The sequence below is a fragment of the Rhodococcus sp. NCIMB 12038 genome, assembly GCF_002165735.1.
Lineage (GTDB): Bacteria > Actinomycetota > Actinomycetes > Mycobacteriales > Mycobacteriaceae > Rhodococcus_F.
Window position 1 is genome coordinate 403,279 of record NZ_NHML01000001.1, and the last position, 56,416, is coordinate 459,694.

Annotated in this window: 54 protein-coding genes (2 of these 54 running past the window's edge); 35 read left to right on the forward strand and 19 right to left on the reverse strand. The window is 68.8% G+C overall.

From position 1 onward, the window contains the following. Both CA951_RS01785 and CA951_RS01790 read left to right on the forward strand, forming a co-directional pair. On the forward strand, window positions 1–669 hold the 3' portion of the coding sequence (locus tag CA951_RS01785; RefSeq protein WP_087555191.1) for a DUF72 domain-containing protein. It extends 147 nt beyond the left edge of the window; the window shows 669 of its 816 coding nt (coding positions 148–816); its start codon lies beyond the left edge, outside the window; the stop codon is at window positions 667–669. A 61-nt stretch (window positions 670–730) separates the two neighbouring features. Next, a complete protein-coding gene (locus CA951_RS01790) occupies window positions 731–1,204 on the forward strand; it encodes a hypothetical protein (protein WP_087555192.1) in 474 nt (157 codons plus the stop codon). Window positions 1,205–1,208: 4 nt separating this feature from the next. On the opposite strand, the gene CA951_RS01795 is transcribed toward CA951_RS01790, so the two are convergent. Then, a complete protein-coding gene (locus tag CA951_RS01795; protein ID WP_087555193.1) occupies window positions 1,209–1,526 on the reverse strand; it encodes a helix-turn-helix transcriptional regulator in 318 nt (105 codons plus the stop codon). A 90-nt stretch (window positions 1,527–1,616) separates the two neighbouring features. On the opposite strand from CA951_RS01795, the gene CA951_RS01800 reads away from it, so the two are divergent. Continuing rightward, window positions 1,617–2,672: an SDR family oxidoreductase gene (locus CA951_RS01800; protein ID WP_373413382.1), complete on the forward strand. Its 1,056-nt coding sequence runs from the start codon at window positions 1,617–1,619 to the stop codon at window positions 2,670–2,672. A 6-nt stretch (window positions 2,673–2,678) separates the two neighbouring features. Here the strand turns inward: CA951_RS01800 and CA951_RS01805 are convergent, their stop codons facing one another. Then, a complete protein-coding gene (locus CA951_RS01805; RefSeq protein ID WP_087555195.1) occupies window positions 2,679–3,203 on the reverse strand; it encodes a MarR family winged helix-turn-helix transcriptional regulator in 525 nt (174 codons plus the stop codon). A gap of 66 nt (window positions 3,204–3,269) precedes the next feature. Between CA951_RS01805 and CA951_RS01810 the strand changes: the two genes are divergently transcribed. Further along, on the forward strand, window positions 3,270–4,682 hold the full coding sequence (locus tag CA951_RS01810) for an FUSC family protein (protein ID WP_087555196.1): 1,413 nt from the start codon (window positions 3,270–3,272) through the stop codon (window positions 4,680–4,682). Window positions 4,683–4,688: 6 nt separating this feature from the next. Here the strand turns inward: CA951_RS01810 and CA951_RS01815 are convergent, their stop codons facing one another. Continuing rightward, window positions 4,689–5,081 carry a hypothetical protein gene (locus CA951_RS01815; protein ID WP_256973189.1) on the reverse strand — a complete coding sequence of 131 codons (393 nt, stop codon included), beginning with the start codon at window positions 5,079–5,081 and terminating at the stop codon, window positions 4,689–4,691. 5 nt (window positions 5,082–5,086) lie between these two features. Next, a complete protein-coding gene (locus tag CA951_RS01820) occupies window positions 5,087–5,686 on the reverse strand; it encodes a TetR/AcrR family transcriptional regulator (RefSeq protein ID WP_087555197.1) in 600 nt (199 codons plus the stop codon). 97 nt (window positions 5,687–5,783) lie between these two features. Between CA951_RS01820 and CA951_RS01825 the strand changes: the two genes are divergently transcribed. The 3 genes from CA951_RS01825 to CA951_RS01835 all read left to right on the forward strand — a co-directional run bounded on the left by CA951_RS01825 (window position 5,784) and on the right by CA951_RS01835 (window position 8,655). After that, window positions 5,784–6,818, forward strand: a complete 1,035-nt coding sequence (locus CA951_RS01825) for a hypothetical protein (RefSeq protein ID WP_087555198.1) — start codon at window positions 5,784–5,786, stop codon at window positions 6,816–6,818. 20 nt (window positions 6,819–6,838) lie between these two features. Continuing rightward, the gene (locus tag CA951_RS01830; protein WP_087555199.1) at window positions 6,839–7,507 is read left to right on the forward strand and encodes a vancomycin high temperature exclusion protein; all 669 of its coding nucleotides are present in this window, start codon (window positions 6,839–6,841) and stop codon (window positions 7,505–7,507) included. 68 nt (window positions 7,508–7,575) lie between these two features. Beyond that, entirely contained in the window at window positions 7,576–8,655 is a 1,080-nt protein-coding gene (locus tag CA951_RS01835; RefSeq protein ID WP_087555200.1) for a VIT1/CCC1 family protein, read from the forward strand. On the opposite strand, the gene CA951_RS01840 is transcribed toward CA951_RS01835, so the two are convergent. Together CA951_RS01840 and CA951_RS01845 are read right to left on the reverse strand one after the other, a co-directional pair. Continuing rightward, the gene (locus CA951_RS01840; RefSeq protein WP_087555201.1) at window positions 8,578–9,642 is read right to left on the reverse strand and encodes a GAF domain-containing protein; all 1,065 of its coding nucleotides are present in this window, start codon (window positions 9,640–9,642) and stop codon (window positions 8,578–8,580) included. The genes CA951_RS01835 and CA951_RS01840 overlap by 78 nt on opposite strands. Window positions 9,643–9,706: 64 nt before the next feature. After that, entirely contained in the window at window positions 9,707–10,021 is a 315-nt protein-coding gene (locus tag CA951_RS01845) for a helix-turn-helix transcriptional regulator (protein WP_087555337.1), read from the reverse strand. A gap of 134 nt (window positions 10,022–10,155) precedes the next feature. On the opposite strand from CA951_RS01845, the gene CA951_RS01850 reads away from it, so the two are divergent. Both CA951_RS01850 and CA951_RS01855 read left to right on the forward strand, forming a co-directional pair. Then, window positions 10,156–11,616 (forward strand): MFS transporter, encoded by a 1,461-nt coding sequence (locus CA951_RS01850; protein ID WP_087555202.1) that lies wholly within the window; start codon window positions 10,156–10,158, stop codon window positions 11,614–11,616. Beyond that, entirely contained in the window at window positions 11,613–13,130 is a 1,518-nt protein-coding gene (locus tag CA951_RS01855; RefSeq protein WP_087555203.1) for an FAD-dependent oxidoreductase, read from the forward strand. Before CA951_RS01850 ends, CA951_RS01855 begins: the two co-directional genes overlap by 4 nt. Window positions 13,131–13,151: 21 nt before the next feature. On the opposite strand, the gene CA951_RS01860 is transcribed toward CA951_RS01855, so the two are convergent. Genes CA951_RS01860 through CA951_RS01870 form a run of 3 tightly spaced genes read right to left on the reverse strand, consistent with a single transcriptional unit; the run spans window position 13,152 to window position 16,070 of the window. Beyond that, entirely contained in the window at window positions 13,152–14,384 is a 1,233-nt protein-coding gene (locus CA951_RS01860; protein WP_087555204.1) for a cytochrome P450, read from the reverse strand. A 25-nt stretch (window positions 14,385–14,409) separates the two neighbouring features. Continuing rightward, a complete protein-coding gene (locus CA951_RS01865; protein ID WP_087555205.1) occupies window positions 14,410–15,075 on the reverse strand; it encodes an HAD family phosphatase in 666 nt (221 codons plus the stop codon). Further along, the gene (locus CA951_RS01870; RefSeq protein WP_087555206.1) at window positions 15,072–16,070 is read right to left on the reverse strand and encodes a ScbA/BarX family gamma-butyrolactone biosynthesis protein; all 999 of its coding nucleotides are present in this window, start codon (window positions 16,068–16,070) and stop codon (window positions 15,072–15,074) included. Before CA951_RS01870 ends, CA951_RS01865 begins: the two co-directional genes overlap by 4 nt. A 482-nt stretch (window positions 16,071–16,552) precedes the next feature. On the opposite strand from CA951_RS01870, the gene CA951_RS01875 reads away from it, so the two are divergent. Beyond that, complete coding sequence (locus CA951_RS01875) at window positions 16,553–18,025, forward strand: DUF4185 domain-containing protein (protein WP_087555207.1); 1,473 nt, start codon at window positions 16,553–16,555, stop codon at window positions 18,023–18,025. Between the two features lie 60 nt (window positions 18,026–18,085). On the opposite strand, the gene CA951_RS01880 is transcribed toward CA951_RS01875, so the two are convergent. The 3 genes from CA951_RS01880 to CA951_RS01890 all read right to left on the reverse strand — a co-directional run bounded on the left by CA951_RS01880 (window position 18,086) and on the right by CA951_RS01890 (window position 21,862). Further along, on the reverse strand, window positions 18,086–19,297 hold the full coding sequence (locus CA951_RS01880) for an SfnB family sulfur acquisition oxidoreductase (RefSeq protein ID WP_087555208.1): 1,212 nt from the start codon (window positions 19,295–19,297) through the stop codon (window positions 18,086–18,088). A 79-nt stretch (window positions 19,298–19,376) separates the two neighbouring features. Beyond that, window positions 19,377–20,600 (reverse strand): acyl-CoA dehydrogenase family protein, encoded by a 1,224-nt coding sequence (locus tag CA951_RS01885; RefSeq protein WP_087555209.1) that lies wholly within the window; start codon window positions 20,598–20,600, stop codon window positions 19,377–19,379. Beyond that, a complete protein-coding gene (locus CA951_RS01890; protein ID WP_087555338.1) occupies window positions 20,597–21,862 on the reverse strand; it encodes an acyl-CoA dehydrogenase family protein in 1,266 nt (421 codons plus the stop codon). The genes CA951_RS01885 and CA951_RS01890 overlap by 4 nt, the downstream gene beginning before the upstream one ends. A 100-nt stretch (window positions 21,863–21,962) precedes the next feature. On the opposite strand from CA951_RS01890, the gene sfnG reads away from it, so the two are divergent. Beyond that, a complete protein-coding gene (sfnG, locus tag CA951_RS01895) occupies window positions 21,963–23,078 on the forward strand; it encodes a dimethylsulfone monooxygenase SfnG (RefSeq protein ID WP_087555339.1) in 1,116 nt (371 codons plus the stop codon). A gap of 43 nt (window positions 23,079–23,121) precedes the next feature. On the opposite strand, the gene CA951_RS01900 is transcribed toward sfnG, so the two are convergent. From CA951_RS01900 to CA951_RS01910, 3 genes are all read right to left on the reverse strand, one after another. Beyond that, on the reverse strand, window positions 23,122–24,771 hold the full coding sequence (locus CA951_RS01900; protein WP_087555210.1) for an FAD-binding dehydrogenase: 1,650 nt from the start codon (window positions 24,769–24,771) through the stop codon (window positions 23,122–23,124). Further along, window positions 24,768–25,481 carry a TetR/AcrR family transcriptional regulator gene (locus tag CA951_RS01905; protein WP_087555211.1) on the reverse strand — a complete coding sequence of 238 codons (714 nt, stop codon included), beginning with the start codon at window positions 25,479–25,481 and terminating at the stop codon, window positions 24,768–24,770. Before CA951_RS01905 ends, CA951_RS01900 begins: the two co-directional genes overlap by 4 nt. 125 nt (window positions 25,482–25,606) lie before the next feature. Continuing rightward, window positions 25,607–26,932 carry an MFS transporter gene (locus CA951_RS01910; protein WP_087555212.1) on the reverse strand — a complete coding sequence of 442 codons (1,326 nt, stop codon included), beginning with the start codon at window positions 26,930–26,932 and terminating at the stop codon, window positions 25,607–25,609. A 137-nt stretch (window positions 26,933–27,069) separates the two neighbouring features. Between CA951_RS01910 and CA951_RS01915 the strand changes: the two genes are divergently transcribed. From CA951_RS01915 to CA951_RS01925, 3 genes are read left to right on the forward strand one after another with little or no spacing between them, the layout of a single operon-like run. Then, the gene (locus CA951_RS01915) at window positions 27,070–28,239 is read left to right on the forward strand and encodes an LLM class flavin-dependent oxidoreductase (protein WP_087555213.1); all 1,170 of its coding nucleotides are present in this window, start codon (window positions 27,070–27,072) and stop codon (window positions 28,237–28,239) included. A 20-nt stretch (window positions 28,240–28,259) separates the two neighbouring features. Further along, window positions 28,260–28,673, forward strand: coding sequence for a helix-turn-helix transcriptional regulator (locus CA951_RS01920; RefSeq protein ID WP_087555214.1), 414 nt, complete (start codon window positions 28,260–28,262; stop codon window positions 28,671–28,673). Between the two features lie 53 nt (window positions 28,674–28,726). Beyond that, on the forward strand, window positions 28,727–29,158 hold the full coding sequence (locus tag CA951_RS01925; RefSeq protein WP_087555215.1) for a VOC family protein: 432 nt from the start codon (window positions 28,727–28,729) through the stop codon (window positions 29,156–29,158). 19 nt (window positions 29,159–29,177) lie between these two features. On the opposite strand, the gene CA951_RS01930 is transcribed toward CA951_RS01925, so the two are convergent. Next, window positions 29,178–29,690, reverse strand: a complete 513-nt coding sequence (locus CA951_RS01930; RefSeq protein ID WP_087555216.1) for a CGNR zinc finger domain-containing protein — start codon at window positions 29,688–29,690, stop codon at window positions 29,178–29,180. Window positions 29,691–29,715: 25 nt separating this feature from the next. Here CA951_RS01930 and CA951_RS43255 point away from each other — a divergent pair, with 25 nt between their 5' ends. The 5 genes from CA951_RS43255 (at window position 29,716) to CA951_RS01950 (ending at window position 33,689) form a co-directional block, all read left to right on the forward strand. Next, window positions 29,716–29,877 carry a hypothetical protein gene (locus tag CA951_RS43255; protein WP_179220075.1) on the forward strand — a complete coding sequence of 54 codons (162 nt, stop codon included), beginning with the start codon at window positions 29,716–29,718 and terminating at the stop codon, window positions 29,875–29,877. 76 nt (window positions 29,878–29,953) lie between these two features. Further along, the gene (locus CA951_RS01935) at window positions 29,954–31,804 is read left to right on the forward strand and encodes a hypothetical protein (protein ID WP_087555217.1); all 1,851 of its coding nucleotides are present in this window, start codon (window positions 29,954–29,956) and stop codon (window positions 31,802–31,804) included. Beyond that, window positions 31,801–31,995 (forward strand): hypothetical protein, encoded by a 195-nt coding sequence (locus tag CA951_RS01940; protein WP_087555218.1) that lies wholly within the window; start codon window positions 31,801–31,803, stop codon window positions 31,993–31,995. Before CA951_RS01935 ends, CA951_RS01940 begins: the two co-directional genes overlap by 4 nt. Further along, a complete protein-coding gene (locus CA951_RS01945) occupies window positions 31,996–32,358 on the forward strand; it encodes a hypothetical protein (protein ID WP_087555219.1) in 363 nt (120 codons plus the stop codon). Further along, window positions 32,355–33,689 carry a hypothetical protein gene (locus tag CA951_RS01950; RefSeq protein WP_087555220.1) on the forward strand — a complete coding sequence of 445 codons (1,335 nt, stop codon included), beginning with the start codon at window positions 32,355–32,357 and terminating at the stop codon, window positions 33,687–33,689. The genes CA951_RS01945 and CA951_RS01950 overlap by 4 nt, the downstream gene beginning before the upstream one ends. A 15-nt stretch (window positions 33,690–33,704) precedes the next feature. Here CA951_RS01950 and CA951_RS01955 read toward each other — a convergent pair whose 3' ends face one another. Together CA951_RS01955 and CA951_RS01960 are read right to left on the reverse strand one after the other, a co-directional pair. Beyond that, the gene (locus CA951_RS01955) at window positions 33,705–34,511 is read right to left on the reverse strand and encodes a family 1 encapsulin nanocompartment shell protein (protein ID WP_087555221.1); all 807 of its coding nucleotides are present in this window, start codon (window positions 34,509–34,511) and stop codon (window positions 33,705–33,707) included. Then, window positions 34,508–35,560, reverse strand: a complete 1,053-nt coding sequence (locus tag CA951_RS01960; protein WP_087555222.1) for a Dyp-type peroxidase — start codon at window positions 35,558–35,560, stop codon at window positions 34,508–34,510. Before CA951_RS01960 ends, CA951_RS01955 begins: the two co-directional genes overlap by 4 nt. Window positions 35,561–35,712: 152 nt before the next feature. Between CA951_RS01960 and CA951_RS01965 the strand changes: the two genes are divergently transcribed. The 16 genes from CA951_RS01965 (at window position 35,713) to CA951_RS02040 (ending at window position 54,008) form a co-directional block, all read left to right on the forward strand. Continuing rightward, window positions 35,713–36,138, forward strand: a complete 426-nt coding sequence (locus CA951_RS01965; RefSeq protein ID WP_087555223.1) for a pyridoxamine 5'-phosphate oxidase family protein — start codon at window positions 35,713–35,715, stop codon at window positions 36,136–36,138. A 196-nt stretch (window positions 36,139–36,334) separates the two neighbouring features. After that, a complete protein-coding gene (locus CA951_RS01970) occupies window positions 36,335–37,687 on the forward strand; it encodes an MFS transporter (RefSeq protein WP_087555224.1) in 1,353 nt (450 codons plus the stop codon). Then, window positions 37,684–38,712, forward strand: coding sequence for a Gfo/Idh/MocA family protein (locus CA951_RS01975; RefSeq protein WP_087555225.1), 1,029 nt, complete (start codon window positions 37,684–37,686; stop codon window positions 38,710–38,712). Before CA951_RS01970 ends, CA951_RS01975 begins: the two co-directional genes overlap by 4 nt. After that, window positions 38,709–39,761, forward strand: a complete 1,053-nt coding sequence (locus tag CA951_RS01980; protein WP_087555226.1) for an alcohol dehydrogenase catalytic domain-containing protein — start codon at window positions 38,709–38,711, stop codon at window positions 39,759–39,761. The genes CA951_RS01975 and CA951_RS01980 overlap by 4 nt, the downstream gene beginning before the upstream one ends. 101 nt (window positions 39,762–39,862) lie before the next feature. Next, window positions 39,863–40,876 (forward strand): LacI family DNA-binding transcriptional regulator, encoded by a 1,014-nt coding sequence (locus CA951_RS01985; RefSeq protein ID WP_087555227.1) that lies wholly within the window; start codon window positions 39,863–39,865, stop codon window positions 40,874–40,876. 272 nt (window positions 40,877–41,148) lie between these two features. After that, the gene (locus tag CA951_RS01990) at window positions 41,149–42,711 is read left to right on the forward strand and encodes a CoA-transferase (protein WP_087555228.1); all 1,563 of its coding nucleotides are present in this window, start codon (window positions 41,149–41,151) and stop codon (window positions 42,709–42,711) included. A 12-nt stretch (window positions 42,712–42,723) separates the two neighbouring features. Further along, window positions 42,724–43,911 carry an acyl-CoA dehydrogenase family protein gene (locus CA951_RS01995; protein WP_087555229.1) on the forward strand — a complete coding sequence of 396 codons (1,188 nt, stop codon included), beginning with the start codon at window positions 42,724–42,726 and terminating at the stop codon, window positions 43,909–43,911. A 65-nt stretch (window positions 43,912–43,976) separates the two neighbouring features. Continuing rightward, window positions 43,977–45,017, forward strand: coding sequence for a sugar ABC transporter substrate-binding protein (locus tag CA951_RS02000; RefSeq protein WP_087555340.1), 1,041 nt, complete (start codon window positions 43,977–43,979; stop codon window positions 45,015–45,017). Window positions 45,018–45,062: 45 nt separating this feature from the next. Further along, window positions 45,063–46,094 carry an ABC transporter permease gene (locus CA951_RS02005; RefSeq protein WP_087555341.1) on the forward strand — a complete coding sequence of 344 codons (1,032 nt, stop codon included), beginning with the start codon at window positions 45,063–45,065 and terminating at the stop codon, window positions 46,092–46,094. Next, a complete protein-coding gene (locus CA951_RS02010) occupies window positions 46,091–47,608 on the forward strand; it encodes a sugar ABC transporter ATP-binding protein (protein WP_087555230.1) in 1,518 nt (505 codons plus the stop codon). Before CA951_RS02005 ends, CA951_RS02010 begins: the two co-directional genes overlap by 4 nt. Continuing rightward, window positions 47,605–48,630, forward strand: coding sequence for an ABC transporter permease (locus tag CA951_RS02015; RefSeq protein ID WP_087555231.1), 1,026 nt, complete (start codon window positions 47,605–47,607; stop codon window positions 48,628–48,630). Before CA951_RS02010 ends, CA951_RS02015 begins: the two co-directional genes overlap by 4 nt. 34 nt (window positions 48,631–48,664) lie before the next feature. After that, entirely contained in the window at window positions 48,665–49,783 is a 1,119-nt protein-coding gene (locus CA951_RS02020) for a Zn-dependent alcohol dehydrogenase (RefSeq protein WP_087555232.1), read from the forward strand. Window positions 49,784–49,799: 16 nt separating this feature from the next. After that, window positions 49,800–51,311 carry an aldehyde dehydrogenase family protein gene (locus CA951_RS02025; protein ID WP_087555233.1) on the forward strand — a complete coding sequence of 504 codons (1,512 nt, stop codon included), beginning with the start codon at window positions 49,800–49,802 and terminating at the stop codon, window positions 51,309–51,311. Beyond that, entirely contained in the window at window positions 51,308–52,912 is a 1,605-nt protein-coding gene (locus tag CA951_RS02030) for a GMC family oxidoreductase (RefSeq protein ID WP_087555234.1), read from the forward strand. Before CA951_RS02025 ends, CA951_RS02030 begins: the two co-directional genes overlap by 4 nt. A gap of 4 nt (window positions 52,913–52,916) precedes the next feature. Then, window positions 52,917–53,099 carry a hypothetical protein gene (locus tag CA951_RS02035; RefSeq protein WP_256973191.1) on the forward strand — a complete coding sequence of 61 codons (183 nt, stop codon included), beginning with the start codon at window positions 52,917–52,919 and terminating at the stop codon, window positions 53,097–53,099. 27 nt (window positions 53,100–53,126) lie between these two features. Beyond that, the gene (locus CA951_RS02040) at window positions 53,127–54,008 is read left to right on the forward strand and encodes an aldo/keto reductase (RefSeq protein WP_087555235.1); all 882 of its coding nucleotides are present in this window, start codon (window positions 53,127–53,129) and stop codon (window positions 54,006–54,008) included. Between the two features lie 7 nt (window positions 54,009–54,015). Here the strand turns inward: CA951_RS02040 and CA951_RS02045 are convergent, their stop codons facing one another. Then, on the reverse strand, window positions 54,016–56,416 hold the 3' portion of the coding sequence (locus CA951_RS02045; RefSeq protein WP_087555236.1) for a serine/threonine-protein kinase. The gene runs 1,097 nt beyond the window's last position; 2,401 of the gene's 3,498 nt are visible here — the last part of the coding sequence; its start codon lies beyond the right edge, outside the window; its stop codon occupies window positions 54,016–54,018.

Here is a 56,416-nt window from a genome sequence, read left to right on the forward strand (position 1 = left end):
TTGCAACGGCCGACGAGCTACGCGAAGTGGCGTGACGAGACACCGGAGGATTTCGTGTTCGCCGTCAAGGGCGGTCGCTACATCACGCACATGAAGAGGCTGGTCGGTGTCGAGGCGGCGCTGGCGAACTTTTTCGCCTCCGGGGTGCTCGCGCTGGGACCCAAGCTCGGACCGCTGCTGTGGCAACTGCCCCCGACGCTCGCGTTCGATTCGACGAGTCTCGCAGCGTTCCTGGACCAGTTGCCGCGGACGACCGCCGAGGCATCGGCGCTCGCAGCGCGGCACGACGACAAGCTCACCGAAGACCGGACGTGGACCGAAACCGACGCCGACCGCCCCGTCCGGCATGCGCTCGAAGTTCGCCACCACAGCTTCGAGGCGGAGGAGGCGAAAGAGTTGCTCCGCGCGCACGACGTCGCGTTCGTCGTCGCCGACACGGCGGGCCGGTATCCGTTCGTGGAGGCGGTCACGAGCGATTTCGTCTACCTGCGGTTGCACGGGGACAAGGAACTGTATGCGAGCGGCTACAACGACGAGGCTCTCGACGAGTGGGCGCGCAAGATCGGGCGGTGGCGCGGGCAGGGGCTCGACTGCTTCGCCTACTTCGACAACGACATGAAGGGGTACGCCCCGTTCGACGCGCAGCGGCTGATCGAGCGGCTGCGCTGACTGTCGGTGCCCCATGATTCAGTAACCTCGGTTCGACGGACACGAGAAGAGGATCTACCGGATGTGGCCCACTCACTGGCCTGCTGTTGCGCGTGACATCGCCGAAGCGCTGGACGTCGCCATCGTCGCGGCACGGGCGTCGGATGCGGCGGCGCTGACCGAGGCGACGGAAGACCTGGCTGCCCTGCCGGCGGAGCAGGTCGGCGCGGTGCTGGCGGGGGTGGTCCGGGAACTCCTCGAGACGCTGCACCCGGACGGACTGACGGGGGAGGACGTGCAGGACGTGCTCACCCGGTGCGCGCGGGCGGCGGCGCTCTGGTTTCCGGCCGTGGACGTCGACTCCCTGGTCGCCGTGCTGACCGGCGCGCTCGGTGTGGCCGACGTCGAGGAGAACCCGCGCAGGCCCGAGCGAGCCGTGGAGGCCGCGATCCTGGTGATCGCCGACCTCCTGAGCGCAGCGGAGGTGCCCGCCGGCGGCTACGTCCGCCGGGCGCTCGACGAGATCGCGCGCGCCGAAACCGTGGAGATGCCCTGATTCGTCAGAGTTCGGTGCGGATGTGGTCGGCGAGCCGACCGATCTGCTCCTCGTTGCGGCGATAGTGGGTCCACTGGCCGATCCGATGGCTGGTGACGAGGCCGGCGCTCTGTAGGGCGGCCATGTACTGCGACGCTGTCGACTGGGAGACCTCGGCCCTCGCCTGAATGTGCTTCAGGCATACGCCGACTTCTTCGGCGGGTTCGAGTTGTGGGGGGAAGCTGTCCGGATCCTTCAGCCACTGCAGGATGCGCACGCGGGTGGGGTTCGACAGCGCCTTGAAGACGAGGGCGAGGTCGTCGGGGTCCGGAAGTTCACTCACAAAACCAGCGTACCGCTATATCGCGATTTTCCGATATGTGTGCTTCACTCAACGTATCGTGATTTCGCGATATACCGATAGGAGTAAGTGATGGCGAAGCGCAGAGTGGCAGTGGTCGTCGGTGCGCGTGGTGTGATCGGCGGCAATCTGATCGACCATCTCGAAACGACGGGGGAGTGGGACGTCATCGGACTGTCCCGCCGCGGCGGGACCGACACCGACCGGGTGCGGCACATTGCGGTCGACCTGCTCGACGCGGGCGACGCCGCCGACAAGCTGGGCGACCTGCGCGAGGCGACGCACATCTTCTACGCCGCCTACCAGGACCGTCCGTCATGGGCGGAACTCGTCGCTCCCAACGTCGCGATGCTCGTCAACACGGTGAACGCGCTCGAACCGGTGGCCGCCGGGCTCGAGCACATCAGCCTGATGCAGGGTTACAAGGTGTACGGGGCCCACCTCGGACCGTTCAAGACGCCGGCGCGGGAGAGCGACCCGCCGCACATGCCGCCCGAATTCAACGTCGATCAGCAGCAGTTCCTCGAGGACCGTCAGCGCGGCAAGCGCTGGACGTGGTCCGCGATCCGACCCTCGGTCGTGTGCGGATTCGCGCTCGGCAACCCGATGAATCTCGCGCTCGTGATCGCCGTCTACGCCACGATGTCGAAGGAACTCGGGGTGCCGCTGCGCTTTCCGGGCAAGCCCGGCGCCTACACGAGTCTGATCGAGATGACCGACGCGGGACTGCTGGCCGAGGCGACGGTCTGGGCCGCCACCACACCTGAGTGCGCCAACCAGGCGTTCAACATCAACAACGGCGATCTGTTCCGCTGGGACGAGATGCTGCCGAAGATCGCCGACTTCTTCGAACTGGACGTCGCGCCGCCGCTACCGATGTCGATGGACGTCGTCATGGCCGACAAGGAACCGGTGTGGAACGACCTCGTCGCGAAGCACGGACTGGCGCCGACGCCGTACTCGGACGTCTCGTCGTGGGCGTTCGGCGACTTCGTCTTCGGCTGGGACTACGACGTCATCGCCGACGGGTCGAAGGCACGCAGATTCGGTTTCCACCGACACGTCGAGACCGAGCAGATGTTCCTCGACATCTTCCGCGACCTGCGGGCGCGGAAGATCATTCCCTGACCCGGACTACGGGCGCAGTCCGGATTCGACGTTGGCGGCGATCCGCCGGAGCAGCCCCGCCAGCACCGCGCATTCGTCCTCGTCCAGTCCCTCGAGGAATCGCCGGTCGCGTTCGACGCGCTGCGGGAATTCGGTGTCGACGAGCGCGCGTCCGGCCTCGGTCAGATGGAGCAGCACGACCCGGCCGTCGCGTTCGAAGGGCAGTCGTTCCACCAGCCCCAGCCGGCCCAGGCGGTCGACGTGCTTGGTGGTGGAGGCGCCGCTGAGCATGGTCACGGCGGTGACCTCGCTGGCCCGCAGGGGCCGGTCGCTGCGGGCCAGCGCGCACAGGACGTCGAACTCGGCGCGCGAGACTCCGCTCGCGTCGAGGGCGCGGTCGAGTTGCTGCAGGGCCTGGGATCCGATCCGGGTGATGCGACCCATCACCTCGATCGGTGACGTGTCCACGTCGGGATGGGTCTCCGCCCATTCGCGTCGTACGCGATCGGTGAAATCCTCATCCGGACGTGGGGCAGGGCTCATGAAAACCATCGTAGCGACCAACTTCACACTATTTCATAACTATTTTACTAGTGAAATATACGGTACGCTGAGGTCATGCAGGCTTCCCCTCGATACGCACCCGACCTCAGCCGGCTCCATCACTCCCGTGAGGCGCTGGCCCACTCGGTGGCGCCGTCGACGTGGCGCCGAGCGTTCGAGGTCCGGACCGCGGACGCCACCATCGCCCCCGCCCTGCGGGTGGGTGCGGCGACGGCGCTGGTGCTGGTGATCGGCGGCCTGCTCGGGCACGGCAACCTTGCCGGCTTCGCGGCGCTGGGTGCGCTGACCGCCGCGTTCGGCCGATACGAGCCGTACCCGCGGCTCGCCCGGAAGACGGGGCTCGTCGGTGTCGCACTCGTCGTCTTCGTCGCCGGGGGCGCGCTCCTCGGTGCGGCGGGGCTGTCCCTCTGGCTGCAGATCGCGGCCATGGCTGTGGCGTCGGGGATCGCCGCGTGGCTGCTGGCGGCGTTCCGGATCGCCGGTCCCGGCCCCGTCATCCTGATCTTCGCCGCCACCGCGGCGGTCGGGCACTCGACCCGGCTCGCCGATCTCGGACCGGCGGTCGTGGCTGTGGCGATCGGTGTCGCCGTGGGCTGGCTCGCCGCCATGACGCCCTGCCTGTTCGTTCCTCTCGGTCCCGCGCGACTGGCGGTGGCGCGGGCGCTCGCGGCCGTCGCACAGCTGGAACGTGCGCACGACGCCTCCGCGATCGTGGCCGCCCGCAAGGCCATCGACAACGCGCGGGACGTGATCGCGCACAGCGGCCAGGGCCGGGACGGTCACTCCCACCAGTTGTTCGCGCTTCTCGCCGAAGCCGACACCGTGGTCGATCGGTGGGCGCACGAGCGTGACCACGACACCCTGCGGGCGCTCGTCGATCACGAGTCGGAGCTTCGTAAGGTGAAGCGCCGCAGCGATCTTCCGGCTTTCGATGCGGAGGCCGCGGCGTTGCCGGAGCCGGCCGGCTTCCTCGCGGAAGGGCTCCGGGGGCTGCGGTCACGTGAGGGGATCGTCAACGCCGCCCGCATTGCCGCCGCCGCAGCTCTGGCCGGATGGATCTGTGTGGCACTGGGATTGGAACATCCGCTGTGGGCGTCGATGGGTGCGATGGCCGCCATGCAGGGGTTCAACTTCAGTCAGACCGTGCAGCGGGGGATTCAACGACTCGTCGGCAACGTGGCGGGCGCCGTCCTCGCCGCCGGGCTGATCGCCGCGGCGATGGGGTACTGGCAGACCGTCGTGGTGATCGTGGTGCTGCAGACCGTGACCGAACTGGTGGTCATCAAGAACTACGCGTTCGCGTCCGTCGCCATCACTCCCATGGCGCTGCTGCTGACGGGTCTCGGGTCGGCGGTGGTGCCGGACATCGCGGTGAGCCGCGTCGTCGACACTCTTGTCGGTGTGGTGGTCGGCGTGATCGTCTCGGCCGTCGCGATCAGCCGGGCCGATCGTCATCACGTGGCCTGAGGACGCTCAGATTCCCGTCGCGGAGACGTAACCGGCGAATCCGATCGCGCACGCGCTCGCGCAGAGAACGAGGGTCCCGCACGCCACCGGCCACGCGACCGTGTGCCGCGCGATGCGGGCGATCGTGACCGCGCCGCCCATCACGGTCACCAGTGCCGCGACCGCGAGTGCGACGCACACCGCGATCCACGCGTTCTCGGCGCTGCAGGTCTCGGGTGGGCAGTAGTCCAGGAACAGCAGCCAGAAGAACGCCGCGACCGCGGAGATGCTGGCGACCGCGACCGCGACGACGATTGCTGCCGCAGACACCGCCACGTCCCAGCCGTTGAGTCGCGGCAACTGCTCGTCACCGGCACGTGGGTGATTCCATGGTTGTGGCGCAGGCCCCCCTTGCTGCATGTTCGTCACAGTACAGCCGCGTTCGGGGGGATCGGCGGCGGCAGCGGGGACCCGTCCGGGCGTAACCCGGCGAGGAAGACCGTGATCAGCCGCGGAACGAGATTGGCCGTCGTGTCCTCGAACATCAGCACGTGCGGCCGGGTGAGCATCGCGATCCCCATGATGATCTCGAGCGGCACGACGTCCTCGCGGATGAGCCCGAAGTCCTGGAGCCGGTGAATGAGCTCGGTGACCGCCGCCTTCGTCTGCTCCCGCATGTCGCGCACGTCGGGCGGCAGTTCGTCGAGGCTGTTGACAAGCGCGGGCACCAACGCTCCCATCCGCAACTCGACCACGGCGTCGACGAACCGTCGCCATGCCGCCTCGGGTTGGTCGACGCACTCGTCCAGCGCCCGGACTGCGAGTGCGCGGACCTCGGCGAGCGTCGTCCGGGCGACGGCGTGGGCGAGGTCGTCCCGGCTCGGAAAATTCCGGTACAGGGTGGCAATCCCGACCCGGGCGTGCGCGGCGATGGCGTCGAGCGGCGCATCGTGCCCGCGGTCGGCGAACACCGCCCGGGCCGCCTTGATCAGGGTGTTACGGCGTTCCAGCGCGTCGGCTCGCATCGGGGGCACCTCTCTCGTTTGACAACCCAGCATAACCGGAGGAATATTCTCCACAAGTACTGGAGGAATTCCCTCCACTTAATGGAGGAGGAGTCTGATGAGCACTTCGGATACCGGGACACTCGACCCGCGGGTGGAACCCGCCGGGCGGGCGAGCAACGGGCCGTCCGATCCGGTGAAAATGATCGCCGTCGTGCTGGGACTCACCGCCGTGATCGCCGTGATGCTGCTGGCGTTCGCGCTGCCTGCCGTCCACAGCGGCCCACACGACCTGCGGCTTGGCGTCGCCGGGTCCGACGCGGCCGTCGCCCAGATCGACGCCGCGCTCGACGCAGGCCGACCGGGGGCCTTCGCCACCGAGCGGTTCGCGGACGCCGAGGCGGTCCGGACGGCGATCGAGCACCGGGAGGTGGTGGGCGGAATCGTCGCGACACCGGAGGGCATGAAGGTCCTGTCCGCCGGCGCCGGCGGGGCGCCCATCGCGCAGACGATGAACGGTCTCGCAGCGGGCATGAGCGCGACTGCGGGACAGCCTGTTCCGGTCGAGGACGTCGTTCCGTTGACGGCCGACGACCCCGCCGGCGCGGGCCTCGGCGGCTTGGCGCTTCCGCTGGTCTTCGGCGGCATGATCCCCGCGATCGTGCTGGTGCGACTGTTCCCGCACAGCGTCAAGAGCCGGGTGACGGGTGCGGTGCTGTTCGCCGTGAGCGCCGGACTCGCATTGACCGCAATTCTGCAGTTCGGTCTCGGCAGCGTCGACGGTGACTACTGGACGACGTCCGGTGCCGTCATCCTCGGAATCGCTGCCATTTCCCTGACCATCCTCGGGCTCGAATCCGTTTTGGGCATCGCGGGGTTCGCGCTCGGAGCGGTGACGATGATGTTCCTCGCCAACCCGCTGTCGGGTCTGGCGAGTTCCCCGGCGTGGCTGCCGTCGGGGTGGGGCGCGTTCGGGCAGCTCCTGCCGCCCGGAGCGGCGGGAACCGTGGTGCGCTCGATGGCGTTCTTCGACGGACACGGCGCCGGCGCTGGCCTGCTCGTGCTGACCTGCTGGATCCTTTTCGGGCTGGGCCTGTGCCTGGTATCCGGACTGCGTGAGCGGCGCGCCCCGGAGGAACCGGCCGTCGCCTGACGCTGTGGTTTGATGGCGGCATGGGGGAACGACGGATCGTCCGCCGGCTGGTCGGCATCGGAGCGGGGCTCGGAGCGCTCGCGGTCCTCGTCGTCGCGGCCTCGACGGTGTGGATCTCGCGCGAGGCCGAGGGGCACGTCTACGACGTCGACGACGCACCCGAAGCGCCCGTCGTCATCGTTCTCGGTGCGCAGGTGCGCGACGGCAAACCCCGGGAGTATCTGGCCGGGCGCCTCGACGTCGCAGTCCGCCTCGTGCAGGACGGGCGTGCGCGGGCGGTACTCGTCTCGGGCGACGGCGCAGGCAGATCCGGCGACGAGATCGCGGCGATGACGGAATACCTGGTCGAGAAGGGCATCGACCGCAGCCGGATCGTCGGCGACCGGTACGGGCTCGACACCTACGACACGTGCGCGAGGGCGGTCCAGACGTACGGAGTGACCAAGGCGCTGATCGTCACTCAGGGTTTCCACGTCCCCCGCGCGGTCGCGCTGTGCCGTGGCGCCGGAATCGACGTCGCCGGCGTCAACGCCGGATGCGAATGCCGCCCGATCACGATGGCCAGGAACACCGTGCGCGAATCGCTGGCCCGGCCCAAGGCCGTCCTCGACCTGCTGTCCGGACGCGATCCGGTGGTGGTCTCCGAACCCGAGGACTCGCTCGGAAAGGCCCTCGCCGCCGGCGACTGACCTCGAACCGCCGCGGTGCGGTAGTCGCGTCGGTAGGCTTCGATCGGTCGACGATCGGGAGGCTCACGATGGTTGCGGGTGCACGACCGGATCCCGGTCCGCGCGAGGTCCGGAAATGGCGTCGTTACCTCGCCGACGAACGCGCCGAGGCCGCCGTCTACCGCGATCTCGCGAAACGTCGCACCGGTGAGGAACGCGAGATTCTGCTGGCGCTCGCCGACGCCGAGGGACGGCACGAGGCGCACTGGCGCGCGCTGCTCGGGGAGCACGTCGGCAAACCCGTTCGCGGTGACGTCCGCACGCGCATCCTCGGTGTGCTGGCCCGGCGGTTCGGATCGGTGTTCGTGCTCGCCCTCGCGCAACGCGCGGAGACCCGGTCGCCGTACCCGACGGACGTCGACGCCACCGTCGCCATGGGCGCGGACGAGCGCATCCACGAAGAAGTGGTGCGGGCGCTGGCGGCGCGTGGGCGAAATCGTCTGTCCGGCACGTTTCGTGCCGCCGTGTTCGGTGCCAACGACGGCCTGGTCAGCAATCTCGCCCTCGTACTCGGCATCAGCGGCAGCGGCGTCGACAATCACATCGTGCTGCTGACCGGGCTCGCCGGTCTGCTCGCCGGCGCGCTGTCGATGGGCGCGGGCGAGTACGTGTCCGTGCGGTCGCAGCGCGAACTGCTCGAGGCGTCGGCGCCGGGGGAGGGTGCCCGCCAGGCGGTGCCGCTCCTCGACGTCGACGCGAACGAACTCGCGCTCGTGTACCGGGCGCGGGGCATGCCCGCCGCGGACGCCGAGAAACGCGCGGCCGACGTCTTGAAGAGAGCCGTTCAGCCCGAGCCTGTTTCGGGTTCGGAGGTCGTCGACGAGCACGAGGCCATCGGCACGGGGCTCGGTGCGGCGGCGGCGAGCTTCTGCTTCTTCGCGTCCGGTGCGGTGATCCCCGTGCTGCCGTATCTCTTCGGCATGGAAGGGACCGCCGCGCTCGTGGTCGCGGCGGCACTCGTCGGCGTCGCGCTGCTCGGAACCGGCCTGGTGGTGGGGTTGCTGTCGGGTGGACCCCCGGTCAAACGAGCGCTACGCCAGCTGGCAATCGGGTACGGCGCAGCCGCCGCCACCTACCTGCTGGGCATGCTGTTCGGAACCGGCGCCTGAGAACGTCATCATCACCACGGGTGTGGAACCGTAGCCGGGAACGGGAAACGCGCGCACCGTGTGCCGGGCCCACGACCCGTCCGACACGGCGACGCGGGCCTGCCCGGGACGACGGCCGGTGATCCGCTGCCGCACCGCCGCGAGGTCTTCGCCGTGCAGCAATCCGATCTGGCCACCCTCCGCCTCCTTTGACAGTCCCGCCAGCGGCGGCGTGATCCACTTGATGACGTACCCCTGCTGTGAGTCGACCAGTGCCGCATGGACACCCGCGACGGTATGCACGGTCGATGCGACGTCGGAGTCCATCACCCGGATCGCGAGCTCGCCGACATCCGTCTTGTGGGTGACGTCGTGGTCGACGCCCCGCAGCACCACCCCTTCGGGCGTCGCGACGGCTCGGCGCACGAAGCGGACGAGGCGCAGCGCCCCGTCGTCGTGCCGGGCGATCAGTTCCCCGGACAAGAACTCGCCGTCGCGGGCGTTGTCGACGCGTTCCATCAGCACCGCGATGTCGGAGATCCGCGGCACCCTCCGGTACAGGTCGGCGAGGCCGAAGTGGTCGTGCTCCGGCCGAGTGTCCGCCACGCCGTACAGATTCCGAAACTCACGCGTCCATCGGGTGCGTCGCGGCCCCGCCGCCACGGACAGATTCCATTCCCACCCCGCCGCCGCGTGCGGCCACGGCACCGGACCGTCCGCGCGACCGGTGTAGATCTGCACCGCCAGGACGTCTCCGCCCGGACCGAGCACCGGTCGTCCCACGACGAGATCGATGTCGCCGACCGTCTCGCCGAGGGTCACCTGTACCGGCTGTCCCGAGGACTTCACCGTGTCGATGGCCCCCGCCACCAGCGTCAGCATCCTGCCGCGGTACACATTGCCGAGCGGCCGGCACTGCCGCTGCTTGATGCCCTCGGCGATCACCGTCGGTGCGTCCCCCAGGATTTCGACCAGGATCCAGCCGTCGCCGCGTTCCCGTTGTTCCACTCGTACCGCCCCCTCGGCGCCCGATCATCGCACGGCGACGACCCTCGCGCGCGGCGAGAGAACCTCAGGCGGGTGCGGTCGCCACGGCATCGAGGAGCCCAGGAAAGCGGGCGTCGATGTCGGATCTGCGCAACTGCGCCATCCGGGAATTGCCGCGGTCGACCTGCTTGATCAGCCCCGCCTCGCGCAGGACCTTGAAATGGTGGCTGCGGGTCGACTTGGACACGGGCAGCCCGAACGACGTGCAGTGGCGTTCTGCGCCCTCGGCCTCGATCAGGAGTTTCTGCACGACCTCCAGTCGCAGGGGGTCGGCGAGTGCGGCGAGCACGGAGACCAGTTCGATCTCGTCGACTGCGGGATGTCCCTCGGCGTCGGGCACGGCCACCTCCAGGTTCGGGTCTTCGACCACCAGACTGAAGGTTCGCCTTGCATCGAACCTAGCTCTGGTGCATGGTTCGTATTGTATCGAACCTCTGGTGCACGGGGGCAACGCACACTTCAGGAAGGATCGACATGACCTCGGAGCTGACCACGGCGGACGCCACGACACCGACGCCACCACCCGACACGACACCGGCCTACCCTCGACGCGGGAATCTCACCCTCGCTGCGGTCCTCCTGGCCGTGCTCGTCGTCCCGATGTCGATCTCCGGGACCGCGGTGGCGCTGCCCGCGATCTCCTCCGACATCGGCGGCGGCGCATCCGGCCAGCAGTGGGTGGTGAATGCATTCAACCTGGCGTTCGCCTGCTTCACCCTGGTCTGTGGGTCGCTGTCGGACCGCTTCGGCCGGGGACGCCTGTTCGCCGCCGGGGCCGCCACATTCGCGGCCGGGAGCATCGCCAGCGCGCTGGCCCCGAACATCGTGGTCCTCGACGTCGCCCGCGGCGTCGCCGGTCTCGGTGGTGCCGCCATCTTCTCGTGCGGTGCGGCGATCCTGTCGTCCGCGTTCGACGGGCCCGCCCGATTGCGCGCGTTCGCCCTGTTCGGGACGACCGCCGGCATCGGTGTGGCCCTCGGACCGACGCTGTCCGGGCTTCTCGTCGACACTGCAGGCTGGCGGCCCATCTTCGTGATCCAGGCCGCCGTGCTGCTCGTGGTGCTGACGGCGACCCCGGTGATCGGGCTCGCCCGACCGGTCGGTGTCGCGCCCGCGAAATTCGATCTCCTCGGCACCGTCCTCCTGGTGCTGGGTCTGTTCGCCGCGATGGTGGGCATCGTCCAGGGCGGGCCCTGGGGCTGGGGCAGTCCGGCGGTCGTGGCGTCGTTCGTCCTCGCGGTCGCGCTGCTGATCGGGTTCGCCCGCGTCGAATCGCGTCGCCCCGCCCCGCTGCTGGATCTCGAAGTGCTCACCCATCCGCGGTTCATGGCCTTGTGCCTCGTCCCGGTGGCAGCGTCGTTCGGCTTCGTCACGCTGCTCACCTACTTCCCGACCTTTCTCCAGTTCGTGGCCGAACAGTCTTCGGCGAAGGCGGGACTCGTGACCGTGCTCCTCACGATTCCGGTCGTGGTGGGTCCGCTCGCGGCGGGCCGCGCCGTCGGCGCCGGGGTGAACCCGCTCGTGGTGATCTGGATCAGCCTGGGAGCGTTGATCGCCGGCGACCTGGGGCTGCTGCTGGCGGGCCCCGACACGGTGGTCGCGGTCATCGCGGTGCCGCTGCTGCTCGCGGGAGCCGGAATGGGACTGTCCGCCGGTCTCGTCGACGGTCAGGCGCTCGCACTCGTCCCCGAGGAGAAGGCGGGTATGGCTGCGGGGGTGGTGAACACGATGCGACTGGGCAGCGAGGCCGTCGCCGTGGCCGTGTACGCGGCGCTGCTCACCGGGCTCGCCACCCGCCGCGGCGAGGAAGGGCTGACCGCGGTCGACGCCTACAACAGCGCGTTCCACACGACGCTGGTCGTGCTGGCCGTCGTCGTCGCCGGGTTGTCGGGTGTCATCGCGGTGCTGCTGCGGCGCGGGGCGAGCGCATCGTGACGGCGACCGGCGACCTGCGATCGCACTACCAGGTCGTGGTGGTCGGCGGCGGCCCGGTGGGATCGCTGACGGCACTCGAATTGGCGCGCAGCGGAATCGACGTCCTCGTCCTCGAGGCGGAGCCGCACACCACGGACGTGCCGAAAGCGGGAACGATCCACGCCCGAAGCATCCAACTGCTGACGCGCCGCGGGCTTTTCGCGGCGCCAGACGTCGACGCCGCCGCCGCGTCGACGACGTTTCACTACGCCGGCGTGTGGGGTCTGGAGATCACGGCACCACCCGGCGAGGGTCCGGCGATCGCCGGTATCGGTCAGAGCGACCTCGAAAGGCTTTTCACCGCAAAGCTGATCGAACTCGGCACGCCGGTGCTGAAGGCCGCGGTCGTCACGGGCGTCGACCAGGACGACGCCGGGGCCACGGTGACGTTCACCCACGAGGGACTCACGCGAACGGTGACGGCCGACTGGGTGGTCGGCGCGGACGGCGCCCGCAGCATCGTGCGACGAAGTGTGGGCTTCACGGCGACCGAGACCGTGCCGACGGCCGCCGCGCTGCTGGGTCTCGCCGTCCTCGACGACCCCGCAGGCGCACCCCGGGGATGGGTGCGCACAGACCGCGGCTGGACCGTCCTCAACGTCAACCCTTCCGGGCTCAGCCGCATCATCACGTTCGACCTCGGAGGCCCGCACGAGGATCACCGCAGGCCCCTCACCGCGGCGGAACTACAGCAGACCGTCGACCGCTTCGCGGGCAGGCCCGTTCCATTCCGGCACGCGCGGTCGCTGTCCCGGTTCAGCGACTACTCGCGGCTGGTCGACGACTACCGGCGCGGCCGGGTACTTCTCGTCGGTGACGCTGCACACGTGCACTTTCCGCTCGGCGGGCAGGGCCTGAATCTCGGTATCGGCGACGCGATCGGCCTCGGGTGGCGCCTCGCCCTCGTCGCCCGGGGGCAGGCGGGACCGTCGGTCCTGGACGCCTACTCCCGGGAGCGGCACACGTGCGCGGCCGCGGTGATCGCCAACGTCGCCGATCAGCGTGAACGCATGCGGATCGGTGCGGAGGGCGACCGCCTGCGACACGAACTCGACGTCCTGCTGAGGGACCGCGACCGGAACCGAGAGCTGGGGTCCGCGATCAGTGCGCAGCGCCGGCCGGCGCCCCGCGCCCTCACCCACGCGGCGTCCGGCGACTTCGCGGCGAACACGGTGATCGAGACGGGCACCGGAGTCACCGACCTGATCCGGTTGCATGCCGCGGCGGGAAACCGGGGCCTCCTGCTGTGCGGGAATGCACCCGAATCAGCCCGCGCGCTCGTCGACACCGGCTGGCGCGAGCGGGTGGCGGTGGTCCGGGCACGGAACCTCGAAGCCGACGTCCTCGTCCGGCCCGACGGCGTCGTGGCGTGGTCGGGGGTGTGGGGCGACGGCAGCGAACTCCCGGCTCGCCTGGCCGAGACGTTCGGCGGCTCCGCCGCCCGTGCGCGGTTGACGAGTGCAGGGACTCGTTAAGCACGCACGGGCGCGAAGCGCCTACCATCGGACGGGCAATGACGTCGGACGCCGCAGGAGTACCCCCGAATCCCACGGAACCGCAGCGGGTTCGGCGGTGAGTTGGAGGGTCGGAAACTCCTGAGCCAGCCGCACCAGGGTCACGGTGATCTCCATCCGGGCCAGGGACGCGCCCATGCAGTGATGTATGCCGTACCCGAACTGCAGGTGGCGTTTCCCGTCCCGGAACGGATCGACGAGTTCCGGTTGCGGGAACGTGCCGGGATCCCGGTTGGCAGCGAACGCGTCGGCGTAAACGAGGGCGCCCTCGGGGATCACGGCGTCCCGCAGGCGCACCTCGCGGGTGGCGATCCGGGGAAACGTCGAGATGGTGCCCAGCGGAAGCACCCTGAGCAACTCCTCGACCAACTGCGGGGCCACCGCCGGTTCCTCCGCCAGCAGAGTCCAGAGCGCGGGGGCCTGCAGCAGCACATACACGGCCTTCGCGAGCACCGACAGCACGTTCTGGTCGGCGCCGAGGACGGAGCCGAGCAGGGTCGCGACGAGTTCGTCGTCGCTCAGCGGCGGTTCCGCCTCGTTGCGTGCAGAGAGGAAGCGGTCGATCAGCCCACCCGGCGCGACCGGCCGTTTCCGCTGCACGAGGTCGGTCACGTAGTGGTAGACGAGCCAGAAGTTCTCGAGCAGGCCGGGGATGTCGGTGTCGTGGGACAACTGCACCACCCGCGAGGATGGGCGGAAGTAGTCGATGTCCGACTCCGGGATCCCGAGGAAGCCGGCATTCACCTCGATCGGCAGGCGGTCGAGGACCGTGGCGAACAGATCGGGGCTGTCCTGGTTGCGCAGCAACGCGATCCGCCGGTCGAGGATGCGATGCACCGATCCCTTCAGCTTCTCGACACCGGCGGGACTGTAGTCGGCGTTGACGAAACTCTTCATCCGCGCGTGATCCGGGGTGTCCAGATTCAGGAGCAGGTCCGGTGGCATCGTCGTGGGCTGAAAGCTCGGCCCGCCTTCGACGTTGGTGTCCTTCCGGCCGAACGTCGGATCCGTGAGTACCTTCAGCACGTCGTCGTACCGGGTGAGGTGCAGGGCGGTGTGCCCGCTCGGCAGGACGATGTCCGGTAGACCGGTGGCGCCTTCCGCGGTCACCGGCGTGTAGGCGACGGGTGGGTCGAGGTTCGGGATGTCGTGGACGGACACCGCGACACCGGTTCGGCGTGCGGGGGGAGCGAGTGTCGAAGCCTGGGTCGTCACGTTCTACTCCTTCTGTTGGTGGGATTCACAGGACTGCGGCGACGCCGGTCAGCCGGGACAGTTCGCTCGACGCCTGGGCGTTGCTGCGGAAATGAATTGCACGCCAACCGCTCTTGCGCGCCGCATGCACGTTCTGCTCCAGGTCGTCGATCAGGATGCACTGGCCGGCGTGGACACCGGCCGTCTTCTCCGCGATCGCGAAGATCTGCGGGTCCGGCTTGCGCGCGCCGACCAGGCAAGAGTCGACGAGCGCATCGAGCGGGCCTGCGGGTTCGATGATCGGCCTCCAGAACCGCTCCCACTCGACCACGTTGTTCGACAGGACGCCCACGCGCAGACCGTGAGCCTTCAGCCCGCGTACTGCGGCGGCCATCGACGTGTTGACGGTGATGCCGTCGAACCACTGTTCGCCGAACGTCTCCAGCCGTGCGCGGGTCAGGTCCAGGGCCGGGTCGGCGACAGCGAGGTGCTCCCTCAGCCGCGCACCCCACTCCCGTTCGGTGATCTGGGCCAGTTCGATCGGGGCGAGGGGATGCGCGCCGAGGTCATGGCCGACCGCCTGCATCGCCGCCTGCAGAGCGGCGGGGGAGACACCCGTCTTCGCCTCGTACGCGGTGAAGAGGTCCGGGAGCGGGGGTGACAGTACGCCACCGAAGTCGAACCACACCATGGTGTCGTCGAGCGTCGTCATCGGACGATCCGTTCGAGGGCGGCAGTCGAGGCGCTCACCCGGTGCAGGGTGACCCGGCCGTGGGCGATCTGCCTGCCCTCCTGCGCCAGAGTGACGGACAGGACGACCTGGCGGGAGCAGATCTCCGCCTCGGCGACGGCCGCGCAATCGGTCGGCAATTCCAGTTCACCGAAACTCTCGAAGACGGTGTCGCACCCGACGAGCACGAGCATCCGCGGTGACAGACCGAACAATTCGTGCGCAGCGACGAGGGCCGTCTGACGCATGGCCTCGAAGATCACCGCACCCGGCACGTGGTCGAGGGGATGGTCGAAGAGGCCCGGGTGGGACTGATCCACCAGAACCTGGCTACGCACGGTGTCGCCGTCGATCTCGACCCGGCTCAGCACCACATTGTCGAACGAATGTCGAGCCACCTCCCGAGGCTCGACCCGCTCGTGCAACGGATGCGGACGGGCGGGTTCGAGTCGCAGCGGTGCCCGGCCCCGGTGCCGGAGGCGGTCCCACGCGTGGCCGGGCATCCACTGGATGGTCATGCTCATGGTGGCGGCGGCCGCCCCGTCCAGCGCCAGGGTCATCTCGAGCGTGATTCCGACGATGTCGGCGCCCCGCCTCTTCTCCGCGGTGATCGTGGCGTCCAGAACACCGGCGGCGGGTGCGGGACCCACTCGCACGGCGTCGAGATCGGCGACCTCGAGCGCTCCGGCGTTGAACACGAACTTTGCGTCGAGTGGCGCGTCGACGCCCCGATGTGAGATCAGGATCGACGCCTGCCGGAACGTCTCGAGAAGGAGGAGCGGATCATACTGCCGCGCAACGATATTGTGATCGCTGTAGTAGCTGTGCACCCGCGGAAGCTGCACGCCGAGCAGGAATCGGGGATAGCTCTCGCAAGTGATGTCGGTGAGGAAGACCTCGCAGATCGCGGCGCGGTGCACGTGCGCCCGGGGGATGGACGAAGAATAGGACAGGGTCGGTTCCAGGACGGCGGTCATGTCGATTCCTTTCGTTGACAGCGGAATTCGCACGGGTCGATACCGCCGGTCGAGGCGGTGATCACTGGGGTGCGGGACCCGTGCAGAACGGGGTGTCGCGCTGGAGCGGAAGAACGCGGGCGGACCCGCAGCGCGGAGGGCGACGAGCACGGGGTCTCGTCGCGGGCCGGGAGTCCCGGTGAATGCGCACGATCAGTGAATACCGGGCGACCCGGAGCGTCAACACATGAAATCGGGTGTTCACCGATCATCCGACGGTGTCCGGCCTGCGAACGCGACGGGCGAAAGTCGTTGACCTGCGGTATCAGTGACTCCGAGTACGGTCAACTTCTGCTGCCGCGTGTCAGGAGTCACAGCCTTCGTTCCCGGATCGGGACGCAAATGTTACCGCCAGGTATGGCGTGTGGTGACCGGCGAGCGTAGGAGGGCGATGTTATGTTCCCCTCGCCGGGTGTGGCCGGAGTTGACGGAGGGGTCGGGGAATGTCGAAGAGGTGGATCGCGTCGGTCGCGGCTGTGGCGATCGGTTCGGGCATGATTGCCTACTCCAACCAGAACGCTGCGGTTGCGGAACCCGAGCCGGTAGCCAACGGAATCCCCGGCAGCGGACCCTGCGCGAGCGAGGTGTCCAACGAGACGCACTCGCTCATCCCGGACAAGCTCGAGATCCCGATCCCGTACCCGAAGATCACGACCGTGCCCTATCCCGCCCCGGTCACGGACCCCGTCCGCGTCTCGCAGGCGCTGCCCGCCGACACGTGCACCGACCCGTGCCCCGATCTCACCGACGAGACCGACCAGGGCCCGGGAAACCTGTCGAGCGAGCTGAACATCCCGGACGTCAGCGTGAAGTTCACGCCCTTCCACTTCGGCATTCCCGTGCCGGGCGCCGACATCCAACTGCCCCCGCCGCCGCCCCTCGTCCACCCCGCGACCGAGGAGGCCCCGCGTAGCGCGGCCCCGGCGACCCCGAAGATCGGCGACGTGACCCGCGTGGCCAAGGTGACCGGCGCCGGCTCCGTCAGCCGCACCGACAAGCGCTACCAGGTCAACGGCACCGACCTCGGCATCATCTGGGAGAGCGCCCCCGACCAGGTCGCCGTCGCATTCGGTGACACCGTCGGCAAGGGATTCCAGCCGCCCGGTGGTCAGGGCGACGACTGGCGCAGCAACGTCCTCGGTTTCAGCTCCGACCGCAACCTGTCCGACGGCATGAGCCTCGACAGCATGGTCCAGGACAGCCGGTGCCACGCGGCGGAACTGCTCGACAGCCGCAAACTGGACAACATCGAGATCACCACCATCCCCACGTCCGGTTTCGCCGTCGGGAATCGGCAGTACATGAGCTACATGTCGATCCGCACCTGGAACAGCATCCCCGCCACGTGGTGGACGAACTACGGCGGCATCGCCTACTCCGACGACGGCGGATCGACCTGGACCAAGGACCCGTACGCGAAGTGGGACAACATCTTCGGGGTCACCAAGTTCCAGGTCGCGTCGATGGTCCCGGCCGGCGACTTCGTGTACATGTTCGGCACCCCCAACACGAGGCTCGGCGCCATCGGTCTGGCGCGCGTCCCGGCCGCCGACGTGCTCAACACGTCCGCGTACCAGTACTGGCAGAACGGTAACTGGACGCCGGTCGGCGGGTACACGGAGGCGACGCCGATCGTGGACGCCCCCGCCGCCGAACTGTCCGTGCGCTACGAGGAAGCCACGGGCAAGTGGCAGATGGCCTACCTCGACACGTCCAAGGCGGCCATCGTGCTCCGTGAGTCCGACTCGCCGCAGGGCGTCTGGTCCGGCGGGGCGCCGATGGTCAGCGCCGCCGAATACCCGGAACTGTACGGCGGCTTCATCCACCCGTGGTCCAGCGGCGACGAACTGTACTTCACGATGTCGACGTGGTCGGACTACAACGTCTTCCTGATGAAGGCGGACATAGGCGCGTAGCGCCCGTGCGCCTTTTTGGTAGCTGGAGCAACCAGAAAGGCGCACGGGCGGCGGAGCCGCCTACAGCAGGCCGTGCCGGGGCGGGACGGTGCCCGACAGCGTCCACCGGCCGATGTGCTGGATCTTCCACCGCGTGGGGTCGTGCAGCGTGTGGGTGCGGGCGTCGCGCCAGTACCGCGACAGGTTGGACGTTTCCGACGCACTGCGGGTGCCGCCCAGTTCGAACAGCACGCTCGACGCTTCGAGTGAGGCGCGTGCGGCCGCGACCTTGGCCGCGGCGGCGTCGATCGAGGCGACCGCGGCGGTCTGCTCGGTCAGAGTGCGCCGTGCCGTGTCGATGCTGCGCGCGCCCTCCCGGAGCAGTGCCGTCGCGGACCGGACCCCGACCGCCGCCTCTCCGGCCAGTTGGATCAGCAAAGGATCGTCGACGGCGTCGGTGACGCCCGCCTCGACGTAGGGGCGCGCACTGCGGGCGGCGCGCACGCCCTCGTTCAGCGCGGCCGCGGCGATCCCGGCGTCGATGGCGGCGTGCAGGATCTGCGCCTGCGAGCCGTAGGTGGTGGGTGCGTCGAAGATGGGGGAGAACGGCACGACGTGGAACGCGGGCACCCGGACGGCGTCGAGGGTGACGGTTCCGCTCGCGGTGGTCTTCTGCCCCATGCCGTCCCAGTCGTCGACGATCGACAGTCCGGCGGCGGTCCGCGGCAGGTAGGCGACGGCCTTGGCGGGTTTCCCCGCCTGCGTCGTCTGCCCGGGAAGCGTGGCCCGCACCGCGATCCAGTCGGCGAACAGCGCGCCCGTGCTGTAGAACTTGCGACCGTCGACGACGAAGTCCCCGCCCTGCTCGGTGAGTGTCGTGGCGTCGATGTCGATCGTCTTCGTTCCGCGCTCGCTCTGGGCGTTGGCGAATTGGCGGCCCGCGAGCACTTCGGAGTAGAAGAACTCCTGCTGCGCCGGGGTGCCCTGGTAACGCAGGACCTCGAGGAACGTGTAGTGGCTGTGCGGGATCTGCGCGATGCTCGGATCGCCCTCGGCGAGAAGCCGGAACACTTCGGCGAGGGTTTCGGTCCGCGCGTCGATGCCGCCGTGTTCGCGGGGAACGCCGAGCGCGAGCAGTCCGGACGCGGCGAGCGCCCGCACCTGTTCGTACGGCAGTTGCCGCCCGGAATCGCGCGCCGCCGCCTCCTCGGCGAAGTGCGCGGCGAGATCGGCGGCGACGGTGAGGGCTTCGGTTTCGTCGCTGATGCGGTGGGCGTTCTGGACGGCGGTCATGGTTCTCCGTGGGTCGGTGGTGCGGACGCACCGAATCCGGCCACCGTCGACGGGCGGCCGGACTCGGGGTTCGGAATCTTTATGTGTACCAGGTGGGTTCGGGAAGTTCTCCGGTCAGCAGGTGGCCGCCCACCTCGCGCCGCTTGTACGCGACGGGGTCGTGCAGGGTGTGCGTCCGCACGTTCCGCCAGAAGATGTCGAGGCCCACCGTGTTGGACGTGGCACGCGCACCGGTCAGTTCGAACACCTTGGTGCCGATCTCGAGGGCGACATCGGCGGCCCGGATCTTGGCGGCGGCGATACGGACGGCGAGATCCCCGCGCGCCTGTTCGGTGAGGTTCTCCCGCGCGTCGTGCAGCACCGCGTTGGCCTCGCGGTTCACCTGATCGACGAACGCCTCAGCCGCCCACAGCTTCGACTGCAGGTCGCCGTAGCCCTCGCGCAGATACCACTCGTCGGTCGCCAGTTCCTTGTCGTCGCCGCCGTACGGCCACGGACGGGTCCGGGTGCGGGTGTATTCGGCCGCGGTGTCGAGTGCGCCGCGGGCGATGCCGACGTAGAAGTTGGCGAACACGATTTCGAGCGCCGGGAAGTTCAGCGTGTTGTAGACGAGCGGCTGGAACTCCTTGTCCACGAACCCGGCCGCCCCCGCCCAGTCCACCTCGACGTCGTTGATCTCGACCGAGCCGGAGTCGGTGAGGCGCTGCCCGAGATTGTCCCAGTCACCGCGGAACACGATGCCGTCCTGCGCCGTCGGCACGATCGCGAACACGTGTGTGGCCGTGCCCTCGATGATGCCCTCGAGCACGGTGAGGTCGGTGGCGCGGCCGCCGGTCGAGAACGACTTCACCCCGTTGTAGACGAGCGTGTCGCCGCGGTCGACGATCGTGAGGTCGGTGTCGCGCGGGTTGACCGCCCCGCCGAACAGGAAGCGGTTGCTGGTGTACAACTCCTCGACCGCGCCGATCTGCGGTTCGGTGCCCACGAGCCGCGCGGCCCACGCCCACAGATAGTGGTAGCCGAGCAACTGTCCGATGGAGCCGTCGCCGCGCGCGATCTCGCGGACCACCTGGTAGGCGGTCTCCCACGGCTGTCCGGCGCCGCCGAATTCGGCGGGCCCGAGCAGGGTGACGAGCCCGCTGTCCTTCAGGAGCCGGACCTCCTCGAATGGTGCGCCGCCTGCGCGGTCGCGTTCGACGGCGTCGCGAGCGAGGATCGCGCTCACCTCACGCGCACGCGCGATCCAGCCGCCGGCGGTGGCCGGGGCGTCCGACCAGATCTTCTCTTCGGTGATGACGGTCATGCCTTGTCTCCCTCTGCGGTCGGTGCGGTGCCGATGGCCCACACGTAGACGGGTTCCGTTCCGTTGATCTCGTAGTCGCCGACCACCTTGGCCTTGAACACCACGGGGTTGTGGCTGGCGACCGTGCGTGCATTCCGCCAGAAGCGGTCGAGGTCCCAGTCGCGGCGGACCCCGGACGCGCCGAGCGCATCGAAGATCTTGGCCGTGGCGGGGACGACGAGCGCGGTGGCGGAGATCTGGCCCTGCGCCGACGCGATCTCGGCGGCGATGTTGGCGGACTTCTCCTCCTCGCGGCTGCCGGTGAACGCGGCCTCGTACGCCCACTGGGCGGGTTCCGCCGCGTGCAGTGCGATCGCCTCGGCGGCGTGCGCGGCGGCCGACACCTCGCCCACCACCTGCTGGATCTGGGCGTCCTGCGCGTAGGTGGGGGCGTTGCCGTGGCTGAACGTGCGGGTCCGGGCCGCCACCCGGCGGGCGATCGCGTCCGTCGCCGCCCGCGCGATGCCCGCGAGTGTGGCGAGGTGGAACAACTGGTAGAACGCGGTCTGGTACTTGAACCGGGTGGAGAAGTCGAAGATGTTCTCCGGCTGGACGATCGCGTTCTCGTACGTCGACGTGCCCGAACCGGTGGTCTGCTGGCCGAAACCGTTCCAGTCGTCACTGTGCGTGACGGCAGGCTGGCGCGCCTCGACCGCGGCGATCACGAACGCACCGGTGTCGGTCCGCTGCGAGTACAGATCGATCCAGTCGGCGAAGATCGAACCGGTGCTGTAGTACTTCGTCCCGTTCGCGAAGAAGTGGGCCTCACCGGGAACGGGGGACACCTTGGTGTTCGCCTCACCGAGCGGGACGTCGCCGATCTCGGTCCACGCGTTACCGACCAGTTGACCGTCCGCGAATTTCCGAAGCCACGTGTCGCGGTCGGGACCGTCCGCGGCCACCAGTCGGTCCTCGACGAACGCGAAATGTCCGCGCAGCGCCTGGGTGATGTTGGAATCCGCCGCGGACAGTTCGGCGAGGAGCCGGAACAGCTGGGGGATGCTCGCGCCCGATCCGCCGTGGGATCTCGGCACGCGCACCGCCCCGAAACCGGCCCGTGTCAGGGCGTCGATCTGCTCGTAGGGGAGGACGTGGTCGCGTTCGCGTTCCACCACACCTTCCGCGATGTCCGCGAAGAGGGGACGGAACCTGGCGGCGAGCGTGTCGTAGTCGGTCTCGCTCGCGATGGGTTGTGCAGCTCTTCTTTCCTGTACGGCTGTCATGCCGTCGAACCTCACACGGTCTCGCGAGCCGGGTGAAGGGTTGGACGCGCGCTGATTGGAAGGGTGGGCGTCGGCCGGGCCGGCGGGTTCCATGCTGGGTATGTCAACCGAACACATCGCTGAGCAGATCAAGTTCGCCTACTGGGTGCCCAACGTCAGTGGCGGGCTGGTCACGTCCGACATCGAACAGCGCACCAGCTGGGACTACGAGTACAACAAGAAACTCGCCCAGACCGCCGAGAACAACGGGTTCGAGTACGCGCTCAGCCAGGTCCGGTACGAGGCCAGCTACGGGGCCGAGTTCCAGCACGAGTCGACGAGCTTCAGCCTCGCGCTCCTGCTGGCCACCGAGCGGCTGAAGGTGATCGCCGCGGTCCACCCCGGCCTGTGGCAGCCCGCCGTCCTGGCGAAACTGGGGGCCACGGCCGACCATCTGTCCAACGGCCGGTTCGCCGTCAACGTGGTGAGCGGCTGGTTCAAGGACGAATTCACCCACCTCGGGGAGCCGTGGCTCGAGCACGACGAGCGGTACCGGCGCAGCGCCGAATTCCTGCAGGTGCTCCGCAAGATCTGGACCGAGGACGACGTCGATTTCCGCGGCGATTTCTACCGGATCCACGACTTCACCCTGAAGCCGAAACCGCTCAACACCCCCGACCGTCCCAACCCGGAACTGTTCCAGGGCGGCAACTCCGCCGCCGCCCGGCAGAACGCGGGCCGCTACTCCGACTGGTACTTCAGCAACGGCAAGGACTACGACGGCGTCACCGAGCAGATCGACGACGTGCGACGGGTGGCGCGCGAGCACGACCGGGAGGTGAAGTTCGGGCTCAACGGTTTCATCATCGCCCGCGATACCGAGAAGGAAGCCCGCGACACCCTCCGCGAAATCATCGAGAAGGCCAACAAGCCGGCGGTCGGGGGCTTCCGGTCCGCCGTCCAGCAGGCGGGGGCGTCCACCGCCGACAAGTCGGGGATGTGGGCGGATTCCACGTTCGAGGATCTCGTCCAGTACAACGACGGATTCCGCACGCAGCTGATCGGAACGCCGGAGCAGGTCGCCGAGCGCATCGTCGAATACCGCCGTCGCGGAGTCGACCTCATCCTGGGCGGTTTCCTGCACTTCCAGGAGGAGATCGAGTACTTCGGCGCCAACGTGCTGCCGCTGGTCCGCGAACTCGAGGCTTCCGAGAGGCTCGCACCCGTGAGTGGTTAGCGAGTCCAGGGACTCGTCACGCACGCACGGGCGGCGGAGCCGCCTACCGGGCCAGCGCGCGACCCGCGGCCCGGCCGGAGAAGATGCAGCCGCCGAGGAACGTGCCCTCGAGTGCGCTGTACCCGTGGACGCCGCCGCCGCCGAATCCGGCGACCTCACCGGCGGCGTAGAGACCCTCGAACGGCGTGCCGTCGGGCCGGATCACCTGCGAGTCGAGGTTGGTCTCGAGGCCGCCGAGGGTCTTGCGGGTGAGCAGGTGCAGCCGGACCGCGATGAGGGGACCGTTTTTGGGGTCGAGCAACTCGTGCGGGCTCACGACGCGGGTGATCTTGTCGGCCAGCAGGTTCCGGGCGTTGCGGATCGCCATGACCTGGAAGTCCTTGGTGTAGGAATTCTTCACCTCCCGGTCGCGGGCCACGATCTCGCGTTCGAGGTCCTCGTACTTCAGCGGTGCGTCGGGGGTGAGGGCGTTCATGCCGTCGACGAGGTCGCGGAGGTTGTCGCGGACGACGAAGTCGGCGCCGTGCTGCTTGAACGCCTCGACGGGCCCGGGGGCGCCCTTCTTGAGTCGTTCGGCGAGCAGTTTGAAATCGCGGCCGGTGATGTCGGGGTTCTGCTCGGACCCCGACAGCGCGAACTCCTTCTCGATGATCTTCTGGTCGAGGACGAACCACGTGTGGTGGTGGCCGCTGTTCACGATGTGCTCGAGGGTGCCCATGGTGTCGAAACCGGGGAAGTTGGGGCTGGGCAGGCGGGTGCCGTTGCCGTCGAACCACATCGACGACGGGCCGGGAATGATGCGGATGCCGTGGTTGGGCCAGGTCGGGTCCCAGTTCTGGATGCCCTCGGTGTAGTGCCACATGCGGTCGCGGTTGACGATGTTGCCGCCTGCGTTCTCGGTGATCTCGAGCATGCGGCCGTCGACGTGCGCGGGGACGCCGGCGAGCATGTTCTCGGGGGCCTTGCCGAGTCGTGCGGGCCAATTCTTCTTGACCAGTTCGGGGTTGCCGCCGATGCCGCCGGACGTGACGACCACGGCCTGCGCGGAGAATTCGAACTCCCCGACCGCGGTGCGCGAGCTCTTCACACCGCGTGCCTCGGTGGACGGTTCGAGGACGGTGCCGCGCACACCGGTGGCGGCGCCGTCGGTGACGACGATCTCGTCGACCTGGTGACGGTGCTTGAACGTGACGAGTCCCCGCTTCGACGCGGCGACGACGCGGGTGAGGAAGACCTCGACGACGCCCGGGCCGGTACCCCAGGTGATGTGGAAGCGGGGAACGGAATTGCCCTGTCCGAGTGCGGATCCGCGTCCGCGTTCGGCCCACCCGACGTTCGGCATCAACCGCAGTCCGAGGTCGTGGAGGTACTGCCGCTTCTCGCCGGCCGCGAATTCGACGTATGCCTGCGCCCACAGTCGCGGCCACTGGTCTTCGCGCTCGCGGTCGAAGGCGGCGGTGCCCATCCAGTCCTGGATCGCCAGTTCGTACGAGTCCTTGATGCCGAGGCGCCGTTGTTCGGGGCTGTCGACGAGGAACAGGCCGCCGAGCGACCAGAAGGCCTGCCCGCCGAGATTCGCCGAACTCTCCTGGTCGACGACGAGGACCTTCTTGCCTGCCTTGGCCATCTCATAGGTGGCGACGAGTCCGGCCAGTCCGGCGCCGACGACGATCACATCAGCCTGTTCGGTCACGAGGACCCCTCTTTCCGGTGTGTGTGGGTGTGGGTGGTGGTGGTGTCGGGTTCGGTGTAGGCGGCCACGACGCGGGTGAACAGTTCGACGCGCAGTTCCCGCGCGGCAGCGTTCTCGTCTTCGACGAGGCACTGGACGCTGGTGCCGTCGTGGAGGGCCACGAGCGCGCGGCCGAGCACCCGGGGATCGCCGGCGATGCGGCGCCCGAGCCTGTGCATTGCTGTCTCGAGGATCGGCACGATGGTGTCGAGAATGGTGTGCTCGCGGGCCGCGAGGGCCTTCTTCAGCGACGGGTTGCGCAGGGCGTGGGCGGTGAATTCCGCGTTGATCCGGTACCACTGGTCGTCGACGGGGACGACGTCGAGCACCAGTGCGGTGCCGGCGCGCAGCTTGTCGGCGGGCGAGAGGCCGGAGAGGTCGATGCTCGACGAGTCGGCGGCCTGCCGGATGTGCGCGAGCATCGCGCTGGAGCGCTGTTCCCACATGGCGAAGAACATCTCGTCCAGCGACGCGAAGTTGGAGTAGAAGGCGCCGCGCGTATACCCGCCGCGTTCGCAGATCTGCTCGACCGTCGACCGTCCGAAGCCGTTTTCGGCGAACACCTCGACGGCGGCGTCGAGCAGTCGCTGCCGAGTCTGGCCGCGCCGTTTCGTCACCCTCCGGGGTGTGCCGGTGGCAGGCTCGGAGGAGCGGGCCGGTGACGTCGGCATGGCCTCTCCTCCGATCGGGTCGACAGCAACCGTCGATACACTAGCGTATCGGATACACCGGTGTATCGAATTCGGTTCAGCGCAGCCCGCTCGGCGAGGTCGGCGGTCTCAGAGATAGAGGCGTCTCAGAGGTAGAGGTCCTGCTTCCGGATCAGCGCGGTCGCCACGACGCTGACGACCGAGGTGGCGACGAGGTACCCGCAGGCCAGCCACGGGGTTCCGCCGCCGGCGGCGATCAGGGCGGTGAGGATCATCGGCGTGATGCCGGAGGCGTAGATCCCGGAGAACTGGTACACGACGGACAGTCCGGTGTAGCGGATCTCGGTGGGATACAGGCTCGCGTACAGCGTGCCCTGCGCGCCGTAGAAAAGAGCGTGGACGACGCCGAACACGAGCACCATCGCGACGCCGAACAGGACGAGATCTTCCGTCCCGAACAAGGCGAACGCGGGGAAGACGGCGAGTCCGTAGGCCCCGATCCCGATGAGGTAGATCCGCTTGGCCCCGTACCGGTCGACGAGCAGGCCGGAGAACGGCAGGAGCACCGCCATGACCGTCGCGGCGACGGTGACGACGAGGAGAACGGGAATCTTCGCGAACTCCAGGTCCTTGGTGGCGTACGTGATCGCGAAGACGCCCCACGTGTTGAAGGCGGCGCCCTCACCCCACCGGGAGAGCAGGCCGAGGATGCTGCCCCGGCGCACCCGGCCGCGGAACACGTCCTTCAGTGGAGCGGAGGAGCGTTTCTCGAGGTCGTGCACCTCCTGGAACGCCGGGGTCTCCTCGACCTTCAGCCGGACCACGAATCCGACGAACACGAGAATCAGGCTGAGCAGGAACGCAATTCGCCAGCCGTACGTGAGGAACTGGGCGTCGTCGAAGATCGTCTGCAACGCGGCGAAGACGCCGGTGCCCAGAGCGAGTCCCAGTGCCAGACCGATCTGGGGGATGCTGCCGAAGATGCCGCGTCTCTTCGCCGGACTGTGTTCGACGGCGAGGAGCACGGCGCCCGCCCATTCACCGCCCAGCGCGAACCCCTGCAGGACGCGGAGCAGGAGCAGCAGCACCGGCGCGATCACCCCGACCTGTGCGGCGGTCGGCAGCACACCCATCAGGGCGGTGGCGATGCCCATGATGAACATGGTGAGCGCGAGCGTCTTCTTCCGTCCGATGCGGTCGCCGATGTGGCCGAACACGACTCCGCCGATCGGCCGGACCACGAAACCGACCGCGAACGTGGCGAACGCCAGCATGGTGCCGACGAACGAACTCTGGTCGGGGAAGAACAGCTGGTTGAACACCAGACTGGCGGCTGTGGCGTAGAGGAAGAAGTCGTACCACTCGACTGTCGTACCCAGCAGGCTGGCGGCGACGACGGTGCGGAGCCGCTTGCGGCGCTCGAGGTCGGATTCCGGTGAGGACGTGTACGGGGCGTCGGACAGCGTAGTCATAACGGGGGGCGACGCTAACGCCGTTCGCGTCGGTGCTGCACTACTCTGAATCACGGTGATCGAAACCCTCGCGGCCCGGCTGCGTCGTTGATGAACTGGCCTGCGCTGCCCATCTGTCGTCGACAAGAGGATCGCGCGTGTCTCTTCATTTCCACTGGTTCCTTCCCACCTACGGTGATTCCCGCAACCTGATGGCAGGCGGTCACGGGAGTTCCATGGCGGGTGACCGGCCGGCGACGCTGCGATACCTCAACCAGATCGGCGCGGCGGCGGAGTCGAGCGGATTCGAATCGGTGCTGACGCCCACCGGCGCGTGGTGCGAGGACGCCTGGCTCACCACGGCCATGATGCTGGAGACCACAGAGACGTTGAAGTTCCTGGTCGCGCTGCGGCCGGGCCTGCTCAGCCCAACGCTGGCCGCGCAGATGGCGGCGACGTTCCAGTGGCAGTCGCAGGGACGGCTCCTGCTGAACGTCGTGACCGGCGGTGAGGACCACGAACAGCGCACCTACGGCGACTACCTCGACAAGACCCAGCGCTACGCGCGCTGCGGCGAGTTCCTCGACGTCATCCGAAAGCTTTGGGCGGGAACGGGACCGGTCGACTACGCGGGCGAATACATCCGGGTGGAGAACGCCCAGCTGCAGCGCATCCCTGATCCGGTGCCGCCGATCTTCTTCGGCGGGTCGTCGCCGGCGGCGGGCACCGTCGCGTCCCAGTTCGCCGACACCTACCTCACCTGGGGTGAACCGCCCAGTGCCGTCGCCGCGAAGATCGCCTGGATCCGCGACCTCGCCGACGTCCAGGGCCGCACCCTCGGCTACGGCATCCGGCTGCACGTGATCAGCCGAGACACGTCCGAGGAGGCGTGGGCCGAGGCCGACCGCCTGCTGTCCGCCCTCGACCCCGCGACGGTCGAGCAGGCTCAGCAGAGCCTGGCCCGGTCGGGTTCCGAGGGCCAGCGGCGGATGCGCGAACTGCACGGCGGCGGAAGCGCGTACGCGAAGGACGCTGGGGCGCGCGCCCTCGAGGTGGCCCCCAACCTGTGGTCCGGTGTCGGACTGGTCCGCGGCGGCGCGGGCACCGCGCTGGTCGGTTCCCACGAGGAGGTCGCCGACCGCATCGCCGAGTACGCGTCGCTCGGTCTCGACCACTTCGTCCTCTCCGGCTACCCGCACCTGGAGGAGGCGTACAACTTCGGCGAAGGTGTCCGGCCGATCCTCGAACGCCGCGGGCTCGTGCAGTCCCGCACCCACCGGCCCGGGGATCTGTCGGGGTCGACGGCGTTCCTGTCCTCGAGTCGGTAGCGGCTGCCAGACTGGGGGTCATGGCGACGGTCGGGCGGGTCCCCGAGGAACTACTCCCGCACCTGCGCCGTGCCCGCGACCTCGCCGATCGTGACTACGCCTCGCCGCTGGATCTGTCGGAACTGGCGGCGACGGCGGGGGTGTCGAAGTACCACTTCCTCCGGTGCTTCGCGGCGGTCTACGGCCGGACGCCGGGTGTGTATCTCGCGGAGCGCCGCGTCGAGCGCGCCCAGGACCTGCTGCGGGCGACGAACCTGACGGTCACCGAGATCTGCCACCTCGTCGGGTACACCAGCCTCGGGTCGTTCAGTGCCAAGTTCCGTCAGCTGGTCGGCACGTCACCGTCGGTGTACCAGGCGAAGTTCGCCGAGCACGGGGCGCCGCGCATCCCCGGGTGCTACGTGTTCATGCACGGGCTGAGCGACCGCCGGTGAACCCCGCAATTTCGGAGAAGCGCCGTCGGCCGCGCCGGACATAGGTTGGTCGCATGATCACCAACGTTTCTCTCGTCACCCTGTGGGTCACCGACCAGGACGACGCGAAGAAGTTCTACATCGACACACTGGGTTTCGCCCCGGGCACCGACGTCACGATGGGCGACGGGTTCCGGTGGGTGACGATCCTGCACCCCGACCACCCGGAGCTCGAGGTCACGCTGATGCGGCCGGGGCCGCCGCTCGACGCCGACATGGCGGAGGCGGTCCGCCGGTCGCTGGCGAGCGGGACGATGGGCGGATTCGGGCTCACCACCACCGACTGTCACGGGACGTACAAGGATCTGGTCGCCAAGGGCGTCGAGTTCACGCAGCCGCCGGCCGAACGGCCCTACGGCGTCGAGGCGGTGATGCGGGACAACTCCGGCAACTGGCTGGTGCTGGTGGAGAAGCGGGAGTACACGGGGGAAGATTTCGCGCACTGACCAACCCCACCGCCAAGTGTCAGCGCGCCCGGTGACGTCGTACGGCGTCCCGGTTCGCGCACTTGGGTGAGCAGTACCGCTGACGGCCGTTGCGGGAGGTGTCGGCGTAGATGGCGGTGCATTCCTCGAGCGCGCAGCGGCCGAGGCGGTGCATGCCCCGGCCGACGAGGTGCAGCGCGGTGCCGACGGAGAACAGTGCCTCGAGGACCCCGGCCAGCGACTGCTGGTCGTCGCGGTAGTGGAGGTGCCAGCCGTCGCCGGCGTGGTTGGTCAGTCGCGGGTACGCGGACGCCTTCGTGAGCAGGAGATTGACCTGTTCGGCCCGGTCTTCGTCGCTCGTGGCGTCGGCGATGGCCGACCACCGGTCGAGCATGGCGAGCACGTCGGCGAGGTCGTCGTCGGTGACGGGGAAGTCGACGACGATGCCGGCGTCGACGCATCGGTCGACGAGTTCGCCGGTCGAATCGGGTGGGTGATTCGCGAGGTCGGCGGCGAGCGTGACCGCATACTCCCCGTAAGGGTTGAGATGCACAATGCCATTACATCACGCTGGGTGCATGAGCGAACATCACGAACACGACTGGCAGGAAGTATCCCGGCATCGCACGAGCACGGGCGTGGTCACCTACCTCGGCTGCGCGTGCGGTCGGTGGCAGTTGTCGCTGGTCGAGGCGCCGCTAGCGGAATCTAGCCATATCTACGTTCGATCGCAGATCTGAATAGATTTGTATACGGACCGCCGGTTTCCGGGTCGAGGGTCTGGCATTTTCGGGACGAGACGCACATAATCACCACGTGAGCCAAGTTACTGTTACTTCGAGTGCACTCATTCTTGCCCAGTCGGGCGGGGAGGGTGGCGGTGCGGCACTCGACCAGATCATCGGAATCACGGTGGCGACGGCGATCATCACCGTGGGTCTGCTGTGGATCGCGTACCTGCACCGCACACGCAAGATCACGTGGCTGCAGACGATCGCCGACGCGGCGTCGCGCGCACTCGACCGGCCCCCGTGGGTGGCCCTGCCCCTGGTGACTTTCGTCGGGACCATCCTGACGGCGTTCTTCGGTTTCATCTGGGACGTCAGCCTGCACATCGGGCGCGGCCGCGACAACGGGCCGCTCGCGAACCCTGCGCACTACTTCATCCTCGTCGGCCTGTTCCTGCTGTTCATCACGGGAATGCTGGCGATGATCCTGCCGCGCGACGAGAAACCCGGCCGTGCGGCGATCAAGATCACCCGCACCTGGTACGTCCCGGTCGGCGGCGTCCTCGTGGCCGGAGCGGGTCTGTACGCCCTCATCGGGTTCCCGCTCGACGACGTCTGGCACCGCATCTTCGGTCAGGACGTCACGCTATGGGGGCCGACGCACCTGATGCTGATCGGCGGTGCGGGACTGTCGCTGATCGGCGTCCTGCTCCTGGACTACGAGGGCCGGATGGCGACCCCCGGGGAGGTGAAGCCGGACAGCAGGCTCATCTGGTTCCTGCGGTGCGGCATGTTCGGCGGCCTGCTGATCGGCCTGTCCGTCTTCCAGATCGAATACGACTTCGGCGTCGAGCAGTTCCGCCTCGTCCTGCAGCCGATGATGATTGCCGGAGCAGCCGCGTTCACCCTGGTGGCGGCCCGTATCGTCCTCGGACCGTTCGCGGCGATCGTGGCCGTGGCGGTGGCAGGCGTCGTGCGCGCGATCACGGCTCTGGTGGTCGGACCGGTTCTCGGTGCCCCCACCAACGTGTTCGAACTGTGCCTCGGCGCCGCGGTGGTGATCGAACTGCTCGCTCTGACACCACTGATCAAGAACCGGGTGGCCTTCGGTGCCGTCGGTGGACTCCTCGTCGCGACGGTCGGGCTGTGGCTCGAGTCGCTGTGGATCGACGCCGTGTACATCTACCCCTGGCCCACCAGCATGTGGCCGGAGGCGCTGGCCATGGCCGTGCCCGTCGGCATCGCGGCCGGAGCCTGTGGCGCCCTTCTCGCGCGGGTGCTCCGATCCGAGGGTCTTCCGCGCCCCGCGATCAGCCGCACCATCGTCGTCGCCACCGTCGTGGTGATCGCCGGTGCCACGGCCAACGGCCTGGTCACCGCGGTCCCGGACAACGCCACGGCGACGATCGCTCTCACGGAGGCCGCCCCGGACGGCGGCCGCATGGTCGACGCGGAGGTGCGAATCGACCCACCCGATCTCGTGAGCGACGATCCGGCGTGGGTGTCCATCCTGTCCTGGCAGGGCGGCCCCGGACTGGGCAACGGTTTCACCGTCGACCGGCTCGAACGCACCGGGCCCGGCACTTACCGGACGCACGAACCGGTCCCGGTCCACGGAACGTGGAAGACGTTGCTGCGCGTGCAGGACGGGCGCACGATGACGGCCGTCCCGATCTACCTGCCCAGCGACCCGGGCATCGGCGCGGAGGAACTGCCCGCCGTCGCGTCCTCGACCCGCGACTTCGTCCCGGAGATCACCATCCTGCAGCGGGAGCGGAACTTCGACCACCCGTCCTGGCTGTTCGGCGCCGCGTCGCTGGTGGTGCTCGTGTGCACCCTGGCGCTGATCACCGCCCTGGCGTGGGGAGCGGGCCGGATCAGCAAGTACACACAGGGGCAGGCGGCGACCGGCACCCGCGAGGACGTGACGGTGACATGAACCCGGTGCACGATCCGGACGTCGTCTACCTCGCCGATCATTCGGTGCTGCTGGCGATTCCGGCGTTCGTCCCCGCGTTCCTGGTGGCCGGGCTGGTCATCTACCTGGCGGTCCGGGACCGCAAGGCGGAAGCCGCCGAGAATGCCGAGAACGCGAAGCACGGCCCGAGCGAGAAAGACGAGGAGAACTAGGTGATCAGGCGGTTGGCCGGACTTGTCGTGATGCCCGCTGTCGTCGTGGCCCTGGTGTCGGGCTGCGGAGGCGACGACGACACCCCGGCGACGGAGGGCGGTGTCGTGATCGACGTCGTGATCGAGAACGGTACGGTCACACCGGGCAACGAGCGCATCGAGGCCACGGTGGGGGAGAACATCACGGTGCGGATCGACAGCGACGCCGACGACGAGTTGCACGTGCACGCCGTTCCGGAGCGCTCGTTCGAGATTCACCCCGGAACGCAGGAAACCCAGTTCTCCGTTGACGTTCCGGGCCAGGTGGCGGTGGAATCGCACGACACGGGTAAGACGGTGGCCACCCTGCTCGTGCGTCCATGACCGCTGTTCTCGCGCACGGCCTCGGCGGATCCACCGACCTTCCCATCCCGTTCACGTATGCGCTGATCGGGGCGAGTTGGGCGCTCACCGTGTCCTTCGTGGTGCTGGCGTTCGCGTGGCGCACCCCGAAGCTGGATCCGGACAACCCGGGGCGCAGGCTGCCCGGCTGGGTGACCCGGTTCGCCGACGCGCCCGCCACGCGCCACGTGCTGGCCGCGACCGGTGTGGTGTTCGCGGTGTGGGTGGCCCTCGCCGCCTTCTTCGGACCCTCGGAATCGTCGGAGAACGCACTGCCGGGCGCGTTCTACGTGCTGCTCTGGGTGGGGCTGGTCGCGGCGTCGCTGGCGTTCGGTCCGGTCTGGCGGGTGCTCTCCCCGGTCCGCACCGTGCACCGGTCGGTGTGCGCGGCGATCGGCCACTCGCCGGCGGAAAACGATGCGCGGTACCGCAACTCGTGGGGCTATTGGCCCGCGGTCGCGGGACTGTTCGCCTTCGTCTGGCTGGAACTGGCCTCCGGCGACCCGGGTTCCGTGGCCGCGGTGCGGACGTGGCTGCTCGTGTATGTCGTGGTCACGACGGCCGGGGCGTTTCTGTGCGGCGAGCGCTGGTGCGAGCGGGGCGATCCGTTCGAGGTGTACAGCACGCTGGCGTCGCGGCTGTCTCCGCTGAGCCGCGACCGGCCGAGCGGACGGATCGTCCTGCGCAACCCGCTGGACCACCTGGGGTCGATGCCCGTCCGCGCCGGCTCGGTCGCGTTGATGGCAACCCTGCTGGGGTCCACGGCCTTCGACAGCTTCTCTGCGTTCCCCTGGTGGTCTCGTCTGGTGGACGGGATCGGTTCCCCGATCGGCGCCACCCTCGCGCGCACGGCCGGGGTCCTGGTATTCGTCGGCTTCGTCGGGGTGTCGTTCTGGGTGGCCTCGCGGTCGGCCGGGGGACTGCGGCCCGAGCAGCGCGCCGCTCTCCCGGGACAGCTGTCGCATTCGCTGATCCCGATCATCATCGGCTACGTCTTCGCGCACTATCTGACGTATCTGGTGGAGAAGGGGCAGGCGACGGTGATCCTGCTGGCCGACCCGATGGGTCGGGGATGGAACCCGCTGGGGCTCGGCGACGCCGAGGTCTGGTACGTGCTGTCCGAGCACCCGGCCGCCTCGGCGTCGATCAAGGTGCTGTTCGTCCTCGCCGGACACGTGCTGGGAGTGATTGCGGCACACGACAAATCGGTGCGGCTCCTGCCGCGGGGCCATCAGCTGACCGGGCAGCTGGCACTGCTGCTCACCATGGTCACCTACACGTTCGGTGGGCTGTACCTGCTGTTCGGTGGCTGACGGCCCCGGTGTGCGTCAGCGTGCGAGGACGACTGCCGCCTCCGCGGTGAGCGAGGCGAACGTGAACGTCTCCTCGAGGTAGAGCGTGACTTCGTCGGCGGTGTGGCTGTCGTAGCCGATCGACAGGTCCGTGCCGAGGGTCAACTGGTTGTCGCCGCCGCGCGTGGACAGCACGTATCCACCGCTGATGGCCGGTGCCCAGATGATGTCGCCGGTGACCAGGTCGCGCAGGTGGTGGAACACCGGGTGTCCCTCGTCGCGGGTCTCGCTGACCGCGGTGTACGCGTCGGCGTCCAGCACCACCGAATACGGTCCCTCGACTCCGGCGAGTCGCAGCGCCGACAGCGCGGAGGCGACGGCGTCGGGGATCAGCAGCGGATCCTCCGGCAGACTGAGAATCGGATTGTCGCTGGACGGTCCGAGTCCGCGGATGCCCGCCTCGTCGAATCCCTGGAAGATCGACTGGTCCTCCGCGAACGCGACGGCCTTCGCGGCGTCCTTGACGGGCTGCCAGTCGGAGTCGAGGGAACCGCGGGCGACGTCGTCGACCTCGGCGCGGCTCAGGGTGAACGGGAACCGGAGTTCGACGAGCGGGTCGACCTGCCGCTGCTGGGCGCGGATCCTGCTGTCGGAAGTCTTGATCGGGTTGACCCGGCCGAGGTTGTGGGCCGAGTAGGAGTATCCGAACGGTCCCGCGACGTCGACCACGCGCCTGCCCGCGACGTGGCGCTTGAACGTGCGGGTGGCCTCTTCGCCGATCTGCTGCCAGGCCGCCTCGGTGACGGGTGCCAGGTTGCGGTGCAGATTGCTCGAATCACTCATTGCGATACTCCTTTGAGACCACCGATTTTCAGGGACAGTTCGTACGGGTCGGCCGCGGCGGGCTCGACCGGGTCTTCGGGCGCCGGCTCCGCGACGGCCGGTGCGTCGCCGAGCGATTCGAGCACGTCCCGGCTCGGCACGAAGAACAACGTGCCGGTGGCCGCCGTGGAGAAGTCGAGGATGCGGTCGTAGTTTCCGGGCGGCTCGCCGAGAAACATTCTCCGCAACATCAACTCGGTGACGGCGGGATCCTTCGCGTACCCGATGAAGTAGGTGCCGTACTCGGCCTCGCCGAGGCTGCCGAATGCCATGTTGTCCCGCAGGATCTCGTGCTCGACGCCGTCGTCGTCGACGATGCTGTTGAGGGTGACGTGCGAATTGCTCGGCTGGACGTCGTCGTCGAGTTCGATGTTGTCGAGCTTGGTGCGCCCGATGACCCGTTCCTGTTCCTCGGTGCTCAGCGTGCTCCACCCACCCATGTCGTGCAGGTACTTCTGCACGATCACGTAACTGCCGCCCCGGAAGTCGGGGTCCTCGTCGCCGATCAGCGCCGCGTCGGACGCGTCGTCATCGGTGGGATTCTCGGTGCCGTCGACGAATCCGAGGAGGTCGCGGGAATCGAAGTAGCGGAAGCCGTGCACCTCGTCGACGACGGTGGCGGCGGACCCCAGCGCGGAGACGATCTGGCGGCCCAGTTCGAAGCACAGGTCCTTGCGGGCGGCCTTGATGTGGAACAGGACGTCGCCGGGTGTGGACGGCGCGTTGTGGGCCGGTCCGGACAGCGGGACGAACGGGTGCAGATGAGCCGGCTTCGACGACGCGCTCACGCGGTCCCAGAACTCCGAGCCGACACCGACCACGCAGGACAGGGAGCCGGCGAGTTCCCGGAATCCCACGGCCTTGAGCGGTCCGTCGATGCCGGAGATCACGTCGCACACCGTCGCGCGGTCTTCGTCGGAGGGTCCGGCGACCACCACCAGGAACAGGGAGGCAGGGCTGGGCGGAGTGAGGACTGCTTGGGGTGCCAATCTCGCGACTGGGCCTGGCATCTGTGTCTCCGTTCACTCCGACGTACGACGCTGCACTGTCCGGAACCTCAGGTCCCATCTAACCGTTTCGGACCGTCAGGTTCCATTCGATCGGCCCGCGCGCCGCCGCGGACCTCCGGAATGTGTCGGCGGGGACTTCTACCGTCGAGGTCATGTCATTGTCTGTGTCCGAGCGCGAACAGTTCCTGTCCGAGCCGCACATTGCGGCGCTGTCGGTCTCCGCTGGTGAGAGCCGCGGACCTCTGATGGTCCCGATCTGGTATCAGTACGCCCCGGGGGGTGAGCTGTGGGTACTGACCGGCGCCGGTTCGGAGAAGGCACGCCTGATCGAGGCGGCCGGGCGATTCACGATGATGGTCGAGCGAGTCGACCCCACCGTCCGGTACGTCTCCGTCGAAGGCGCGGTGACGCGAACGGTCCCGGGAACCGACGCCCAGTTGCGGGAGATCACCGAGCGCTATCTCGCGCCGGACAAGGTCGACGGCTATCTCGACTTCGCCAGGGCCGAACTCGGCGAACAGGTCGCCATCTACCTCCGCCCCGAGCGCTGGCTGTCGGCGGACATGGGTTCCGTCTGACCGTGGGGGCGACCCCGTCTACCGCTAGTGAAGAAAGCGATATCTGACGGGTTCCGGTCCAGATTCGTCGAGCATATAGCTGTGAACTGTGTGAACGGGAATCCCGGTGCGTAACTGAGAAAGCGTTTACAAATTCGGTGACGTGGGTCATAGTGGTCGGGTTCCGGCAGTTCCCCTTAACAGTCAGGAGTTCTCGATGGGCATGACCGAACTCGGCACCGAGCGGTCGACCGCGGTGCCGCACGGGTCGGCGGGGCAGCAACGCCGCCGGGTGATCAAGGCGAGCGCGGCGGGAACCGTGATCGAGTGGTACGACTTCACGCTCTACGGTCTCGCGGCCGCCCTCGTCTTCGGGCCCCTCTACTTCCCCGGGGCGGGATCCCTCGCCGGCACGATGGCGGCCTTCGGGACGTTCGCCGTCGGCCTCGGTGCCCGCCCGATCGGTGGTCTGGTGTTCGCGCACTTCGGTGACCGGATCGGCCGCAAGCCGATGCTCCTCATGACCCTGCTCGTGATGGGCGCCTCGACGACGCTGATCGGGGCTCTGCCCACCGCCGACGCGATCGGCGTCTGGGCGCCGATCCTCCTGATCGTCCTCCGCCTGTTCCAGGGCGCAGGCGCGGGCGCCGAGTTCGCCGGGGCGATCACGATGGTCACCGAATCCACCGACAGTTCCCGGCGGGCCCTCTCCAGTGCCTATCCGGGGGCCGCGATCTACGTCGGGACCGGCGGCGCCACCGCGATCTTCGCGTTGCTCACGCTGATGCCCGACGACCTCTTCCTGTCCTGGGGCTGGCGTATTCCGTTCCTGGCCAGCGCCGTCATCGTTCTCGTTGCCGGCTACCTGCGGCTGAAGGTGAACGAGACGGCGGTATTCGAGGAGGCTGCTCAGCACGGTGAGGTCGACCGTGCGCCGCTCGTCGAGGCGGTCCGCAACCACTGGCGGCAGATCCTGTGCGGGCTCGCCCTGTTCAGCTTCGTGATTCCGTGGGCCTACGTCATGCAGGTCTTCGCGCTGTCGTTCGTGACCAAGACCCTCGGCGTCGATTCCACCCAGGCCCTGATCGGGTTGATCGTCGCCGAGTTCTGCGCCATCCCCGTCATCCTCGGATTCGGCCGCCTGGCCGACCGGATCGGCCGCAAGCCGGTCCTGTTGGCCGGAGCGGTCTTCGGGATCGTCTTCCCGTTCCCGATGTTCATGATGCTGGACACCCGGTCGCCGTGGATGGTCGGGCTGGCGCTGATCCTCGGCATCTGCCTCGTCCAGGGCACGACGTCCGGACCGGGCGGCGCGCTGCTCTCCGAACTGTTCCCCACCAAGATCCGCTGGAGCGGCATCGCGATCTCCCGGGAGATCCCCGCCGCGGTGGTCGGCGGCACGATTCCGCTGGTCGCCACGGCCCTCGTCGCCGTCGCCGGCGGAGCACCCTGGCTCGTCGCGAGCTACCTCATGGGCTTGAGCGTGGTGGGTCTGATCGGCATCGCCCTGCTCCCCGAGACCCTCGGCCGGAGCGTGGGTGCGGGCACCCCCGCCGAGGCGGCGTCGTGACCCGACGTGTCGTGGTGGTCGGGGCCGGTCTCGCGAGCGCCGCGCACCTCACGGCCCTGCGGGCGGTCGGCGCTGACGTGGTCGGTGTGGTGACGCGCGACGAGAAGAGGGCGGCCGCCGCCCACCGACTGGCACCGGAGGCGCGAATCCTTCCGAGTCTCGACGCGGCAGCGGCCCTGGACGCCGACACTGCCGTGGTGGTCACGCCGCCGTCGAGTCACCTCGCGGTCGCGTCGGCGCTGGCCGAACGCGGCCTGGACCTGGTGATCGACAAACCGCTGGCGGCCTCGCTGTCCGATGCGCAGGCGATCGTGGACGTGGCGGAACGGACCGGGGTCCGGTCCGCGGTCACGCTGCAACACCGCTACAAGGAGGCGGCGGGCCGCGCCCGGCAACTGCTCGCGGACGGCGCGATCGGCACCCTCCACTCGGCCACCGTCACCGTTCCGTTGTGGCGGCCGGACTCCTACTACGCCGCGGCCGGGCGCGGCACCTGGGACCGCGACGGCGGCGGAGTGCTGATCACCCAGGCCATCCACACCCTCGACCTCTACCTGTCGCTGACCGGCCCGGCGCGCAGTGTCGTCGCCGCGGCCGCCACCAGTCGTGGGCGGCTCGAGGCCGAGGACACGATCCACCTGCTGATCGACCAGGGCACGCATGCGGCGTCGGTGACGGCGAGCACGGCGGCCTGGCCGGGCGGCGCCGAGACGATCCACCTGTTCGGCGACGCGGGACAGCTTCGGCTGGTGGGTGATTCGCTCGTCCTGATCGGCGACGGTGCCCGCACGCTCGTCGACGGGTCCGTCGACGCGTCCGGACCCGACCCGCTGTCGATGACGGCATGGTTCCGGTCGCTGTACGAAGACGTCTTCACCAGTTGGGCGGCCGGGGCGGCGCCGCTGTCCGACGCCCGCTCCGGGTTGCGCGTGCAGTCGGTGATCGACGCCGCCTACCGGTCCGCCGCAGCCGGCACGACGCCGGTGATCGTCTCCGAGGAAAGGGAAAGTGCATGTCAGTCTTGAGTATTCGGGTCGACGGTCCGAACGACTATCGTCTCGACCGCGGTGACGTCGCGGAACCCGGCGAGGGGGAGGTGGTCGTCGCTCTCGACTCGGCCGGGATCTGCGGCGGCGACCTGTCGCACCTGCGTGGCCGGAACGCCGTCGCCGCGTACCCCACGGTGCTGGGTCACGAGTGTGCCGGACGGGTGTCCCGTGTGGGCCCGGGCACGAGTCTCACCGTCGGACAACCGGTGATGGTCTACCCGACCACAGGGTGCGGCCGGTGCCGCGCCTGCCGCGACGGCAGGATCAACAACTGCCCGAGCATCCGGGTGTTCGGATTGTCGGATCCACGCGGGTGCTTCAGTGAGGAGTTCGTCGTCCCCGAGACGCAGTGCGTGCCTGTCAGCGACGCGGTGCTGGACCGTTTCGGGGCACTCGTCGAACCGCTCGCCGTCGGTGTGCACGTGGTTGGCCGCGGGGGCGTGTCGGCAGGGGACACCGCACTGGTCGTGGGGACGGGGGCGATCGGTCTAGCGACCACGCTGGTGGCCCGGAGCCGGGGCGTCCGGGTGTTCGGCGTCGATCGCTACACCGAACGGGAGCGGCCCGCCCTGGCGTGCGGGATGAGCGACTTCACGACGGACTCGGGCGACGCGCTCGAGGGCTGGCTCCGGGACCGGACCGAATCGGTCGACCTCGTCTACGACACGGTGTGCTCCCAGGAGTCCGCTCGGCTGGCGCTGCGGGTGCTCGCTCCGGGCGGCCGGTACGTGGCGATCGCGTCCGCGAAACCCGGGCACGAACTGACCCTCGACTACAGCGCGCTCTACGCCCGCGAACTGTCCGTCGTGGCGTGCCGGAACTACGTGCGGCAGGACTTCGTCGACGCGGCCGGACTGCTCGAGTCGGGGAAGGTGGACGCGTCGCCGCTGCACACCGCGACGTTCCCGCTGGACGAGTTCGGCCGCGCGGTCGAGGAGCTCGAATCGAACGGCAGCAGGCACGTCAAGGTGCTGCTGACGTCGCGGAAACTGCTCGGAACGCGCGCGTTGTTGCGCGGGGAGTGAGCGTCCGCGTGATCCGGGGCCGCCTTCGCGCTACGCTGTAAGCGTTTCCACCCTGTACTGGGTGGACGGTGGCAATGGCGACGAGAGATGTAGAGGCAGCGATGGCTGATCAGACCCGAGTGCCCGCGAGCCGTCGCGTCACGATCAACACCGTAGCGAAGGCCGCCGGCGTCTCGATCGCCACCGTCTCCCGCGTCATGAGCGGCAGCTCGTCAGTGACCCCGGACCTCGCGGCCCGGGTCCACAAGGTCGCCGAGGAGCTGTCCTACCGGCCCAGTACCGCCGCCCGCGGACTCGTCCTCGGGTCGCTGAGAAACATGGGCGTGATCCTGCCCGACCTGGCCAACGCGTATTTCTTCGACGTCGTGAAGCAGATGCACCACGGCGCCACCGCCGACGGCTACCGCATGCTCGTCGCCGACTACTCCGGTGACGCGGCCGACGAACTCGCCACCGCGCTCGACCTGCTCGGCCAGGTCGACGGCCTCGTGCTGCTCTCGTCGAGGATTCCGACGAGCGGGCTGAAGGAACTCGCCAGGCAGGCCACTCCCGTCCTGCTCGTCAACCGGGTGGAACTGGGGGTCGATCTCCCCATGGTCGCGGTCGACAACTTCACCCCGATGATGGAGCTGTGCGGTCACCTCGCGAAGCTCGGCCACCGCCGGATCGTCTACGTCAAGGGCTCGGACCTGGCCTGGCAGAACCGCGAGCGGTGGCGGGCCATCGAAATGGCGAAGGTGCTCGGGATCGAGGCGACGGCGGTGCCGTCCGACGGGACCATCGAGGGTGGTTACGACGTCGTGGAGGAGGCGCTCACCCATGAGCCGACCGCCCTCGTCTGCTTCAACGACCTGACCGCGCTCGGCGTCATCTCGAAACTGCGTGAGCGCGGACTCCGCGTCCCCGAAGACATTTCGGTCACCGGCTTCGACGACATCGACATGGCGCGCCACCTGGCGCCGCGCCTGACCACGGTGGTGAGCCCGAAGATCGACCTGGGCGACCAGGCGTGGTCGCTGATGCGCGCCGCCCTGAACAACGAGACCACCACGTCTCCGCCGCTGATCTCCGCGGACGTCGTCATTCGCGAGTCGACGGGTCCCGTCCCGAGCTGAGCCGGGGTCTTCCCTAGGCGGTACGGGCGGCATCGGCGGCCGAACCGTCGATCATCCATGTCACCCCGGCGCACCGTGCTGCGCCGGTGCGGTGAAGCAGGCCGACGGACAGTCGTCGGCGAATCGTGCTCTTTCGGAAGCCGGACAGGTCTCGGAAAAATTGTGTAATCGCTTTCTTGATGTTGCTCAGCTCACAATATAGTGTGTCAATAACCGAGGTACATGGCGTTCATGGACCGATTGGCCAAATGTAAGCATTTACAGGAGCGGATATGACACATCCCGGACCGGGTGCCGCGGCGAGGCGCTGGACACCGACCACCGCGACACGAGCCGTGAGCGGCATCGCGCCAGGATCGACGATCGCCCTCACCGGTTCGGGCGGCGGAATCCTCGAACCGGACACGGTGCTGAAGGCGCTCGAAGAGTGCTTTCTGGCGACCGGATCGCCGAGGGACCTCACGATCGTGCACGCCCTCGGCATCGGTGACCGGGTGCGCCGCGGAACCAACCACCTCGCGCACAAGGGCATGATCAAGCGGGTCATCGGCGGGCACTGGACGTGGTCGCCCACGATGATCGAACTCGTCCGCAACGACGAGATCGAGGCGTACGCGTGGCCCGGCGGCGCGATCAGCCAACTGCTGCGGGAGATCGGCGCGCGCCGGCCGGGACTCGTCACCGCCACCGGCCTCGACACGTTCGTCGACCCGCGGCACGGTGGCGGCAAGTTCACCCCGTCCGCCACCGAGGATCTCGTCGAACTCCTCACGCTCGACGGTCGTGAGTACCTGCGCTACAAGCCGTTTCCCGTCGACGTGGCCATCGTCCGCGGCGATTCCATCGACCCGTCCGGCAACGTCACGTGCTCGGGGGAGGCCGCGCAGCTCGACGCGCTGGCCGTCGCCCAGGCGGCGAAGGCCTGCGGCGGCCGGGTCATCGTCCAGGTGAAGAATCTGCTCGACCGGCCGATCGACCCGCGGCTCGTGCACATCCCGGCGGTCCTGGTGGACGACGTCGTCCACGCGCCGGCCCAGTGGCAGACGTACGCGGGAGAATTCGACCCGGAACTGTCCGGCGACGCGGCGAACGCCGGCTTCGGCGCCACGAACCACGATCCGATCCGCATGCTGATCGCCCGGCGGGCCGCCGCCGAGGTCCGGGACGGCGACGTCCTGAACGTCGGCTTCGGGGTGTCCGCCCTGGTCGTGGACGCGCTCGCCGAACAGGACCGCCTGGACGACGTCACACTCGCCATCGAGCAGGGGCTGATCGACGGCATCCCCGTCTCCGGCGATCTGTTCGGGGCCGCGCGCGGACCGAAGGTCGTGCACTCGTCGACCACCCAGTTCGACCTGTTCTCGGGCGGCATGCTCGACGTCAGCTGCCTGGGCATGGCCGAGGTCGATGTCACCGGGGCCGTCAACGTCAGCAAGATCGGCGGCGGCATCGTCGGACCGGGCGGGTTCATCGACATCTCCCAGAACTCGCCGCGCGCCGTGTTCTGCGGAACCTTCACCGCCCGCGGACTGGACGTCGAGATCGTCGGGGGAGAACTGGTGATCCGGCGGGAAGGATCGGTGCCGAAGTTCGTCGACCGCGTCGACCAGGTCACCTACTCCGGCGCCCTCGCCGTCCGCGAGGGACGCGAGGCGGTGTACGTCACCGAACGTGCCGTCTTCGTGCTCACCCGGGACGGCCTCGAACTCGCCGAGATCGCTCCCGGTATCGACATCGATCGGGACATTCTGCCGCACATGGGATTCCGTCCGATCATCAAGAACCCACGCCTGATGGACGCGGGGCTGTTCGCCCCCGTCGCCGTACACATCTGAGGAGACAATTACATGCCAACCGGAAACAGTGTCATTCCGTCGTCCGTACTCGGAACCGACGAACGCAAGCTCGTCGCGGAGTTCGTCGACGAACGGATCCGGCCGGTCGCCGGCGAACTGGACGAGACCGAACGATTCCCCGAAGAGATCTACGCCGAGATGGGCAAGATCGGGCTCTTCGGCATCACCGTGCCCGAGAAGTTCGGCGGATTCGGCGGCACCGCCCTCGACTACCTGTTCGTCATGGAGTCGCTGTCCTACGGGTATGCGTCGGTGGCCGACCAGTGCGGACTAGTCGAGATCCTCGGCAGCCTGCTCGGCAACTACGGCACCCCCGAGCAGCAGGAGCAGTACCTGCGCCCGATGCTCTCCGCCGAGAAGCGCTGCGCCTACGCGCTCACCGAGCCGGGGTCCGGATCCGACCTCGGGTCGATCACCACGCGGGCGGTGCGCAGCGGCGACGGTTGGGTGCTCAGCGGAGAGAAGATCTACATCCACAACGCCCCGGTCGCGGACTTCGCGGTCGTCCTCGCCGTCACCGAGCCCGAACTGGGGAAGCGCGGCGGCATCTCGGTGTTCCTGGTGGACGTCGACCAGCCCGGGGTCAGCCGCGCCTACCACGAACACAAGATGGGTCAGCGGGCGTCCCAGGTCGGCGGTCTGGTGTTCGACTCCGTCCGGCTGTTGCCCGGCGCGCTCCTCGGCGAGGAGGGCCAAGCGTTCGGTTACATGATGAAGGTGCTGGCCAAGGGCCGTCTCGGGATCTCGGGGCTGAGCCTCGGCATCAGCCGCGCCGCGCTGGACGCCGCCACCCGGCAGTCCCTCGACCGCAGCCAGTTCGGCAAGCCGATCTCCGCGAACCAGGGCATCTCGTTCTCCCTCGCCACCGTCGCCACCGAACTGCGGGCCGGCACCGCGCTGTCGGTCGAGGCGGCGCGGGCCCTCGACACCGGCGCGGCGGACGCCGAGACGCTCTGCTCGATGGCCAAGCTGTACGCGTCCGAGGGATGCGTGCGCCACGCCGACGCCGCCGTGCAGGTGTTCGGCGGCAACGGCTTCATCCGCGGGTACGAGGTGGAGCGCCTCTACCGCGACGCCCGCATCACGAAGATATACGAAGGCACCAGCGAAATGCAGCGGCTCATCATCAGCCGGGCAGTGCTCAAGGGTGCTGCGGGCACCGGCTCGGACGAACGATGACACCGGCGAAACGATCGGTCAGGGCGGCCGTCCGCGCCGTCGGCGTTGCCGCGGCGATCTCCGTCATGGCGAGTTCCGCCGTCGCCTGCTCGACGGGATCGGAACGGACGGAGCGGGACGGCGCCGCCGTCGATCGCGGCGACATGGTGATGGTCTCCGAGGTCCGGTCGCTGACCAACCCGTACGAGGCCGCGTGGGTGCAGGGCAGCCGCGCCTACGCCGAATCGCTGGGGATCGAACTGAAGGTGATCGTCTACGGCGGCGACTCGCAGAACGCGCTGTCGCAGCTGCAATCCGTGCTCGCCGCGGGAAAGACCGTCCTGCTCAACATCAATCCGAACACGAGCGCCGACACCCCGGCGATCGTGCGCGCCGTGCAGAACAGCGGCGGGTGCGCGGTCACCCAGTGGAGCAAGCCCTCGGACCTGCACCCCTGGGACGTCGGGAACGGGTGGGCGTCCTACGTCGCCTACGACGGGGTCCAGCAGGGCGCCGACACGGGGAAGGCGCTCGTCGATTCGCTCGGCGGCACCGGCGGTGTGATCGCGCTGCAGGGGTTGCTCGCCAACGAGATCAGCCAGACCCGATTCCAGGGCTTCCGGCAGGCCATGGACGGACAGTCCGGCGTCACCCTGCTCGACGACCAGCCCGCCGACTTCGACCGCAACAAGGCGTACACCACCACGCAGACCCTGCTCAACAAATACGGCGACCAGGTGAACGGCATTTGGGCCGCAACCGATTCCATGGCCCTCGGCGCCCTGCAGGCCGTGCGTGAAGCAGGCCGGGCGGGCGAGATCAAGATCGCCAGCGCCGCGGACGCCACCCCGGAAGGGCTGGGCGCCATCGCCGACGGCGAGTTGCTCTCCACGTACACGACCGACCCCTATTTCAACGGCGCGATGGGCCTCGCCATCTGCTACCAGGCCATGACAGGGGAAATCGACGTCGCGTCGCTGCCCCGCGAGAACCGCGAATTCTATGTCGACCAGTCGCTGATCACCGCGAGCAACGTCGACCGGTTCCGCACCGTGCCGAGTGACGAGGAGATCGTACGGTCCGTGCAGGATCCCTTCTCCCGCATCACGGGCCCAGTGGCCCGGTAACCCCCTCACCATTCACGAACCACACAATCTTCCGAAGGAGTGACGATGTCGACGACCGAAATGACGGGGGAGGTGACGACTCCCACCGAAACTCGCCCGACCGCGCGCACCACCAGACCCCGCGTGCGACGGTTGCTCTCCACCGCAGGCCCGCTCACCGCCCTGCTCGGACTGTGCGCTGTCTTCGCCGCACTGGCGCCCGGGTTCGCGACGGCGAGCAATGCGATGGCGATCGTGGAGCAGGCCGCGATTCCCGTGGTCCTCGCGATGGGCGCCACACTGGTGGTCCTGGTGGGCGGCGTGGACCTGTCGATCGAGGGTGTGATGGCGGCGAGCGGGCTGACGTTCGTCCTGCTCGCGGCGAACAGCGTCAACGGCAACGACCTCGGCCTCCTCGCGGTCCTGATCGCGCTGGGTGTCGGACTGCTCTTCGGGGTGGCCAACGGGGTGCTGCACGTCGTCGCCAGGGTGCCGTCCTTCCTCGTCACACTGGGAACCTGGTTCGTCGGGCTCGGTGTCGCCACCGTGCTCTTCGGCACCACCACCCCCCAACTCGCCGACCCGGCGCTCGCCGCCTGGGCGGGTGGCCACTGGCTCGGACTGCCCGTCGTCGTGGTGTTCGCGCTCGCCGCCGTGGCCGTGACAGTGTTGCTGTGCAAGGGAACCCGGCTCGGCATGCACACCTACGCGATCGGCGGCGACGAGTCGACCAGCCGCCTGGCGGGTGTCCCGGTCGGGCGCACCAAGATCATCCTGTTCGCCGTGGCCGGACTGCTGTCCGGGCTCGGGGGAGTGCTGGCCACCATCCGGCTCGGTGTCGGCGACGTGAGCGTCGGATCGGGAAGCCTGTTCCTCACCCTGTCCGCGGTGGTCGTCGGCGGCACCCTGCTGTCCGGCGGTCGCGGTGGACCCCTGCACTCCCTGGTGGGTGTGCTGCTCCTCGTGGTCCTCGGCAACGGGCTTCTCCTCTCGGGCGCCAGCCCGTACATCCAGCAGGGCGCGCAGGGACTCATCATCGTGGTCGCGGTGATCGCGACCGGATGGCCCGCCCGCAGTCGATTGAGGGTCGTGAAATGACATCTCTCCTGGAACTCCGCAACGTCACGAAGAAATTCGGACCCAACACCGTCCTCGACGACGTGAACCTGTCCATCGCTCCGAACGAGGTGGTGGGACTGATCGGCGAGAACGGCGCCGGCAAGTCGACACTGCTCAAGATCCTCGCGGGAGTGCACCGCCAGGACGGCGGCCGGATGGTCCTCGGCGGGCGCGAGGTGAGCTTCTCGAGCCCGGCCGACGCCGCCGGCCACGGGATCGGGGTGGTGCATCAGGAGCAGTCGCTGCTGCCGAACCTCACCGTCGGCCAGAACCTCGTCCTCGGGCACGAGGGCGACACCGCCCGTGCCGGATTCCTCCGCCGGCGCCGGATCCGCGCCCGCGCCCAGGACATGCTGTCCGTGGTCGAGTCGACCGTCGACCCGGGTGCGCTCACCGAAACGCTCGGTTTCGCGCAGCGCCAGATGGTGGAGGTGGCGCGCGCCGTCGCGTCCAGGCAGTCCGAACACCCGCCGCTCCTCATCCTCGACGAGCCGACATCCGTCCTCGAACCCGAGGACGTCGAGGTGCTCCACCGCCGGGTCACCGCCCTCAAGGAACGCGGTTCCGTCATCTTCGTCTCCCACCGTCTCGACGAGGTCCTCCGCTTCTCCGACCGCGTGTACGTGCTACGCGACGGCAAGGTCGTCGGCGAGCGGATCGCCGCGGCGGCAACAGAATCCGAGCTGTACCAGCTGATGATCGGGAAGGGCGCCGCCGAGGAGATCTACTCGTCGGAACGCAAACGCGCCGTCCCCAGGACCGGCACACCGACGCTGTCGGTCCGCAACCTCACGTGCGGCGGCAAGGCGACGGGCGTCTCGCTCGACGTCCACGCCGGCGAGATCGTGTCGGTGGTGGGGGTGGTCGACTCCGGCCGCGAGGAGGTGGCCCGCGCCGTGTTCGGCGCCGTCCCCGTCGACTCCGGAACCGTCGAGATCGACGGGCAGCGTTCGGCGCCCCGATCACCCGCGGACGCCGTGCGGTCCGGTGTCGCGTACGTTCCCGCCGAGCGTCGCGTCGAGGGCATGATCGCCGGCGCGACCGTCGCGCAGAACATCGCGACGGTGCACCCGGTGAAGGCGGGCGGCGGCCGGATCTCCTCCGGCGCCCGGGTGCAGGCGACCGCGCGCACCTGGATCGAGAAACTCGGCATCCGGCCCGCCGACCCCGACGCCGACATCGCGCGACTGTCGGGCGGCAACCAGCAGAAGGCCGTGGTCGCCAAGTGGATCCTGGGCGACGGACTGAAGGTCCTGGTGCTCGACCACCCCACCCGCGGTCTCGACATCGGCGCGAAGGAAGACCTGTACGCCCTGTTCCGCGACCTGTCCGAGCGGGGAGTCGCGATCCTGGTGCTCGCCGACACCCTGGACGAGGCGATCGGCCTCGGCCACCGCGTGATCGTGATGCGCGACGGCGAGATCACCGCCGAGTTCGACTCGCCGCCCGGAAACCCGCCCAGCAAACTCCAACTCCTCGAGAAGATGATGTGATCGCCGTGGCAACAAGAACTTCCACCGAAAGGACTTCCGCCGAGACGCGCGCACCCGGGGGTGCGGCCGCCGCGGTGTCCCGGACGACGCGGGACCGGTTGCGCCTGGCGGGACCGTCGGTCGTGCTGGTCGCGCTCGTGCTCCTCGTCGCGCTCGCCGAACCGAACTTCCTGTCGATGAATGCCCTCGCGGTGGTCTCGGCGCAGGCGGTCCCGATCCTGCTGCTCGGGCTGGGCCAGATGTTCGTCATCCTCACCGGCGGCATCGACCTGTCGGTGGCGGCGCTCGCGTCGCTCGCCACGGTGATCCTGGCGACGGCGATCGGTTCGCTCGGCCCGCTCGCCGTCGTCGTCACCCTGGTGGCGCTCACCCTGATCGGTGCGCTGACCGGTCTGCTGATCGTGTTCGGGCAGGTCCCGTCGTTCGTCGTCTCGCTCGGCGCCCTGGGATTCTGGGGTGCGGTCGCGCTCGTCGCCTCGGGGTCGACCACCATCTACATCAGCGAAGGGTACGACGCGATCTTCTGGCTCAGTTCGTGGACGGTGCTCGGACTGCCGATGGCGGTGTGGGCGGGCGTGGCCGCGGTGGCCGCGGTGTTCTGCGCGATGCGGTTCTCGCCGCGGGGCAACGTCTTCCACCTCGTCGGGCTGGGGGAGATCGCGGCGATGATGAGCGGCGTCCGGACCCGGGGCGTCCGGGTCGGAGCCTTCGCCCTGTCCGGCTTCTTCGCGGGAGCCGCGGGCATCGTGCTGTCGGCCCAGCAGCAGAGCGCCGCGCCGCAACTCGCGGATTCGCTGCTGCTCCCCGCGATCGCGGCCGTGCTGGTCGGCGGTTGCGCCATCACCGGTGGAATCGGCGGCGCGTGGCGGGTGCTCGTCGGCGCACTGGTGGTCACCGTCCTCCGGGTGGGTGGCTCGGTTGCCGGCATCGACCCCAGCTTCCAGCAGATCGTGTACGGCGTGGTCGTCATCGTCGCGGTCGCCGTGACGCTCGACCGCAGCCGGCTCTCGATCATCAAATAAGACTCTGTGTCAGTGTGAGATTCGAAGGAGAACGATGAGTACGACGGCACGCGGTGCGGTGATTCACGAAGTGGGCGGTAAATGGGAGGTCGACGATCTCGTCCTCGCCGAGCCCGGTCCCGGGGAGGTGCGGATCAAGGTGATGGCGTCCGGGTTGTGCCACTCCGACGATCACCTCGTCACCGGCGACATCCCCAACACGCTGCCGCTGGTCGGCGGTCACGAGGGTGCCGGGGTGATCGACGCCGTCGGTCCCGGGGTGACCCGGCTCGCCGTCGGCGATCACGTCGCCACCGCCTACCTCCCCGCCTGCGGAACTTGCGCCTGGTGCGCGCAGGGGATGCAATATATCTGCGATACGGGGGCCGGTATGGAGGCTGGTTTCATGCTCGACGGAACGGCGCGGTTCGCCACGCAGTCGGGGCGGCCGATCGGCGCGATGCAACGCCTCGGCACGTTCGCGAACTACCTTGTCACGTCCCAGGCGCAGGCCGTGAAGATCGACGCGGACATCCCCTTCGACGTGGCCTGCCTGGTGTCGTGCGGGGTCGCGACCGGCTGGGGCTCCGCCGTGAACGGCGCGGGCGTCCGCCCGCGGGACACCGCCCTGATCGTCGGTGTCGGCGGTGTGGGGATCAACGCCGTGCAGGGCGCCCACCACGCCGGTGCCGCACACGTCGTGGCCGTCGACCCGGTCGCGTTCAAACGCGAACGCGCCCTCGAACTCGGGGCCACCCACGCGTACGCGTCGATCGACGAGGCGATGCCGTTCGTCCGCTCGGTGACCAACGGTCAGGGCGCCGACAGCGCCGTCGTCACGGTCGGGGTGGTGGACGGGCAATTGATCGCCGACGCGTTCGGCGCCGTCCGCAAGGAGGGAACCGTCGCGGTCGTGTCGATCGGCCAGAACACACCCGGGATCCCGATCAGCCCGCTCGAACTGGTGGTCTACGCGAAGCATCTGCGCGGGGTCCTGTTCGGCAACTGCAACCCCACGCGGGACATCCCGGCGCTGCTGGACTACTACAAGTCGGGGCGACTGAAACTCGACGAACTGATCACCCGGCGCTACACGCTGGACCAGGTGAACGACGCATACGTGGACATGCACGCGGGCCTCAACCTGCGTGGTGTCCTGATCCACGAACACTGACGAGGAACTGCCAAAGATGTCGACAGTCGAAGCAACACAGATCCGAAGCTACGGACATTTCATCGGCGGGCGCAGCGTGCCCCCGTCCGGGAACATCATCGAACGGGTGGGCCCGGCCGACGGCCGCGTGGTCGCCACGTTCACCGCGGGCACCCGCGCCGACGCCGTCCACGCGGTCGCGGTCGCGCGGGAGTCCTTCGACGACGGCGCGTGGCCGCGCTGGACGGCGATGGACCGCGGCCGGGCACTGCTGCGCTGTGCAGGGCTGATGCGCCGGGACGAGGAACGCCTCGCCCGGATCGACGCCGAGGAGTCCGGCAAGCCGATCACCCTGGCCCGCGGCGACGTCGGGGCGAGCATCGAACTGTTCGAGTACGCCGCGGCGCTGGCCATGACGATGCACGGCGAGGCGCACACCGCGCTCGGCGAAAACTGCACCGCGATGGTGGTCCGCGAACCCGCCGGTGTGGTCGGCATGATCATCCCGTGGAACTTCCCGCTGCTCCTGCTCGCGCAGAAGCTGCCGTTCGCGCTGGGCGCGGGCTGCACGGCGGTGGTCAAGCCGTCCGAGTTCACGTCCGGCACCGCCGTCGAGCTGGCCCGGTTGCTCGCCGAGGCCGGGGTCCCCGACGGGGTGGTGAACGTGGTGACCGGGGCGGGCACCGAGGTCGGTGCTCCGCTCGCCGAGAGCCGCCTGGTCGACATCCTGTCGTTCACCGGGAGCACGGCCACCGGCAAACGGATTGTCGAGGCCTCGGCCGGCAGCGTCAAGCGGCTGTCGATGGAACTGGGCGGCAAGGCGGCCAGCGTCGTGTTCGACGACGCCGACCTGGGCGACGCACTCGACGGCGTCCTGTTCGGTGTGTTCTTCAACCAGGGTGAGTGCTGCGTGTCGGGGGCCCGGCTCCTGGTCCAGGACTCGATCGCAGACGCGTTCGTCGCGCGACTCGTCGAGGCCGCGGCCCGCATCACGGTCGGCGGGCCGCTCGACGAGGGGAGCGAGCTGGGCCCGATGATCGACGCCGGCCACCTCGAGAAGGTGCTCGGGCACATCGACGCGGCGCGGCGGGACGGCGCGACCGTCCTCACCGGCGGCACCCGGCTGGACGGAGAGAACTGGGGGAGAGGGCATTTCGTCGCCCCCACCATCCTCGACGGCGTGGCCGAAGAGTCCGCCGCCTTCCAGGAGGAGATCTTCGGTCCCGTCCTCACCGTCACCCGGTTCAGCGACGTCGACGACGCCATCCGGCTCGCCAACGCCACGGAATACGGACTCGCCGGGTCGATCTGGACCAAGAACATCGACAAGGCGCTGCGGGTGGCGAAGGAGATGCGCAGCGGCCGCGTGTGGGTGAACACCACCATCGACGGCGCCCCGCAACTGCCCGCGGGCGGCATGAAGCAGAGCGGGTTCGGCCGCGAGATGGGGCAGGCCGGATTCGACGAGTTCACCGACGTCAAGAGCATTCAGATCCGCACCGGACCACGCACCCGCGTGTTCCCGAACTGGACCGGAGGCAACCGATGAGTGCCGGCACGTACGACTACGTCATCGCAGGCGGCGGCACCGCGGGGTGTGTACTGGCCGGACGGCTGACCGAGGACCCGACGGTCCGGGTTCTCCTGCTCGAGGCCGGCGGCAACGACCGGCACCCATTCATCCACGTCCCCGCGGGGTTCGCGAAACTCACCTCGAGCAAATACGACTGGGGATTCTCGAGCGTCCCGCAGGAGCATTGCAACGGGCGCGTCATCCCGCTCGCTCAGGGCAAGGTCATCGGCGGCGGCGGCTCGATCAACGCGCAGGTGTTCACCCGCGGCGCGCACGAGGACTACGACGAATGGGCGCTCAAATACGGTTGCGCCGGATGGTCGTTCGACGAGATCCAGAAATATTTCCTCCGGTCCGAGGACAACGAACGGCTGTCGGCGCCGTACCACGGGACCGACGGCCCGCTCGGGGTCTCCGATCCCGTGAACCCCCATCCGCTGTCGAAGTCGTTCGTCCAGGCGGGGCAGGAATTCGGGTTGCCGTTCAACGGCGACTTCAACGGCGATCACCAGCACGGTGTCGGCCTCTACCAGACGACCACGAAGAACGCCCGCCGGTGCAGCGCCGCGGTCGCGTATCTCGCACCCGCCAGGAAGCGGCCCAACCTGACGGTCCGGGAGAACGTCACCGTGTCGCGGGTTCTGCTCGACGGCGGACGCGCCACGGGGATCGAGGTGCTCACCCCGCACGGTGTGGAGACGTTCCGCGCGTCGCGTGAGGTGCTCGTCGCCGCGGGCGCGTTCGGATCACCCAAGATCCTGCAGCTGTCGGGAATCGGCCACCCCGACGACCTCAGGGACGCGAACGTCGGTGTGAACCATGCCCTTCCGGGTGTCGGCCGGAACCTGCACGATCACTGCGACCTCGACGTCATCTACGAACTCCGCGAATACCAGAGCCTCGACCGCCTGAACCTGATCCGTCCGGCCACGGCCAAGGCGGGTCTCGAGTACGCGGCCTTCCGGCGGGGCCCGTTGGCGTCGACCGTCGTCGAGGCGGGCGGGTTCAGTTTCGGGCACGCGGCGGAGTCGATCCCGGACCTGCAGTTCCACTTCCTGCCCGCCGCCGGCGTCGAGGCCGGTGTCGCGGCAGTCCGTCCGGGATACGGCTGCACCCTGAACTCGTACGCGCTGCGGCCGGAGAGCCGCGGTTCGGTGAAGATCAGGTCGAACGACCCCACCGCCCAGCCGCTGATCGACCCGAACTTCCTCGCCACCGACTTCGACCTCGAGTCGAGCATCGAGGGGCTGCGGCAGAGCCGGGAGATCACGGCGCAGTCGTCGATGGCCCGCCACATCAAGGCGGAGCACCTGGCAGGCGGCCTGTCGGTGAACACCAAGGACGACTACGTGAAGTTCGTTCGCGCATACGGTCGTACCTCATACCACCCGGTCGGCACGTGCGCGATGGGCGTCGGCGACGACGCCGTGGTCTCACCGGAACTGAAGGTGAGGGGAATCGAGGGTCTGCGGGTGGTCGACTCGTCCGTCATGCCGCGGATCGTCAGTTCCAACACGCAGGCTCCCACGGTGATGATCGCCGAGAAAGCGATCGATCTGATCCGTGGGGAAGGATGACCGGATGACCACTTTTTCCGGAGTGACCGAGGCCATCGCCAGGGAAGCCGTCGAACTCGCACTCCCGTCGATTGAGAATCTCTCCCACGGAGGTCCGGGGCACCTCGTCGTGCTCCGGCCGGGCGTCGCCCCGTCCGCCGATGCGGAGTTGCCCGTCGTCTACCGCCGCAGCTGGGGTGAGAAGTAAGGACTGGCGCGACGGAGGCGAGACACCGTGAAGGGGAACGACAGCCGGACATTCGGGCGCGCCGGCTTCGACGTCACCCTCCTCGGCTACGGCGGTGCGCCCATCGGCAACATCTTCCGGCCGATCCCCGAGACGGACGCCCAGGCGCAGATCGCCGAGGCGTGGAACATGGGTGTGCGGTCGTTCGACACCGGGATCTGGGTGGACACACCACCGTTCCGGGCCGACTTCGACTACTCGTACGACGCGGTGCTGCGGCAGGTGGAGGACAGCCTGCAGCGCATGTGCCAGGACAGGTTCGACGTCCTCTACGTGCACGACGTCGACCGGTACACGCACGGCGACGCCCAGCCCGCGCGGTTCGCGGAGGCGCTCGCGGGTGCGTTTCCCGCGCTGATCCGGTTGCGGGACGAGGGCGTGGTCCGGGCGATCGGTGTCGGGGTCAACGAGGCCGACGTCTGCGTCGACGCCCTCGAACATGTCGACCTCGACTGCGTCCTGCTCGCGGGCAGATACACACTGCTCGAACAGGATCCGGTGACGGACCTGCTGCCGCTCGCGGCGGAGCGCGACGTCGCGATCGTGCTCGGCGGCGTGTTCAACTCGGGCGTCCTGGCCACCGGCGCGGTGCCCGGCGCGAAGTTCAATTACCAGCCGGCGTCGGAAGAGGTTTTGGGCCGGGTTCGCGACATCGAGAAGTTCTGCGCGCGTCACGAGGTTCCGTTGGCGGCGGCATCGATTCAGTTCGCGGCCGCGCATCCCGCGGTGCGGGAACTTCTGCTGGGCGCCAGGAACTGCGACCAGTTGCGGCAGAATGCGGCCTGGCTCGAACACCCGATCCCGGCCGAATTCTGGCAGGACCTGCGCGCCGCCGGACTGATTCGGGAGGAGGCGCCCACCCCGCCCTGACCGCCGGTCACATGGTGTACGGAGACGTCGAGTTCTGCAGCTCCTCCAGGAAATCGGAGGGGACCGTCGGCCGGTCCGAGGGCCAGTCGCCGGCCAGTTGATCGGCCCGCAGATCCGCGACCAGGGCGACGACGAGGGGCCCGCCGTCGGGAAGTACCCGGTGGAGTCCGCGCGCCGCGCAGATCGAGGCGATGGACGCCAGTGCCTGCTTCGCCTCGTCCTCGCGGCCCGCCGCGGCGAGGCACGCCACCCGGAGACGCTCGGCCAGCAGGTGGGCGCGGTTGCGGCCGGTGCCCGCGAGCCGGTCGGTCCACTCCTGCGTCCACGCGCACGCCGTCTCGATGTTCTCACGGGCCCCGGTGGCGAGCAGCATCCGAACCGCGGTGGCCTCCTCGACCTGCGCGACGATCTCGTCGATGCCCGCGACCGGTCGCCGCCGGTTCTCGTAGCGGACCGGGTCCGGTGCGCCGAGGGTCGGATGCGCGGCGATGCCGAGTCGGCGTCGTTCGTTCTCGACACGGGCCCGCAGGCGGGCGAGGGAGTAGGTTCCGGCCACCTCGAGTCCGGCGTGGAGGCGTTTCGCCGCTTCCTCGCGGTCGCCGCGCAGCGCCTTGACGTGCGCTCCGGTGACGAAGCGGGCGACCTTGAAATCCACCCCGCCGGTCTCGATGGCCAGGGTGTATCCGTCGTCGAGGAGACGCTCGGCCTCCTCGACGTCGCCCCGTTCGTAGAGCACCTCACCGAGCAGCGACCCCGCGAGCCGGGCGGACGGCGCTCGCGGCCCACCCAGTTTCCGGCCTGCTCGGCGGGCACGCCGGAAACGGTCGACGGCATCGTCGATGTCGAGTTGCTCGTACGAGGCGACACCCAGGTAGCTCTGGCCGTGAACGACGTTGTGCGGTCCCTTGTTCCGCTCGTAGAAGGGTCGCCCGACCTCCTGGATCCTGCGCACCTCCGCGAAGTCGAACCGGTACACCGCGGCGAACGTGCTGACGTTGAACGCGGCGCACACCACCCACGGGTGCAGCGACTCCGGCCGGGCGAGGCAGTCGCCGACGAGTTCGTCGATCCGTTCGGTGCGGTCGCTGCGCAGTTCGGCCACGGCACGCACCACGCCCGCCTCCGCCCGCAGATCCGCCGTGTCGCCCGCGCTCGCCTCGCTGTCGGCGAGTGCCCGTTCGGCTCGTTCGAGTGACCGCTCCGCGGCCGTGGTCCGGTTCGTCATCGCGTGCGCCCAGGCCGTCGTGACCTGCAGCCGGGCACTCGTGGCGACGAGACCCGGCGGCAGCATGTCGACCACCGTGGACAAGGTCGCCGACTGCGACTGCTCGAGCAGCGACAGCCCGTCGGCCTCGACGAGTTCCACGGCGCGTTGCTCTTCGCCGCCGGCAAGGGCGTGCTCGACGGCCTCGCGGAGCAGGCTGTGGTCGCAGAACCAGCGGGACGCGGCCCGGTGCAGTTCCCGGACGCGGTCGGGCTGGTCGCGTTCGAGCCTGCGGCGCAGGAATTCGGCGAACAGGGTGTGGTAGCGGAACCACGTTCGCTCGTCGTCGATGTGGCGCAGGAACAGGTCCCGGTCCTCGGCCGCCTCGAGCATCGCCTGCCCGCGGGACGTGCCCGCCAGGGTATTGGCGAGACTGCCGCACGTGCGTTCGGTGATCGAGGTGGCGAGCAGGAAGTCGAGCATCTCGGGTTCGAGGGTGTCGAGGACGTTCTCGGCGAGGAATTCGCCGATCGCGTGGTGGCGCCCGGACAGTCCGGCGATCAGTTCCGACGGATCGGCGCGCCCGCGCAGCGACAGCGATGCCAATTGCAGCGCCGCCACCCAGCCGTCCGTCGAGTCGCGCAGTTCGGTGACGTCCTCGCTGTCGAGCGGCAGGCCGCCGAGGTCGACGAGGAACGACCGCGCCTCGGAATCGTCGAAACGCAGTTCCGAATAATCGATTTCGACGAGTTCGTCCTTGACTCGCATCCGGCTCATCGGCAAACCGGCGCGGGTCCGGCTCGTCACCACGACCTGCAGGTGGTGGCACCCGTTGTCGAGGAGGAACTCCAGGGCGGCGATCGTCGTGGGTTCCGACACGCGCTGCCAGTCGTCGATGATCAGGGCGATCCGTTCGCCACTCTCGTGGATCTGGTTGACGAGCGAGGTGAGCACATACCATTCGGCCTCGTCGTCGTGCTCCTCGAGGACCTGGCCGAGTTCCTTCGCCAGGTTGGGGCGCACGCGGCGGATCGCCTCGATGAGGTGCGCGACGAACCACACCACGTTGTCGTCGTCGCTGTCGACGGTCAGCCACGCGACCGCCACACCCTCGTCGGCGAGGACGTTCCGCCACTGGGCGGCGAGGGTGCTCTTGCCGAATCCGGTGGGACCGTGGATCACGGTCAGCAGGCGACGGCGGCCG

Bases quoted from the DNA above. Each gene is read 5' to 3' on its own strand.
- CA951_RS01790 (WP_087555192.1), top strand. From the start codon at position 731: ATGTGGCCCACTCACTGGCCTGCTGTTGCGCGTGACATCGCCGAAGCG.
- CA951_RS01800 (WP_373413382.1), top strand. From the start codon at position 1,617: ATGGCGAAGCGCAGAGTGGCAGTGGTCGTCGGTGCGCGTGGTGTGATC.
- CA951_RS01805 (WP_087555195.1), bottom strand. From the start codon at position 3,203: ATGGTTTTCATGAGCCCTGCCCCACGTCCGGATGAGGATTTCACCGAT.
- CA951_RS01810 (WP_087555196.1), top strand. From the start codon at position 3,270: ATGCAGGCTTCCCCTCGATACGCACCCGACCTCAGCCGGCTCCATCAC.
- CA951_RS01815 (WP_256973189.1), bottom strand. From the start codon at position 5,081: ATGCAGCAAGGGGGGCCTGCGCCACAACCATGGAATCACCCACGTGCC.
- CA951_RS01820 (WP_087555197.1), bottom strand. From the start codon at position 5,686: ATGCGAGCCGACGCGCTGGAACGCCGTAACACCCTGATCAAGGCGGCC.
- CA951_RS01825 (WP_087555198.1), top strand. From the start codon at position 5,784: ATGAGCACTTCGGATACCGGGACACTCGACCCGCGGGTGGAACCCGCC.
- CA951_RS01830 (WP_087555199.1), top strand. From the start codon at position 6,839: ATGGGGGAACGACGGATCGTCCGCCGGCTGGTCGGCATCGGAGCGGGG.
- CA951_RS01835 (WP_087555200.1), top strand. From the start codon at position 7,576: ATGGTTGCGGGTGCACGACCGGATCCCGGTCCGCGCGAGGTCCGGAAA.
- CA951_RS01850 (WP_087555202.1), top strand. From the start codon at position 10,156: ATGACCTCGGAGCTGACCACGGCGGACGCCACGACACCGACGCCACCA.
- CA951_RS01865 (WP_087555205.1), bottom strand. From the start codon at position 15,075: ATGACGACGCTCGACGACACCATGGTGTGGTTCGACTTCGGTGGCGTA.
- CA951_RS01870 (WP_087555206.1), bottom strand. From the start codon at position 16,070: ATGACCGCCGTCCTGGAACCGACCCTGTCCTATTCTTCGTCCATCCCC.
- CA951_RS01875 (WP_087555207.1), top strand. From the start codon at position 16,553: ATGTCGAAGAGGTGGATCGCGTCGGTCGCGGCTGTGGCGATCGGTTCG.
- CA951_RS01880 (WP_087555208.1), bottom strand. From the start codon at position 19,297: ATGACCGCCGTCCAGAACGCCCACCGCATCAGCGACGAAACCGAAGCC.
- CA951_RS01885 (WP_087555209.1), bottom strand. From the start codon at position 20,600: ATGACCGTCATCACCGAAGAGAAGATCTGGTCGGACGCCCCGGCCACC.
- CA951_RS01890 (WP_087555338.1), bottom strand. From the start codon at position 21,862: ATGACAGCCGTACAGGAAAGAAGAGCTGCACAACCCATCGCGAGCGAG.
- sfnG (WP_087555339.1), top strand. From the start codon at position 21,963: ATGTCAACCGAACACATCGCTGAGCAGATCAAGTTCGCCTACTGGGTG.
- CA951_RS01905 (WP_087555211.1), bottom strand. From the start codon at position 25,481: ATGCCGACGTCACCGGCCCGCTCCTCCGAGCCTGCCACCGGCACACCC.
- CA951_RS01910 (WP_087555212.1), bottom strand. From the start codon at position 26,932: ATGACTACGCTGTCCGACGCCCCGTACACGTCCTCACCGGAATCCGAC.
- CA951_RS01920 (WP_087555214.1), top strand. From the start codon at position 28,260: ATGGCGACGGTCGGGCGGGTCCCCGAGGAACTACTCCCGCACCTGCGC.
- CA951_RS01925 (WP_087555215.1), top strand. From the start codon at position 28,727: ATGATCACCAACGTTTCTCTCGTCACCCTGTGGGTCACCGACCAGGAC.
- CA951_RS43255 (WP_179220075.1), top strand. From the start codon at position 29,716: ATGAGCGAACATCACGAACACGACTGGCAGGAAGTATCCCGGCATCGC.
- CA951_RS01940 (WP_087555218.1), top strand. From the start codon at position 31,801: ATGAACCCGGTGCACGATCCGGACGTCGTCTACCTCGCCGATCATTCG.
- CA951_RS01950 (WP_087555220.1), top strand. From the start codon at position 32,355: ATGACCGCTGTTCTCGCGCACGGCCTCGGCGGATCCACCGACCTTCCC.
- CA951_RS01955 (WP_087555221.1), bottom strand. From the start codon at position 34,511: ATGAGTGATTCGAGCAATCTGCACCGCAACCTGGCACCCGTCACCGAG.
- CA951_RS01960 (WP_087555222.1), bottom strand. From the start codon at position 35,560: ATGCCAGGCCCAGTCGCGAGATTGGCACCCCAAGCAGTCCTCACTCCG.
- CA951_RS01965 (WP_087555223.1), top strand. From the start codon at position 35,713: ATGTCATTGTCTGTGTCCGAGCGCGAACAGTTCCTGTCCGAGCCGCAC.
- CA951_RS01970 (WP_087555224.1), top strand. From the start codon at position 36,335: ATGGGCATGACCGAACTCGGCACCGAGCGGTCGACCGCGGTGCCGCAC.
- CA951_RS01985 (WP_087555227.1), top strand. From the start codon at position 39,863: ATGGCTGATCAGACCCGAGTGCCCGCGAGCCGTCGCGTCACGATCAAC.
- CA951_RS01990 (WP_087555228.1), top strand. From the start codon at position 41,149: ATGACACATCCCGGACCGGGTGCCGCGGCGAGGCGCTGGACACCGACC.
- CA951_RS01995 (WP_087555229.1), top strand. From the start codon at position 42,724: ATGCCAACCGGAAACAGTGTCATTCCGTCGTCCGTACTCGGAACCGAC.
- CA951_RS02000 (WP_087555340.1), top strand. From the start codon at position 43,977: ATGGCGAGTTCCGCCGTCGCCTGCTCGACGGGATCGGAACGGACGGAG.
- CA951_RS02005 (WP_087555341.1), top strand. From the start codon at position 45,063: ATGTCGACGACCGAAATGACGGGGGAGGTGACGACTCCCACCGAAACT.
- CA951_RS02010 (WP_087555230.1), top strand. From the start codon at position 46,091: ATGACATCTCTCCTGGAACTCCGCAACGTCACGAAGAAATTCGGACCC.
- CA951_RS02020 (WP_087555232.1), top strand. From the start codon at position 48,665: ATGAGTACGACGGCACGCGGTGCGGTGATTCACGAAGTGGGCGGTAAA.
- CA951_RS02025 (WP_087555233.1), top strand. From the start codon at position 49,800: ATGTCGACAGTCGAAGCAACACAGATCCGAAGCTACGGACATTTCATC.
- CA951_RS02030 (WP_087555234.1), top strand. From the start codon at position 51,308: ATGAGTGCCGGCACGTACGACTACGTCATCGCAGGCGGCGGCACCGCG.
- CA951_RS02035 (WP_256973191.1), top strand. From the start codon at position 52,917: ATGACCACTTTTTCCGGAGTGACCGAGGCCATCGCCAGGGAAGCCGTC.